The organism is Paenibacillus sp. MDV22-iso6 (assembly GCF_058408365.1).
Map to the genome: position 1 here is coordinate 403,700 of NZ_JBZVDZ010000004.1, position 57,671 is coordinate 461,370.

53 protein-coding genes (2 of these 53 running past the window's edge) are annotated in these 57,671 nt (G+C 43.6%); 15 read left to right on the forward strand and 38 right to left on the reverse strand.

Features of this window, described 5'->3' with window-relative positions; genetic code table 11:
• Positions 1–512, reverse strand: partial view of a methyl-accepting chemotaxis protein gene (locus AC4PM4_RS13850; protein ID WP_090809676.1) — the start only. It extends 1,546 nt beyond the left edge of the window; 512 of the gene's 2,058 nt are visible here — the first part of the coding sequence; its start codon is at positions 510–512; the stop codon falls past the left edge of the window.
• A gap of 259 nt (positions 513–771) precedes the next feature.
• Between AC4PM4_RS13850 and AC4PM4_RS13855 the strand changes: the two genes are divergently transcribed.
• Both AC4PM4_RS13855 and AC4PM4_RS13860 read left to right on the forward strand, forming a co-directional pair.
• Entirely contained in the window at positions 772–1,665 is an 894-nt protein-coding gene (locus AC4PM4_RS13855) for a hypothetical protein (RefSeq protein WP_491613849.1), read from the forward strand.
• A gap of 289 nt (positions 1,666–1,954) precedes the next feature.
• A complete protein-coding gene (locus AC4PM4_RS13860; RefSeq protein ID WP_491613850.1) occupies positions 1,955–2,911 on the forward strand; it encodes a phosphotransferase in 957 nt (318 codons plus the stop codon).
• A 167-nt stretch (positions 2,912–3,078) separates the two neighbouring features.
• Here AC4PM4_RS13860 and AC4PM4_RS13865 read toward each other — a convergent pair whose 3' ends face one another.
• From AC4PM4_RS13865 to AC4PM4_RS13885, 5 genes are all read right to left on the reverse strand, one after another.
• A complete protein-coding gene (locus AC4PM4_RS13865; protein WP_099857047.1) occupies positions 3,079–3,957 on the reverse strand; it encodes an amidohydrolase family protein in 879 nt (292 codons plus the stop codon).
• A gap of 1 nt (position 3,958) precedes the next feature.
• The gene (locus tag AC4PM4_RS13870; RefSeq protein WP_491613851.1) at positions 3,959–7,111 is read right to left on the reverse strand and encodes a GNAT family N-acetyltransferase; all 3,153 of its coding nucleotides are present in this window, start codon (positions 7,109–7,111) and stop codon (positions 3,959–3,961) included.
• Between the two features lie 430 nt (positions 7,112–7,541).
• Positions 7,542–7,859 carry an AbrB/MazE/SpoVT family DNA-binding domain-containing protein gene (locus AC4PM4_RS13875; protein WP_491613852.1) on the reverse strand — a complete coding sequence of 106 codons (318 nt, stop codon included), beginning with the start codon at positions 7,857–7,859 and terminating at the stop codon, positions 7,542–7,544.
• A 21-nt stretch (positions 7,860–7,880) separates the two neighbouring features.
• Positions 7,881–8,759 (reverse strand): EamA family transporter RarD, encoded by an 879-nt coding sequence (gene rarD, locus AC4PM4_RS13880; RefSeq protein WP_072734803.1) that lies wholly within the window; start codon positions 8,757–8,759, stop codon positions 7,881–7,883.
• Positions 8,760–8,864: 105 nt separating this feature from the next.
• Entirely contained in the window at positions 8,865–9,308 is a 444-nt protein-coding gene (locus AC4PM4_RS13885) for a GNAT family N-acetyltransferase (protein WP_274568096.1), read from the reverse strand.
• 100 nt (positions 9,309–9,408) lie between these two features.
• Between AC4PM4_RS13885 and AC4PM4_RS13890 the strand changes: the two genes are divergently transcribed.
• Complete coding sequence (locus AC4PM4_RS13890; protein WP_072734641.1) at positions 9,409–9,963, forward strand: stalk domain-containing protein; 555 nt, start codon at positions 9,409–9,411, stop codon at positions 9,961–9,963.
• A gap of 116 nt (positions 9,964–10,079) precedes the next feature.
• Here the strand turns inward: AC4PM4_RS13890 and AC4PM4_RS13895 are convergent, their stop codons facing one another.
• Together AC4PM4_RS13895 and AC4PM4_RS13900 are read right to left on the reverse strand one after the other, a co-directional pair.
• Complete coding sequence (locus AC4PM4_RS13895) at positions 10,080–10,535, reverse strand: DinB family protein (RefSeq protein ID WP_491613853.1); 456 nt, start codon at positions 10,533–10,535, stop codon at positions 10,080–10,082.
• A gap of 132 nt (positions 10,536–10,667) precedes the next feature.
• Entirely contained in the window at positions 10,668–11,288 is a 621-nt protein-coding gene (locus AC4PM4_RS13900) for a hypothetical protein (protein ID WP_491613854.1), read from the reverse strand.
• 1,393 nt (positions 11,289–12,681) lie between these two features.
• Here AC4PM4_RS13900 and AC4PM4_RS13905 point away from each other — a divergent pair.
• The 4 genes from AC4PM4_RS13905 (at position 12,682) to AC4PM4_RS13920 (ending at position 15,831) form a co-directional block, all read left to right on the forward strand.
• On the forward strand, positions 12,682–13,386 hold the full coding sequence (locus tag AC4PM4_RS13905) for a hypothetical protein (protein WP_274568100.1): 705 nt from the start codon (positions 12,682–12,684) through the stop codon (positions 13,384–13,386).
• A gap of 9 nt (positions 13,387–13,395) precedes the next feature.
• On the forward strand, positions 13,396–13,596 hold the full coding sequence (locus AC4PM4_RS13910; protein ID WP_274568101.1) for a hypothetical protein: 201 nt from the start codon (positions 13,396–13,398) through the stop codon (positions 13,594–13,596).
• A gap of 890 nt (positions 13,597–14,486) precedes the next feature.
• On the forward strand, positions 14,487–15,080 hold the full coding sequence (locus AC4PM4_RS13915) for a hypothetical protein (RefSeq protein ID WP_491613855.1): 594 nt from the start codon (positions 14,487–14,489) through the stop codon (positions 15,078–15,080).
• Positions 15,081–15,372: 292 nt separating this feature from the next.
• Positions 15,373–15,831, forward strand: coding sequence for a hypothetical protein (locus tag AC4PM4_RS13920; protein WP_491613856.1), 459 nt, complete (start codon positions 15,373–15,375; stop codon positions 15,829–15,831).
• A gap of 324 nt (positions 15,832–16,155) precedes the next feature.
• Here the strand turns inward: AC4PM4_RS13920 and AC4PM4_RS13925 are convergent, their stop codons facing one another.
• From AC4PM4_RS13925 to AC4PM4_RS13955, 7 genes are all read right to left on the reverse strand, one after another.
• Positions 16,156–17,148 carry a phosphotransferase enzyme family protein gene (locus tag AC4PM4_RS13925; protein WP_491613858.1) on the reverse strand — a complete coding sequence of 331 codons (993 nt, stop codon included), beginning with the start codon at positions 17,146–17,148 and terminating at the stop codon, positions 16,156–16,158.
• Between the two features lie 549 nt (positions 17,149–17,697).
• Positions 17,698–17,931: an aldo/keto reductase gene (locus AC4PM4_RS13930; protein WP_491613859.1), complete on the reverse strand. Its 234-nt coding sequence runs from the start codon at positions 17,929–17,931 to the stop codon at positions 17,698–17,700.
• Positions 17,928–18,266 carry an aldo/keto reductase gene (locus AC4PM4_RS13935; RefSeq protein ID WP_491613860.1) on the reverse strand — a complete coding sequence of 113 codons (339 nt, stop codon included), beginning with the start codon at positions 18,264–18,266 and terminating at the stop codon, positions 17,928–17,930. Before AC4PM4_RS13935 ends, AC4PM4_RS13930 begins: the two co-directional genes overlap by 4 nt.
• 338 nt (positions 18,267–18,604) lie before the next feature.
• Positions 18,605–19,117: a pilus assembly protein gene (locus tag AC4PM4_RS13940; RefSeq protein WP_491613862.1), complete on the reverse strand. Its 513-nt coding sequence runs from the start codon at positions 19,115–19,117 to the stop codon at positions 18,605–18,607.
• Between the two features lie 150 nt (positions 19,118–19,267).
• On the reverse strand, positions 19,268–19,417 hold the full coding sequence (locus AC4PM4_RS13945) for a hypothetical protein (protein ID WP_491613863.1): 150 nt from the start codon (positions 19,415–19,417) through the stop codon (positions 19,268–19,270).
• Between the two features lie 37 nt (positions 19,418–19,454).
• Positions 19,455–19,703, reverse strand: coding sequence for a hypothetical protein (locus AC4PM4_RS13950; RefSeq protein WP_491613864.1), 249 nt, complete (start codon positions 19,701–19,703; stop codon positions 19,455–19,457).
• 171 nt (positions 19,704–19,874) lie between these two features.
• Complete coding sequence (locus AC4PM4_RS13955) at positions 19,875–20,435, reverse strand: DUF4367 domain-containing protein (RefSeq protein ID WP_072734646.1); 561 nt, start codon at positions 20,433–20,435, stop codon at positions 19,875–19,877.
• Between the two features lie 547 nt (positions 20,436–20,982).
• Between AC4PM4_RS13955 and AC4PM4_RS13960 the strand changes: the two genes are divergently transcribed.
• On the forward strand, positions 20,983–21,504 hold the full coding sequence (locus AC4PM4_RS13960; RefSeq protein WP_491613865.1) for a hypothetical protein: 522 nt from the start codon (positions 20,983–20,985) through the stop codon (positions 21,502–21,504).
• Positions 21,505–21,752: 248 nt separating this feature from the next.
• Here AC4PM4_RS13960 and AC4PM4_RS13965 read toward each other — a convergent pair whose 3' ends face one another.
• From AC4PM4_RS13965 to AC4PM4_RS13980, 4 genes are all read right to left on the reverse strand, one after another.
• Positions 21,753–22,952: an MFS transporter gene (locus tag AC4PM4_RS13965; protein WP_491613952.1), complete on the reverse strand. Its 1,200-nt coding sequence runs from the start codon at positions 22,950–22,952 to the stop codon at positions 21,753–21,755.
• Between the two features lie 96 nt (positions 22,953–23,048).
• Positions 23,049–24,086, reverse strand: coding sequence for an ROK family protein (locus AC4PM4_RS13970; RefSeq protein ID WP_491613866.1), 1,038 nt, complete (start codon positions 24,084–24,086; stop codon positions 23,049–23,051).
• 198 nt (positions 24,087–24,284) lie between these two features.
• Entirely contained in the window at positions 24,285–24,554 is a 270-nt protein-coding gene (locus AC4PM4_RS13975) for a hypothetical protein (protein ID WP_090809657.1), read from the reverse strand.
• A gap of 94 nt (positions 24,555–24,648) precedes the next feature.
• Entirely contained in the window at positions 24,649–25,482 is an 834-nt protein-coding gene (locus tag AC4PM4_RS13980) for an MAE_28990/MAE_18760 family HEPN-like nuclease (RefSeq protein WP_090809655.1), read from the reverse strand.
• 213 nt (positions 25,483–25,695) lie between these two features.
• Here AC4PM4_RS13980 and AC4PM4_RS13985 point away from each other — a divergent pair, with 213 nt between their 5' ends.
• From AC4PM4_RS13985 to AC4PM4_RS14005, 5 genes are all read left to right on the forward strand, one after another.
• On the forward strand, positions 25,696–26,640 hold the full coding sequence (locus tag AC4PM4_RS13985; protein ID WP_218135414.1) for a hypothetical protein: 945 nt from the start codon (positions 25,696–25,698) through the stop codon (positions 26,638–26,640).
• Positions 26,641–26,710: 70 nt separating this feature from the next.
• Entirely contained in the window at positions 26,711–27,670 is a 960-nt protein-coding gene (locus tag AC4PM4_RS13990) for a S8 family peptidase (RefSeq protein ID WP_090809651.1), read from the forward strand.
• A 71-nt stretch (positions 27,671–27,741) separates the two neighbouring features.
• A complete protein-coding gene (locus AC4PM4_RS13995; RefSeq protein ID WP_090809649.1) occupies positions 27,742–28,170 on the forward strand; it encodes a hypothetical protein in 429 nt (142 codons plus the stop codon).
• Positions 28,171–28,525: 355 nt separating this feature from the next.
• Complete coding sequence (locus AC4PM4_RS14000) at positions 28,526–29,137, forward strand: TetR/AcrR family transcriptional regulator (protein WP_090809647.1); 612 nt, start codon at positions 28,526–28,528, stop codon at positions 29,135–29,137.
• Between the two features lie 196 nt (positions 29,138–29,333).
• Positions 29,334–30,656, forward strand: coding sequence for a metal-dependent hydrolase family protein (locus AC4PM4_RS14005; protein WP_400346112.1), 1,323 nt, complete (start codon positions 29,334–29,336; stop codon positions 30,654–30,656).
• A gap of 333 nt (positions 30,657–30,989) precedes the next feature.
• On the opposite strand, the gene AC4PM4_RS14010 is transcribed toward AC4PM4_RS14005, so the two are convergent.
• Together AC4PM4_RS14010 and AC4PM4_RS14015 are read right to left on the reverse strand one after the other, a co-directional pair.
• Complete coding sequence (locus tag AC4PM4_RS14010; protein ID WP_491613868.1) at positions 30,990–32,342, reverse strand: MFS transporter; 1,353 nt, start codon at positions 32,340–32,342, stop codon at positions 30,990–30,992.
• A 4-nt stretch (positions 32,343–32,346) separates the two neighbouring features.
• A complete protein-coding gene (locus AC4PM4_RS14015) occupies positions 32,347–33,363 on the reverse strand; it encodes a quercetin 2,3-dioxygenase (protein ID WP_491613953.1) in 1,017 nt (338 codons plus the stop codon).
• 190 nt (positions 33,364–33,553) lie between these two features.
• Between AC4PM4_RS14015 and AC4PM4_RS14020 the strand changes: the two genes are divergently transcribed.
• Entirely contained in the window at positions 33,554–34,420 is an 867-nt protein-coding gene (locus AC4PM4_RS14020) for a helix-turn-helix domain-containing protein (RefSeq protein WP_072734662.1), read from the forward strand.
• A gap of 194 nt (positions 34,421–34,614) precedes the next feature.
• On the opposite strand, the gene AC4PM4_RS14025 is transcribed toward AC4PM4_RS14020, so the two are convergent.
• Together AC4PM4_RS14025 and AC4PM4_RS14030 are read right to left on the reverse strand one after the other, a co-directional pair.
• On the reverse strand, positions 34,615–38,148 hold the full coding sequence (locus AC4PM4_RS14025) for an S-layer homology domain-containing protein (protein WP_491613869.1): 3,534 nt from the start codon (positions 38,146–38,148) through the stop codon (positions 34,615–34,617).
• Between the two features lie 507 nt (positions 38,149–38,655).
• Positions 38,656–39,114 (reverse strand): MarR family winged helix-turn-helix transcriptional regulator, encoded by a 459-nt coding sequence (locus AC4PM4_RS14030; RefSeq protein WP_072734664.1) that lies wholly within the window; start codon positions 39,112–39,114, stop codon positions 38,656–38,658.
• A 135-nt stretch (positions 39,115–39,249) separates the two neighbouring features.
• Between AC4PM4_RS14030 and AC4PM4_RS14035 the strand changes: the two genes are divergently transcribed.
• Complete coding sequence (locus AC4PM4_RS14035) at positions 39,250–40,128, forward strand: SDR family NAD(P)-dependent oxidoreductase (protein WP_072734665.1); 879 nt, start codon at positions 39,250–39,252, stop codon at positions 40,126–40,128.
• A 65-nt stretch (positions 40,129–40,193) separates the two neighbouring features.
• Here AC4PM4_RS14035 and pstB read toward each other — a convergent pair whose 3' ends face one another.
• The 15 genes from pstB to AC4PM4_RS14110 form a co-directional block, all read right to left on the reverse strand.
• Positions 40,194–40,949 (reverse strand): phosphate ABC transporter ATP-binding protein PstB, encoded by a 756-nt coding sequence (pstB, locus tag AC4PM4_RS14040; RefSeq protein ID WP_170867890.1) that lies wholly within the window; start codon positions 40,947–40,949, stop codon positions 40,194–40,196.
• A 242-nt stretch (positions 40,950–41,191) separates the two neighbouring features.
• Positions 41,192–42,100 carry a phosphate ABC transporter permease PstA gene (gene pstA, locus AC4PM4_RS14045; protein WP_076287876.1) on the reverse strand — a complete coding sequence of 303 codons (909 nt, stop codon included), beginning with the start codon at positions 42,098–42,100 and terminating at the stop codon, positions 41,192–41,194.
• A complete protein-coding gene (gene pstC, locus AC4PM4_RS14050) occupies positions 42,097–43,065 on the reverse strand; it encodes a phosphate ABC transporter permease subunit PstC (RefSeq protein WP_063565319.1) in 969 nt (322 codons plus the stop codon). The genes pstA and pstC overlap by 4 nt, the downstream gene beginning before the upstream one ends.
• A gap of 107 nt (positions 43,066–43,172) precedes the next feature.
• Positions 43,173–44,036 carry a phosphate ABC transporter substrate-binding protein gene (locus tag AC4PM4_RS14055; RefSeq protein WP_063565318.1) on the reverse strand — a complete coding sequence of 288 codons (864 nt, stop codon included), beginning with the start codon at positions 44,034–44,036 and terminating at the stop codon, positions 43,173–43,175.
• 55 nt (positions 44,037–44,091) lie between these two features.
• A complete protein-coding gene (locus tag AC4PM4_RS14060) occupies positions 44,092–45,486 on the reverse strand; it encodes a stalk domain-containing protein (RefSeq protein WP_256336614.1) in 1,395 nt (464 codons plus the stop codon).
• A gap of 280 nt (positions 45,487–45,766) precedes the next feature.
• Positions 45,767–46,633 (reverse strand): aldo/keto reductase, encoded by an 867-nt coding sequence (locus AC4PM4_RS14065; protein WP_491613870.1) that lies wholly within the window; start codon positions 46,631–46,633, stop codon positions 45,767–45,769.
• 69 nt (positions 46,634–46,702) lie between these two features.
• Positions 46,703–47,134, reverse strand: coding sequence for an RrF2 family transcriptional regulator (locus AC4PM4_RS14070; RefSeq protein ID WP_488731536.1), 432 nt, complete (start codon positions 47,132–47,134; stop codon positions 46,703–46,705).
• Between the two features lie 70 nt (positions 47,135–47,204).
• Positions 47,205–48,089, reverse strand: a complete 885-nt coding sequence (locus tag AC4PM4_RS14075; protein WP_491613871.1) for an AraC family transcriptional regulator — start codon at positions 48,087–48,089, stop codon at positions 47,205–47,207.
• Between the two features lie 36 nt (positions 48,090–48,125).
• Positions 48,126–48,953, reverse strand: a complete 828-nt coding sequence (locus AC4PM4_RS14080; RefSeq protein WP_491613873.1) for a sugar phosphate isomerase/epimerase family protein — start codon at positions 48,951–48,953, stop codon at positions 48,126–48,128.
• Positions 48,954–48,965: 12 nt separating this feature from the next.
• Positions 48,966–49,973, reverse strand: coding sequence for a zinc-dependent alcohol dehydrogenase (locus AC4PM4_RS14085; RefSeq protein ID WP_491613874.1), 1,008 nt, complete (start codon positions 49,971–49,973; stop codon positions 48,966–48,968).
• 325 nt (positions 49,974–50,298) lie between these two features.
• Positions 50,299–52,962: an endo-beta-N-acetylglucosaminidase gene (locus tag AC4PM4_RS14090; protein WP_491613875.1), complete on the reverse strand. Its 2,664-nt coding sequence runs from the start codon at positions 52,960–52,962 to the stop codon at positions 50,299–50,301.
• Between the two features lie 100 nt (positions 52,963–53,062).
• Entirely contained in the window at positions 53,063–54,571 is a 1,509-nt protein-coding gene (locus AC4PM4_RS14095; protein WP_491613876.1) for an ABC transporter substrate-binding protein, read from the reverse strand.
• Between the two features lie 58 nt (positions 54,572–54,629).
• Complete coding sequence (locus AC4PM4_RS14100; RefSeq protein ID WP_090996711.1) at positions 54,630–55,586, reverse strand: carbohydrate ABC transporter permease; 957 nt, start codon at positions 55,584–55,586, stop codon at positions 54,630–54,632.
• Between the two features lie 22 nt (positions 55,587–55,608).
• Positions 55,609–56,514, reverse strand: a complete 906-nt coding sequence (locus AC4PM4_RS14105) for an ABC transporter permease (protein WP_205524889.1) — start codon at positions 56,512–56,514, stop codon at positions 55,609–55,611.
• Positions 56,515–56,799: 285 nt separating this feature from the next.
• A protein-coding gene (locus AC4PM4_RS14110) for a response regulator transcription factor (RefSeq protein WP_488731540.1) crosses the window boundary here: on the reverse strand, positions 56,800–57,671 show its 3' portion. The gene runs 688 nt beyond the window's last position; the window shows 872 of its 1,560 coding nt (coding positions 689–1,560); its start codon lies off the right edge, out of view; it ends in the stop codon at positions 56,800–56,802.

The window sequence follows — 57,671 nt, forward strand, 5'->3', positions numbered from 1 at the left end:
CCTTCACTAATTACATTCTGGCCTTGAACCGCCTGTTGAAAATACGCACGATCTGCACGTTCTCCCCCGAGGGCTTCAGGATCGTTCGCTGCAACAACGATGCCTTTCCGGTCCAGCAATATGATATTGCTGTTGCCTTCCATCCCCGCGAGGCTGTCTGCCAATATCCCATTGGACTTATCCACGAGTTCACTATTTTCCGAGAAAAAGACATCATCATTCTGTCCTTCGCTATTTCGAATCTCCAGCAATTCCTGAAATGTGCCATGTGTTGTAATCAGGAACGTGGATTGTTCTTCCAACGTTAGTGAAGTGAACAAGCCCGCACCAATCCGGTCAGAGGTTGCTTTAATCTCATCCTTGCTTTTGTCGAGGGTAATCACTGCTGCTACAGTGTAAGATAAAACCGCAGTTACCGCCAATACGAGGGTTACCAGTAAACCGATCATTAGCGGCAATTTGACTCTGAACGACATGTTGATTACGCGTTCTCTCGCCTTCGCGAATACCAAATGAATCCACCTTCCATTTCATCCTTGATTGTGTCCAATATTGTATGGGTTAACTTTATATCGGTAGATATCAATCAATTGTTCAGCAGGAAAAACGTTTGCACTGAAAATGTTTTTTTAAAACTCATATTCATCTATATAAAAATAGAACTATATGTAACTAGTCTAATTTTTTTTCATTTACTCCATTTGTAAAATAAAGGTATAATTCACTTTGAATTCATCTATCGTTTCTTTTAGTGAAAAGGGTGTAAAGATAATGAAAAGAACGATCTTACCCAACCAATTTATTGCAGTCGTAATAACTTTACTTCTCTTCATTGCAGGGTGTGGTCCAGAAGAAGAAGCACATGAATATCTCTCAATTACAAACACGGAATATGTTAATGGAACTGATACCGATGATGGTATGATCATGAGAGTATACACATACGACATCCAAACGAAGGCTCTAACTAAACTATCTGATTTACCTTATACCTCACAATATCCCTTAACTGTAGCTTCCTTAGCAAATGACACCATCTATTATTCAGGAGTTGGAAAAGATAAGGGTGACGAGTTGTTTTCCTATGATATTCAGGCACAAAAGACTCAACAATTAAGCACAGGCTTATTTGCAATTAATTCAATTATTCCAGATACCGTTGATCATACTTTGGTTATGGCTGCTGTTAAAAAGGGAGAGCGTCCTGTCAAAGTCATTTTCTTTGATCAGAAAACACAAGAGATGAACATCTTGAATGACTATGATTCGGATACAACTACATGGGATATTTCGTTTAACCCGGAAACGAGAAAAACCTATGCCATCCAATATTCCGAAGAAGAGCAATACATTCATATGGAGCAGTCCAATAAGGCGCAAACACCGTTGGTTCCTCCAAACCATACCATCATTGAAATAGATCCTATTTCCATGCAGACCCGTAAGGTCATTGAACTGCATGAGGAACAAATCTTAACTCTGTCCGCACGTGCAGATCAGATCATGATTGCCACAGCAAAACACATCAATAAATATCCTATTGAATACAGTATGGTGAATATCAGAACAAGCGAAAGAACGAAAATGTCCTTTCCTATCAAGGCCAGCAGCGAATTGCGCTTATCCAAAGATGGACGAGGTTTTTATTTCCTTGGGAATATGTAGATGCAAACATCAAACATGAACGGGGAATCTATTACTATGATTTGAAAACGCAAGAATTCGAAGAGGTATTTCTTCAAAAAGAGGGATTCATTAATAATTTTATACTTCTATCGAATCCATAATCATTCCGTAATTAGGTCTTCACAAAAACAATAGCAAAATAGGGACGTTGCTGAGAAACACAGGAATGCTCTTGTAGAGTGGGCTCACCAATAAGGTGCTTGTTTCACTTGTAATTACAGCGAAGCTTGGTAAGCTACTTAACTAATAAGCAGGAAGGAGCAATCAGATGAGTAAGGAATCTATCACAGTACAAGCATTAATAGAACAAACCATCCATCAGTATGTATCCTCGGATGCTCACATCCTAAGCATGGAAATTAACCCTATCCAATTGGGACTTCAGGCCGTGGAATTGCTTCGACATCATATTGAATTCCTAGTCAATGGAGTGCAAAAGGACATTTCTGTCATTACGAAGAAAGCCACGTTCATAGAACGCTCTGCATTGACCAGATTATTTTCACAAGGCGCGAATGTGCCATTTAGTCTAACAAGTGAGCCTCATACTGAAGATCGCTGCTTGATCTGCATTCAGGATGTGGACTACCAAACCGATTATAGCCATCTGGATATGGATCTGCTTCAGAATAAAGAATTACGAGCGCTGGCTTACATACATGGAACGAATATGGGGTTACAAAAAGAAATGCCCTGGATACCCACTGTGGATCGGAATCATATCATCGGCATGATGGAAAATCGTTGGAGACCTTCGTGGAACGCCGCCATAGAAAACCCAGCATTCATTGCGGAATTTGGATTACCAATCATATCGGAAATTGAAGCTGTAGCCAGTACCATCGTAGATGATCTTGATGTTCTGATCAGAGATGAACATATGCATACGATGATCCATAATGATCTGAATCCCGGAAACGTACTGGTACATAACAATGAGGATGTCTATTTTATTGATTGGGAGGAAGCAAGGTACGGCTCCTTGTTCTTCGATATTCCTCTACGCTGTAGCCATATGAGACAAGTAGACATCTATCGGGAGGCCCTAAGTTCCCACGGATACGATATTCCACAAGATCAATTCGAAAAGTATTTCTCCCGGGCATCCCGATACCTTGGCATCCACTATATGAGTTGGAACCTTGGGGTATGGGAACAACACTCATATGCAAAAGACGACTTAAAAAAGTATATGAAGATGGTAACTCAACCTTTGTTCTCCTAATCCCCTCCTTATTCCAGGTTAAGCATAAGATGAATTCACTATTTTGCCGAAAAAAAAAGCTCCTGCCACCAGAAGTGACAGGAGCTTACATGATTAAGATTCAGCATGAACATCGTATTCTTCCACGACCTACATGGCTTACATTTTCCACAAATATGAACTGGTGCTTAACCCAGATCTGCAATTCGCTGTTTAATGCGCGGAAATAAACCAAAAGCATTCTCGTAAAATACCTTCTCATGATGCTGCTCCGGCACAAGTCGACGGACGAATTCCGCATACAGATCGATCGGCGCGAGCGGCCAATCGGTTCCGAACAGCATTTTCTCGTAATGATCCGAATAGACCAGCGCCCGGCGGAAATGATCCATGAACAAGGGTTCGCTCATAAACCGTTCAAAATGGGGCCGATCACCGACAACAAGGCCGGACAAATCTGCGTAAACGTTCGGATTTTTCGCCACGACTTCAGCGGCATCCATCACCCAAGGATCACCCAAATGACAGATCATAAAATTCACACCGCGCTGTTGAAAAGCTAATTCGTCCACGGTCAGCGGATGTGCATACTTAAGCAATCCATTCATGGAGTATGTATCCCCCGTATGAATGACCACCGGCACGTTATACTTTGCTGCGAGTTCATAGACTGGTGTGTAGATTTTGTCATACACGTAGTGATGATAGTACCCCGCATATAGTTTAATTCCGGCTACCTCAGGAGCTTGCAATCGTGCTTCAATCCGGTCCAGCTCGTCCTGAGCGTTTTCACCACCTAGGTGGTTTGGATTAATGCCGACGCATTCCATCAGGAATGAAGGAACCGTTTCTTCCAAATCAAGTCCCATCGGGTTGGGAGAACTGGAATCCGGGAATGCTCCCTTTGTCTGCTCCGTAACCCCCATTCCGATGCCAAGAATAACGTCGTTCTTATCAAACTCCGCCTTGAGGCCAGCGGCAGAGTAATCCACTTTCGATAAATCTATTGCCGTTCGATGAAAGCTGTCGATATCCGACAGATGAATGTGAATGTCAATAATCGGCATGTTAAGCCTCCTTTTCACCTTTTGAAGTTGCAAAGTCTAGCTGCAGAAGGCCACGTACATCCTCTGGATTCAGAGGAATTTGCCCCAAGATCAGATAGGTCGGCTCTGTCCAGACCGTTTCCCCGTTCAGCAGTGGCAGATTGTGATACACATTGTGACCAAGCACCACATTGTTCACAAACCCCGCAGCATTCTGATTAGGGTAACGATTCACTGCATGCAGCATGTCTTTACGCGAAACTGAACCCATTCGCAAGAAACCTTTGGACTGAAGATATCCATCTAGCTTTCCAAGAGGGTACCGCCCTTGCTCGGGGTGTTCCAGCCAACCATCAGCAAAGACAGGCGAGGGTTTGAAGAAATGTTCCTCGGCTAGCGAGTAATCCAGCGCCAATCCGCTTTCGTTCGTAACCGAGTGCAACTCACAGAGAATAGGAACGCCGGGCAGCATGAGGTAATGCTGCTGTACCGTGATTCCCCGATTCGCTTCATGCTTCTCGATGCGGGTTGTGATCTGAATTCCTTTCCAGACGTTACCGAATTCATCCTTCTGCTCCGTCCAAGCTGCGCTTCTTTGTTCCAACTGACGGCTGAAACCGTTCATACCAGGGATACCTACACCAAGTCCACCGTACCATGGATTCCACCAGGAACGTGGTGCTGCTTCCGGATACGTGCTGTCCAGCCATTCTTCACCCTGGTACTTCAAGGAATGCACGACACTTCCGAAACCAGGGGCAGCTGCCATCGAAAGAACTCCGTTGCTCACCGTGTACACAGGACCTGCTGGACCTTCCTCAATCACGCAATCAACGGCTGTTCCTGTCTGCGGATACCAGAGGGCGGTACGTTCATGAATCCGATCCTCGCCTCGATATACGGCCCGAGCCTTCCAGCCAAATTCACGTTCTTCTGTCGCATCCTTTTCCTCAGGGGAGAACTGCAATTTAGCAGAGCGCAGATCCTGCTCTCGATTTAATTCCATATCAGCAGCTAAATGCTCTGGTGTGCCACCATTCTGCACGTACAGTTCCAGGTTTCCAGCGAGCGGAACCATCTTCCGTTCGATCAGCTCTGCAGTCAGCACATCCTGGGCAAACGGATTGCCACCACCCAATGCCAGCTCAAGATGGTTGTCCAGCTTCGGTACAACCGGGTTATGCCGTTTTTGAGCGAAAGACCGGAAATCCTGCCATTTGGCAAAGGTATTCAGAGCAAATACGGTCGCCTTTGTTTGCACAACGGCTCCTGCTGGAATCCGGCCTAGCTCATGCTGTAACCCCAGCGTGTGTTCCGGACGAAGCAGCTTCAGCGAAGGGTCCCAATAGATACCGCAAGCACCATACTCTTCCTTGCAGAACAGCCAGTTCTCTGTAATTTGGGCGCTGTCCCAGTGGCTCGGATCGCCAGAGTACACATCGCCCATATCTACATAACGGCCTTGGTACGGGAGAATAAGCCGGTTGCCGAAGAAACCAAAGTTCGTCATCAAGAACATATTCTCTTCCAGCTCTGCGCTGCGCGTATTCCCAATTTCGTGGTAAAACTCCGCAATTCCGTTGGCAGACAGCTTGACCACGGACTTGATCTCTATACCAGGGAAATCTTCCGATTCATACAGTGCTTCGAGAACCTGGTTTTCTCCCTCCGGATAGATGTTGACTTCCTTGGCTTGTTTCTTGGAAAACTCTTCTGCAAATGGCTTACCGAGCTTCGGATAGGTCCACCAGAACGTGTGAACCGAGCCTGGGTATTCAATCCACATGTTGTTCTCTTGCTTGCTCATATGGAGGGAGAATGCACCGTTCACGGCCACCCACTGTTCCCCGTTTTCCCCACCAAAACGTCCTTGTGTTCCCTTCATCAGAACAGACAGTTTAGTTGTAAAAGATACCGCTTGTCTATCCGTCGGAACAGCCGTTACCTCTACTTCTCGCGAATAGAGACCATACGAACGCAAGGTGAAGGCTACCGGTACAGATGCTTTGCCTTTTGCAGGAACTGTGAAGCGCACCGAAGGTTCTGTCCATTCTAGAAATGCATCCTCCGGCAGGTTAAAAGTGAACTCCGCTTCGGAATCAAAATTATTCTCCACGTTCAGGTACAAATCGGCCGGGATGCCTGTATAGAGCTCTTTTACGGGCAACGCCGTGTTGATCTTGGCCGGGAATTTCGGGGCAACGCCCATACGAAACTCGGCCTTTTTGCCACCGATCAGCCATGTGCTTGTGACAACGGGATGGGTCTTATTCTGACTTTGCTCCTCTTGAACAGGATCAAGTTGGAATTCGCCCTCCACGATTACCGTTTCTCCCGGAGCCACTGCTCTTGCAACGTCCAGCGCAAAACGAATATTTTTGTTGTTCTGACCCTTGATCTCGAACTTCAGCTCGGATGCTGAGCGGTTCGTGATCCGGTAGCGAACCTTGTATGCGGAACCAAATACGAGATCATGATCGTCGATCTCTGTGGTAATTTCGTAATCTGGTGTTTCGAGAGCCGTCAGCCCGCGACCAGACTTCTCGAATTCGGCTCGCAAGGAAATATCTCTCTTTTTCCAGGAATAATCAAAGAAATCGAAACCACGCTCCCGTCGGCCATCCGGCTCGATGACGAGTTCATGGGTGCTGTCTGCGTACCAATCCAGCTCCTCCAAATAAGGAGCAAGCGCTTCCGTCTGCAAGATGGTCGGGATGAAGTTCATCAGATGCACATTTTCATCCTTTTTCTCCCAGAAGAACCCGCATTTCTTATACATCGGTACAGCCTTGGTGTTACCTGCCCAAGTGAACAGATCCAGGCGAGGCCATCCCGCTTCCACGGTCTTGCGAACAGCGTTCAGGATCAGATTACGTCCGACCTTGTAGCCGTGATAATCGGGGCGCACATTCAATAGCGGTACATACAGGGCATTCTCGTCATAACGGTAGTGGGCAAAGCTGCAGAAGCCAACAACCTCTGTCTCATGAACAGCAAGAAATACATGAAGATTGGACGAAGTCTCCATCTCCCGGCGAACAGTATCTTCTGTTCTCTGGTTGGTGCCGCCTCCCCAACTTTCGTTACTGCGGTTCCACATATCAGCGACTGCGGCAGCATAGGAGGGATCGTATTCAATAATTCGGATTTGTTCCATGATCGAAGTTACTGTCATATTTGGATCTCCTTATCTTTATCTATAGGATGGTCTTCGTGGTCATTCGATATGGCCTTTGCCCGATAGCCGCAGAGATAATACAGGCCATGTTTGAAGAAGCTAACGATAGTCTTATCATACTATAAATGGATACAATTTCAGAGGATTAAAAATCTTTCTTTTCAACTTATAAGTGCCTTTCGGCTCTTGTTCGAAGCGTCAAGGATGGACGAATCTATTTAGGTATGAAGAAAAAATCCACGTCTCTAAGTTAGACGTGGATTTAGGTAAATGAACAGCTAATAATCTTCAATTATGCCAAAATAGAACGGACATTGCGTAGAACTGATTTCATTGGGATTGGCTCATTAAGCGACATACAACAGTAAAACCCGTTACTTCATTAAATTCATGTTAGTACAGTGGTCGGTCGTATGGCTGGGAATGATCAAAGTAGCTCGTTCCCTTCTGTGCCAAAGTCTATTTCTTCATGTCTTGTATCCTGTTTCACTTTAGAGAGCAACGTCTTTAGATGGTTACGTAGTTCCTCATTGGACTCTACAGGCTTGGTTTTTGGACGCAACAACAATTCATTATCTTCTGTCACCAAAATCTCAATTTCCGAGCCTTCTTCCAGATTAAGACGCTTAAGCAATTGGTTAGGAATGCGAATTGCACTGCTATTTCCCCATTTGCTAAGTGTGGCTGTAGTCATGGCAATCCCACGCCTTTCGTTTGATTGATGCTCCAGGGTTTTCAACTTCATCCCTACCGGGGTACTATGCCATCAACTCGCCTTCGCGAGTTTCGCGCCGCGAATCGATGCTGTAGCGTATACCACGAGCGCTGTCCAGATGAGAGCAAAGCCAACGAGCAAAACCGGCGAGACCGATTCCTTGAATACGAATATACTCAGTAACAGCATGATCGTCGGCCCGATGTATTGAACGAAGCCGAGCGTTGACAGCGACATCCGGGCGGCTGCTCGCGCAAAAAAGAGCAGCGGTAGCGCCGTGACCACGCCGGAAAGAAGCAATTCAATGAACGTAGGTGCAGGCAGCGTCCATGCCGTCGTTTTCCCCACAACGGCCAAATAGATCCAGTAGCCGAGCGCGACAGGCAGGACTACAGCCGTCTCCGAGAATAAACCTATAGAAGCGTCTTGCTTGATCTTCTTCTTCGCCAGGCCGTACAAGCCAAATGACGCAGCCAGCGAGATCGCGACCCACGGAAACCGTCCATAGTCAATCGCGATGATAAGCACCGCTGCTCCAGCGATGGCAATCGCGAGCCATTGGCCGCGGTTTGGCTTCTCACGAAGGAAGAGAACCGCTAACAAGACGTTCAGCAACGGATTCAAATAATAGCCAAGGCTTGTCTCGACGACATGGCCGTTGTTGACCGCCCAGATGAAGATAAGCCAATTAACTGCAATCAGCATTCCGCTGGCGGTGAGGGACAGAAGAAGCGAGCGGTTAGTTGCAATCCGCTTTATGTCACCCCAGCGACGCTGGGCGGCGACCAGAATACCCATAAAAACAAACGACCAGACAACCCGATGCGACAAAATCTCACCTGCCGGAACTTCGCTAAACAACTTCCAATAAAGCGGGAGAACCCCCCACATGATATACGCAATAATAGCGTTGACTAACCCGTTATTCATAATCATTTTTCCCCTCTTCTTGCTCTGATGTCTGAACGGATTATACGTCTCAATCCCCTCTCAAGTAAAGGAAATAATTGATGAATTTGATTTAATTATTATTTATTAGTCAAGGTTAATAATCTTATCAAAGCAGTATGAATCTTTGTCATAGCCATTATGCTCATAGAAAGCATGGGCATCAGTTCGCTTGAATCCGCTACATAAAATAATACTAGATATTCCGAGTTCTTTAGCATAATTTTCAGTATGTCTTAATAGTTGTGTACCTACCCCACGATGCTGGAATTCTTTTTTAACGGCAAGAGCTTGTATATGTAAATAACCAATGGAAACCCCTATGGACAATGCCTGAACTATAGTTACAAAACCAACCACATCATTTTCAAATAATGCAACAAATGTTTTGTAATTCCCGTCCTCATTCATTTTTTCTGTAGTATCTCGAAAATTTTCCTCATTAACATTGCGAATCTCAAGCACATCGTTCCATAAAAAAACAACTTCAGTATAATCATTCGCTGCAATTTCTCGTATCTTAATTTCCATGCCTATTCTCCCTTTTCATACAACTGGATTTTAAAGGAAACATTTTCCTGTCTTGTAGCGTTTATGTTACGTGAATAACAATACTTAAGGAGGAATCAAGATGAAGCGATTAGTTTCTCTATTTTTGATGTCAACTTTAGTTGTGGGTGTAGTGTCGGTTGCATCTGCTACGGACCAACCTTTAAAGGATCTACCTTTTAAGGAACGTGCAGCGTATACATATAATCCTTCATTAAAAAAGATAGAACTAAATATCACAAAGGACCACAAGTTGACTACAACGACGTATAACTCCACTTATGTTCCAGTGAAGGATGTCTTTAAAGCATCCGGAGCAACAATTAAATGGGATGGAAAGAACAAAGTGACTACGATTAAAAATCAAGGACAGGAATTGATTCTTAATTTCTCTGGTAAGAGCATCGAAGTGGGTAAGAACCAAGTAGTTCTTCCGCAAGAGTGGGTACAATTGAAAAACGGAGTCTCCAGTATCGATGCATTTGTTCTAGCATATATTTTTGAAGTAGCTGATGATGAGTCCGACCAAGAAAGAGTGGACTGGGAAGAAAAACTTAAATTTTTGGATATCAAAGAAACGACTGGTCTTCCAGGATTAGATAAGTATATGCATGTGTTTGTTGAGTTTAATGATTAATTAAAACCTATATTTTCTAATTCTCTTTCGGTTATCCCAGGATAGGTTTCTTTTCCTCTTATTAAGAAACCTATCTATGAATATCCAGTCCTCTATATGCCACGCTATCTTGCCCGTTAGAGCCTCGCGAACGTAATGTAATCGACTTGGGCAGGCTCTGCCGATTCGATCCGAAGTGCCCTATTGATCTGTCCTCGGTGATATTGCCCATGTAAGAGAGCCTGCAAGAGGATGTCCCGGACGGATGTTTGGAATGGAACCCCGCTCTGATTCGCGTAGTCGATTATTTCGTCCAACTCAGATTCTTCAAGCCCTTCGATATAGACGCGATATTGCTCGGCGTTTTCTTCGAATATCGTCCGGATCGCCGTCAGGTCTTCCGATTCCTCCCACAACAAATATTGCGCACTGCCCTTGCCCTGCAAACGAGACAGCCAGACTCGTTCCGCGACCGCGACATGCCGAACGAGTTTCAGAAGGTCCTTGTTCTTCGTCCCACTCTCTTCGAGCGCTTCCAAGATACGTCGGTCCGCCCAGTACAGGTGGTCCATCATACACTTGATCGTCTTCATTTCGATTTCCCCCTCTTCATCTCATTGATTAATTTAACCTGCTACCATCCGATAGTTTCATCAAAGAAGCTTTTCATTTGATTTAACTGATATCTGAACAAATTCCGTAGTGTCTTGGTTGAACGCCAACGTTTAACGTAAATCCGTAAGAACTCGTTTCGCATAAGCATCCCAGTCTGCTTCATCTGTGTTAATCACTAAAGTTGGAATCAATGATTGTTTCGTAGCCATTCGAAGATTTTCTTGATTATCTAAAAACGTTTCACATACTTGGGGAGTAGTAGAATTTCCCATCACATATGACTTCCACGCTTCACCGCGACTTTCAATAAACCTAGACTCAACAGCATCCGGGGTCAAGGTTAAGAGTACACAATGTGCATTCATCCTGGATAGACGTTTCTCAAGCAGCTCAATCTCAGGAGAGGCTTTAAATGCAGCTCTATGATTTACATGAAACCTCTCTAAAAGAAAAAATATACCTTTGGATGGTTTGGAATGACCAAGAGAGCTAATCCAATCGTATTGTTGTTCAAGATAATCAACATGTCGACTTAGAAGTGAAATATGCTCATCCTTATCCATGGATCTTAAAACACCTTGGTATGAATGCAATACTTGTGAATAGTGTTCACTTATTGAAATTATAGTTTTTTCACTATTCGGTGTTTGACTATGTAATCTCTTTATAGCAGAAAATAATGATGTTTTTCCTACAGTAGACATCCCTTCAATAATTACACCCCGAATCATCTTCCTACTCCTCCTAAGCTTCGTGGTATTCTGCCCTTTAGTATAAGTGCCCGCTCAAATAGTAGATTTATTCGACGTAAGAAATGAACTAACCTGCCCGTTAGCTTAATGGAGCAGATAAAGATTTTCTTATCAACATTAACCGTTTCAAACATGAACTAGTTCTTGCCTTTGATCGAAAAAAACTAGTTCAAGATACAAAAAAAAATTTTTCAAGCGAATTCTTAAATGCATGCGCTCTTTTCTCGCGACAATATACATCCAATCGACAATCCGGTCACGTCTTTTTGCTTCGTAAACGCTTTGCTGAATGAGTTCCCTACTTTCATGCAATTATGCCCTTTGTCTTTATTAAACGGAGCAAACTGGAACTCGATCTGTTCCTTTAGTGATTTTTCTAGTCTGGTAGGCAACTTTATGATGTCATTCTCCAGTCTGGTGGGTAACTTTATGTCAATCCGTAAATTAAAGCTCCGAAAACTAAAGTAATTATCCTATTTTGGCAACATTAGTGTTTCCATAATGATCTACTACAAAATTGCTTACTTACAATATAAGTTGAATAGTTATTACTTTTATCAGATCGAACGTAATGAACGCACTTCCCTTTCTGATAATGCATCATAAGCACTGACAGCCCATTTTGATAACATCAGTCTAACAATCTCCTTACTTTTCTTAATATCGCGTTGTAGTTGGTTTTGTGACTGGTGAACTTCACTCAGTTTCTTGCTACTTTATAAAGTCTTTAGTTGTTCTCATTTTCAAATAGAATACACAAACGATCAAAGCCCACTTCTTCGGGAAGACAATAATTCCATTTAGTGCTTGAACAGCGATAAAATCGTCATGATCAGCAGTTATGTAGACTTCCCGATATTGATCCTTATAAGCCTTGACGTAATCATATACCTTTAGAGACGGGTTTTCGTACTTATATGTGCAATTTGTTCCTAGGGTGTGTCGTCCATATAGGCGGTTATTTTATCTTTTTTTGGGCTTTATGCAAAATAATAAATAAAAAAGTAACTATTTCCCTTTTAAGGCGTCTATATATGTGAGGGGGAAATCCTCAAAACTGGTTATAAGGAGCGTGAATGTTATTGAAATTTAAGAAGAATTGGTTACTTACGGGTACGTTTGCCCTAGGCTTCAGCTTAATGGGCAACGTGTCAGGAGACCAACTCAGGGTAGGAAAAAAAATCCAAATTCAGGCCTATCAGCATTCATTTCTATAATACACTCCCAGGTACGCCGGACAACGAGAAGAAAAATCCCTCATTGAACATGCAGATGCTATCGAACTGGTATCTAAAGCAATTGCATACAGATGGTACCAATCTTGAAGAGGAAATGTTATGACGAAATATTAAAAAATAGGAGGTTTTTTACTATGTTAAAGGCGAAAAAGGTCTTTTTGCCAGTATTAATGATTTTGTCTATTTTCTGTTTAAGTTTATCTCCAAATTTGAGTGTTACAGCGCAAGCGGATAACAGCCAAGATTTTGCTGTAGTTATAGGTAATGAAGCCAAGGAATTGATCAATGCAACGCTACATGGAGTAGAAGCAGGTGAAATTGAGAATATCGCCCCTGTGTCTGCTTTTGATTTGGAAAAATCGAGTGTGTACACGGTTGGCGGTGGAGTTACGGTTGTTACAGTTCCTTTGCATGGCGATTATAGCCTTCCTAGTAACGTAACAGTATTCTTCGATGAGGATAATACCGTATTGCAGACAAATGAAATGTTGGTGACCAAGAATGAGGCAGGAAACTTCCGAGTTGAGACGTATTTGAATGGATCAGTTGCTAAATCCGTGGACACTGACAGACCTTATATCACAGACGAAGAAATGCTTGCAGAAGAGCCAGTTAACTCTGGAATTCAACCGAAGAGTGTAGGCGCAGTGGCAGGTTGTCTTGGAGCAGTGCTTGGCATTGGTGGTACGGCGGCTTATATTATTGCGGTTGCGTGCGGTGGTTCGTGTGCAGTACCGACACCAGTGACTGCTCCGATATGTGCTGCATGTATTGGTGCATATGCAGTTCTTGGTGCTGGTGGTATCGCTGGAGCAGTAGCTTGTTTCAATTACCTGTGAGGTGATTTGATGAACAAGATTTTAGCGTTCTCGATTTTGGGAATGGGTTTAACTGGTGCCGTTTTAATCATCTCAATTGCTCTGCTGTTTAACCCCCCAATAGGAAATGTGTTGAAGATGGTTACTGCTGCTTCAACATTATCTTTTATTATATTTGCTGTCTCGGCTTTGGTATTTCGTCGGCGATTAGATAATGAAAAAAGAGAGTAATATATTTATACTTCCTCGTTTTAGGACGAATGATTCCAGTAGCAATCCTAACAATGTTTCTACTCAAGAAAAAAAGAGCATCTTCTTCAGGAGATGCCTTTTTTTCTGCTTATCTTCAGAAAATAATGAAATATATCTCCTCCAACATGCATTCTCCCCTACAAGTACCCATGCCAGAAAATAGAATCTTCTGTTTTAAAATATATAGAGTTTGTTTCTATTGAGCTGTGTCCGGCTCTAACCTCAGATATCTTACTAATGTCCTTGATCATCTCATAAATCTGACCGATTCGCCTAACATTCTCCGGTTCATTTTCTTCAAGCTCCCTGGCTTTACGCCATAAATACTACTGATTAAAGAGTATCAGATCCGCGCAGTGGCTTTCTATACCTTGTTTTTCCATAACAGTCCAATAAGTTATAGATCCTCCCATCCTCTTGCCAATAGGCTTAAAAAAATCCTCCATTCGTACTAACTAATCTAGCTCTCCGTTGCTATATTATATAACAAGAAAAGTTATCATCTACCCTATAGCCATTTAAACCAACTCGTCCAAACGTCATTTGAACTGTTTCTTGCTCCTCTCCTATTATCACCGTCATTTCTAAAATAAACTTAAACTCCAGAGTATCTGAACCTTGGATCAGTAACACATGAATGTTCATGAATTAATTCCTTATTCGGCTCATCTCCTGCTGTAATTGACTTCTTATCGATGATACTTGTGGAGACCTGAGCCGAATAAATTGGGCACTACCTCCGGAATCGGCTTATGATTGAAAATCGCCTATCAGCTATTTAATCTTTTTTTGAGCGGCCTGAATAAAAAGTCGAGAAAAGCAGATACATAACTCAAACAAAGGTTTGAGAAGTTTCAAGGAGGATTTTTATGAAAAGATTAATGATGAAGTGCTTATTAGTACTTATTGGGCTTGGAATAACAGGGATAATCCCTTCCATTAGTGCTTATTCTGAAGCTGTATTACCTAAAGTTGATAAGGATGGTCACTATCCGATTACGTATTTTGATTCACTAAATGAAGCAGTTAAAGAATATCAAAATTTAACATCTACAAATCCTGTATTGATACCAAAATGGTTACCCAGTGAATCATATTTGGAAAGCATACGCATTCTTGGTGGTGGTGATGTTCTAACAACGGAATACGTAGGTGAAGATCTGAAAGTTCGAATTCATGTTAATCCAAAAATAGACCGGTCAGATTTAAGCAAGCGTAGGACGATCACCATAAATGATAAAACAAAAGCTGAGTATAAGGAAAACAATTTCCTTTATTCATTGAATTTTGATAAGGAAGGTAGAAATTACATGATTCTTATTGAAAAGAAAAATGCCAAATCAATCAATAATGTTAATCCAATCAGTGTTATCAGCAAAGATAAAGCGATAGAGTATATGGTTAAGATCGGACAATCCTTAACCCCATTTAAAGGGGATACTTATTATAATTTCAAGAAATGAACTGTTAATCATTGAACAAAACGATTGTCAAAATTAACTTTATCAAATGCAAGCACCTCTCCCAAAATGAGGAGTTGAATACGGCTTTCTTTGTTTTATTGATTTATGACCCGTCTCGTAGTCGATGGAAGCAAACAGTTTGGTTCCTTTATGCTCGCTATGAGTCGGGATTTTGCGTTGTTGTCCTTTTGGAAACCAGTTGTACTGCAAAGCCAAATAGGCCCTTACCATTTACTGAATATAATGTTTTAAAGTAGGAAATAATTGTTGGTATAGAAAGGGCGGGGATAATATGTTAAAAAAAATATATTTAATAGCCTTTGCAGTGACTATTATTTCAGGAGTGGCATTAATATCGAATTCAAAAGCAGACACCTATCCAGAAATGGAAACCGTAAATAAGACAGTTGAAAATCCTGTTAACTCTAATTTTCCAACAAATAACGTAAAATCCGAAGAATCAATAAAAATCGAAGAATCCGTAGAATCAAAACTCGCAAAAGGGTATTTTAGTCAACTATATACACCTCATGGCATGTTCTTGCGAGCAGATGAACAAAGTATCTTTAAGGAATCTGAGATAGCAAGAAAGTTAGATCAAATCGGACCTAATACGAATCAACTAATTTCTGAAGGCGAGTTCTTTTTAAAAGTAAATGAATCAACATTTCTTAAATCGTATCCCAATTCGTTACTCTTAAATGAAACAGATGGAAACCCGACTGATACTGATGTTCCATCAAGTTTATGAAATTACCGTGACTCCAGTGAATGTTTCGACTTCCGGCCGCTATTGTTCCCAGATATTCACAGTAGAAATCCGGTGAAAAAGGCGGACGTTATCGCTCCTAAAGTTCCAAAATTCTCCTCCGCCTCTCTTCCCTTATAAGATATTTCCAAGTTCAATCTATATAAATATAAAAAGCTCCGTTTCAGTCACGTCCATATCTATTTTTCCTACGTTAACCTGCCCGTTAGTTGGATAAAAGCAGCCGATCACATGGATCAGCTGCTTTCTTAGTTTTATTATTCTATCGTTTCCCGTTAGCTCAATGAGTATCCTCCATTTAGTCGTTCAAAACTCATCGATCAACGAGATACCTTTAGTAATCCTCATTCTACTATCTTGCAAGAAATCGCGGGTCCAGTCATCTGGTTTGCTTAAATCCCAACTCCGATGCATACCGACAACCACAATGATTTCGCGAAGTCTAAGGAAAAGCTTCAACAAATCCTTCCAGTTGTCTGGCATTCGTCGGCCATCCTCTATATAGCCTAGCTCGAAGTGCTTTATGAAAAGTTCATACTGGTCCTTTCGTTCGAACTTCGAATCTTCTCCGAATACATATAGCAAGTAATACAGCTGGATAGCAATATCCTCGACATACCAACTGTACTGGCACTCGTCGAAGTCAAAAAGAGTTAATCCCCCAGCTTCATTGATCGTGAAGTTTCCCACATTAATATCTCCGTGGATCAAGCCAAAATTATCCGCATTAACAGGCAGACTCGCCAATTGTACTTTAAGTTCATCAAGGGCAATAAGGATTGGTTGAAGTTCTGACGGCAAATAATCCTCGGCTCGTAGGAGGTATTCATTAAGCTCCCAAGTGTGCCTTTTGAGAATCGTAGGGTTGTAAAGCTTCGCTAATTCATGAAGTCGGCCCGTTATACGTCCACACTCTTCATAAAGTATAGAATTGCTTAGACATTCTGGATATCCGATTTTACGGCCTGGTGCATGTGTAAAGGAGGTTACGTAAAAATCCATTTTATTGCCTTGAACTAGTTCGCAATACTCTCCATTAATTGAAGAAATCGGTTCTGACACTGCTATACCACTCTCTGAAAGATAATGAATCCAATCCATTTCTGCTACAAGTCCCTCCGACGTGCGAAGAGTGCTCGGAGTGAAACGGAGAATATATTTCAATTCATCGCGATTATAGGAATATATAAAGTTTTGAAAACCTCCAATGAAAGTGAGTTCCTCTTGGCTGACCCCATAACGCTCGGCGCCTTCTGCAGCATGTTCGTCCAAGAACAATAATTTTATTTTTGGGTCCATTAGCTCTCCTTAGTAATAAAGATTAAATTATGGCCTAACTCGCTGTTGCTTAAATTTAGTAAAATGAGTGCCTGGTGACATGCGAAAGCCCCACTTTCAAGATTATTCCATTCCATATATATCATAATAATTAAACTTTTTACAATCAACAAAAATAGTTGATCTATTGCGCTAACCTGCCCGTTAGCTTAATGGTGTGATCAAATACCTGTTGCTCAATCCCAATGCTTTTCCATAATTACTTCATTTTCATTCGGAATTAATTCATACAAGGAACGAACATCACAACCGATGCAATCGGCGATCGAGATGGCAATTTTGAGCGGCATCACTCTTTTGTTTTCAATAAAAGTCGTAAACTCGTTCCGGTTTAAAAAGCAATTCTTTTGCCAGCCATTCCGCTGACTTTCCGGATTCCATCAATCGTTCATTCAGTAAGCAACGTCCTAGTTCAAATTTCAAGAAACGATGAATTGCCTCATGTGTTTGCCCAATTGGTTGGGAGGGTTCAATCTCCGCGCTATCGTTTCTCGTTTCGTAATCCTTTTTTTACAATGGGAAGTGATTCTCAATCTGGTCCATATCATCTTTTTCTAATTCCCATCCTAAAGCATTTAGATTATCAACGATGTGTTCCTTGTTCGCAGCTTTCGGGATCGTGACTAATCCTTGCTGTCTTAAAACCCAGTTTAATGCAACTTGATATGCTGTTTTACCGTACTTGTCCCCTATTGTGTTCAATATATTTCTTTCTATTGAGCCCACTTCAGGAAAACCTTTCATACCAAATGTATGTAAATGAGGAGAAATCCAAATGGCGAATATCCCATAATTGTGATCCCATTCTCTTTTGCAAAGGGTAAAATCTGATTCTCTATGCTTCTATCGTTTAAATGGTACGGTACTTGATTACATATCAAAGGCACAGTTCCTAAATGGTACTGAGCTTCTTTCATTAATTGAATGCTAAAGTTACTCACCTTAGTTACATCATTCGGAATTGAATCATCATGATAACGATAAGAGAAGAAATACAGCTTAGTATTGCAATCAGAATATGAAGACAACTGAATGAGATTTTTTCTATAAAAATTCTTTCTTTTCTTTGAATGAAACACGAGTAAATTAACACAGTGATCACAATGGGCAAATATTGATGAAGATCCGGTCCATCCTTACTCGGTAATACTTTATTAATATAGCCACCTATAGTTTCATCAATGATCATAAAAGTATATATAACTCCGATTAACGCTGAAATAAAAAACTGAAATGCTAACTGAACTAGATTTTTCTTTAAAAATAAGAGACCAATTTTTCGGTATAGGTCATTGACCATTATGTATTTGTTGCCTCCTCACTTTTCGAATAGTACTCCTCCTATATTTTACCACATAGATAGTTCTATTGATTCCATGCAGCGATACCTCAAATTAAAACTAACCTGCCCGTTAGTTCAATAAGATAGAGGAGCAGTATCGTCCGGGTCTGAAACAGCTGCTCCCCATACTTCCCCATCAACGTTATAACCGCCACCGCTCCATTGAAGCAAGTAGCCTCCAGTACGTATGCCTTGCGTGAAACCTTGATTAATATTTATCCAATCCAGAGATTCCCCAGCAGCAATCGTTCTAGCGAAATACACTTCACTAGTATCTAAGTGTGTTAAACTAACATTGACTTCGTGTTTACTATTGTTCTTCATTAGAAGTTTTATATGTACAAATTCCGGATTTATTGAGAAGGGTTGCTGTACCGTTGCGCCCCCAGAAGCAATATAGTGCGAGGGTTTATTCTCTTCTTCACTTAAAGAATTAGTAAGGGTTGTACTTGTTGATTTGCTTGATAATACACCAGACTTTAGAGTAGAGTTATTCTCTTGAGTTGAACTTGTTGAATCACAGGCAGTTACGTTCGCTGTTGTTAAAGATAATAATAAAACAGCAAAAAAAAGCCCCTTTTTTTTCACAACTTTATCCCTCATATTCATTTATTAGTTATTCTAGAACCTATAAGACGTTCCTCGTTATTAATAACGCTATCAAATCAATGAAAGTTACATCTGTAATTCACAAAATGGCACTGAGTTAACCTGCCCGTTAGTTGAATTCAACTAAGATTATTTAACAAGAATTTCAATTGGATTCATTGTTAATGAGATATCCCCATCAATATTTACAAGAAGATTTTGTTTCCCTTTTTTTGTTACTATAAATTCATCTTCAACCTCAACTAGTTGACCTGACTTAAACTCAGTTAAATATGCCATATCCTTATAATTACGCTCCTCGTTACTACCCGAAAAATTAAAAACGAATGATTGGTTCTCCATGGGAAACTTCAACGGGTTGAATACCCGTATATTTAAGAGTCCCTTTTACTTTTATTGCTTCACCAGTAACTATAATAGTTGGCGTTGTTACTTCGAGAACAAAATCAGATGCTACTACACTTTGAGTCACAGTTTCTTCATTTTTTTCTGTTGATGAACACCCAGCAAATATCGTGGGTACCACTAATACCAACATTAAAATCCAACTACTCATTTTTGTCACATCATATCACCTCTCTCATACTACAACGGATTTATATCGAATTTGTTGCTTAATTTCAAGGATAAAAGCCATTCCGCTTTCATAGTCTACTTAAAGTCAAATATTAAAAAGGCTCCCATGTAAGATGGCAGCCTTAATTGCTTTCGTTTTCCGTTAGTTTGAATTACTGAATCATCTCATTGATTTTGCTAACGCGATCATTTCCTCTTTAGTTAATTCTCCGCTGTCCATTTCAATGAAAGTATCATTTTGTACCCATCGTAGGTATCCTCCTGGTATATGGTTAGCCCATGGTTCAAATCGCCCTTCGATTCCATTTATGTTCATTTTCTCTCCATGTTCATTAAACTTAAAATCCTCGACTATAGTTCGTGTTGTACTTGATCGGTTACGAACATCGACGTTAGTGACAACTCGGTTTACTTTATATCCACCCGCCTTATGTTCTTCAATTCCAAACAAATATGTCTGTCCTGATTCATCAAAAAAATGAAGTCTAACTTTTGAAACGGGTGGACTAATAACAAACGGGTATGGCTCCTTAATTTCTAATTTATAGTTTTCAACCAAGTAAGACGGCGTAAAGAGTTTGAAATCCGTAACAGTTTGCAGCTTGTCCAAATCCACATTTGAAAAAGCTTGCGTAGGTTTAGCTGATGCGATGAGTAGGTCATTGTTGATTCCAACAGAAAGCATAAAGATAAAAACTAATAAAACAATCCGTTTAGACAAGGGCATTTCCTCCATTTTTTTAGTAATATTATGCCATTGTTTAATTCAACTATTCTTCCCTTTAGTTTAAACACAAAAAATCCCAGAGTCGGTTACTCTGAGATTTCCGCCATTATTCAAGTGGTCTAACTCTCTCCTGCGTCATCATCTACTCTGAGGTATACTGATCCAAACATAGGAATCATCAATTGTTTAGTCTTATCGTTAATTTGATTTAATTGGCGGGCTATTTCAGATTCGTTAAAAACCGTCTGTTTCTCTGCCCATGCAAAAGTTCCGTGTTCTGTAGATATCTGACCTATAAATCTGAATTTATCCGGATCTAAGTGTATATAAGAATTCAGTAAGGTAGAGTTGTCCATATCGGGCTTCACAACCTATGTCCTTTACAGAACATGATAGATTATTGTAATTCGATTCCATATAAATGGTAAATTGTACAAATAGATCTATTCCCTTTTTTTGTGGTAGTATCGCTAATGTTGTGTACATAACAAAAATATTATAGAGGTATACTAAATTGCAGAAAATACCACACGTTGAATTAATGATGAAGAAAAAATATTCTAAAATCATCATTGTTGTTGTCGTTCTCTTGATCATTGCTTCAACTTTTATTTTAATTGAAAGCTTATACACTAAGAAAGAAGTTGAGGTTAATTCGAATTATTATACTGGTTTTGTTGCGAGAGTACAGAAATTGGATGATACACTTTCTCAAACCAGTGAGATAGAGACTGATAATGAAGTTGAGCAAATGTTTGATGTCTATACTTCCATTATTTTAGTGAATGACCAATTAACTCTCTTAAAAGAAAATACTAAAACTTTTCCTGAACTAAATGTTCTCATCAATGACTTTTTAATATTTAGGGGGGAATATGGTTATCTTGTAAGAGATCAATTAAAAGGTAATCGTGCAGATTCTGAAGTACGCATGAAAGTGATCAAACAGGTCAAATTATTCCTGAATAACTTGCCAAAAGAATACGAAAATTCGAAGGAATTTGCGGATAAGTTTAATGCGGCAGCTGAGCATATTAAACCGTTACTACATCTTAATTTCTAACTATATTAAATTACGGTGTAATTTTATCGATTACTTATTTGAGCTGCAGTTGCGGCTCTTTTTCTGTATTTCAAGAAATAACTAACCTGCACTTAGCTTAATAAAAAGAGCAGGATACCGAAGTATCTGCTCATTAATGTGTATTATTCCACTATCGTTCCCATAGTTTAAAGAAGCATCGTTAATTCACACTTTATTCGCTTTCTACATAAAGCATCGATTTCTGTTTTAAAATCAATAAATGATAGCTAAATCAGTTCCTGCTTCCGCTTCAAATACCCGTACAACACTATTCCAGATGCCGCACAGATTACAGCGCATAGGCCGATGAATCCGTACCCTGCTTGAAGTCCGCGCAATGACCCCAGCTGAGTGGTTGGGCCATATGCATTCTTCACACCTTCAATGACCCAGCCAATCACATAGTTACCGATGACACTACCAATCCCCATCAAGGTAACTGTGAACGTAATCGCAGTGTCACTGCCGTTCGGATATCTGCGTGCGATAAATGCCATGACTGTTGGATAGATCATCGCAATACCCGCTCCTGATACGGCAAAGAAGAATGCCAGCCCCTCTCCGCCTGCAATAGCGATGAATGTGCATACCGCCGAGAAAGCAGAGAACAGAATCAACGACAAGACGAATCCGATCCGGTCTGTAAGCGGCCCTAGCAACAGTCTGCCCAGCGAGAAGCTGAGGAAGAACGCAGACAGCAGCCCAGATGCTTTGACCGTGTCCCACGTGTAGGCTTTCTCCAGAAAGTTAACGAGCCAACCTCCAACCGCCAGTTCTGATACCACGCCAAAAGAAAGAATGAGCACCATCAGCCAGATGGCTGGATCACGTGTTAACGTCTTCAGTGAAGTCCGATCTTCATGAGGAAGATCATCCCCCGGAAACTTGCTGCGCAGCGCCGCAATAATCGGCAGCATACAGAGTGACAACATCACCAGATACATACCGCGCCAGTCCAGTTCGTGACCAAACACGTGCAACGACATCACACCTGTCGCCAGCAAAGGCGCTACCGTTGAACTCAGTCCATAGAAGAAATGGGACAGGTTCATCATCGTACCTGTGTTTTTCACAAAGATTCGCGCCCCCAGAATCGCCAGCGCAATCTCCAACATGCCGTTTCCGATGTACATGAAGAAGTATGATGAAGCAAAGAGTGGATATGTATGAGATACGTAAATGAACACACCCGAGAGTATCATTGATGCAAACGAAATGATGCTAACTGCCTTAATGCCCCATTTCCGAACTAGGATGGCGGTGAAGGAGCAGGCGATCAGGTACCCCAGTGCATTCAGGGACAATAACGTCCCGAGCTGTTTCTCATCCAGATTGAAGTCGAATTGAATTCGCGGAATGGCTGGTCCCTTAATATTTTCAGATATACCAAATACGATAAATCCCAGAAAAATCGTTGCCAGTTGCATGGCGTAAAGCTTGTTGAACTTTTTCTTGTTTCCTTCTGTACCTGCTTGCTGATTCAAATTAAGTTCCTCCATTAAGGTGCCATAAAATGTGGTTGACTACCATTGCTTCTCGATCAGTTGGATGCGATAAGTCAGGCTCTCCAACGTAACAGCGATCACCCCAGTGAGGTATTCACGTCGTGTGTCTCTCTGGATAATCAACTCCGGCATATGCTCCAATGGAATCATTCGATCCAGACAACCTTGCGTCAGGCCATCCCGCATAGCCGGGTCCATCGTATCCCCTGTTACCACAATCGTTGCCGGATTAATGATCGCAATAATGGATACCAGTGTCTGTACCACCAGTTCCTGCAACCCTTCCGCTGTTTTCAACATCCGTAGCTGTTCTTCCCGTGACACGCCAAAAGGTAGAAAAGATACCTCGCCCCCAAATTGCGTGTTCCCTGTGAGCGGACGACCATCAATAATAAAGCCTGCACCAGGAAAATGGTTCTCAGGAAATGTAACTACCGCGAAGTTCTTCTCTTCTTCAAATTGCTGCTGGTTATACAGTCCGTACACCGTGAGATTCATGTCGTTACCAATGACCACTTCCACATCATCATACTGTTCCTTGAGCCTTGGCCCTAGCGGTTGACCCGCCAGCTCCGACACATCACAAATGCCAATTACACCGTCGTGTGCCACCCCTGGTATACCAATGCCAATGGCCTGCACATTGTGGTGCGTTTCGATCAGGCTCGCAATCAAATCCTCCACCACAGTCACATTAATCTCATCCAAAATAAGAGTCTGTTCGTCCGTCATTTCCCCGTTCAGATTGGCATGGGTATGCGTGATTGAGTGTATGCCGCCCTCCGTTCTAATGATCAGGCACAGCACACTCGCGTAGTCCGCATTAAACTGATACCGACTCGCTGGTCTTCCCCCGCTCGATTCGTCCGGGCCCAGATCGATAATCTCACCTGTCTGAAGCAACTCGTTCAGGATCGTGCCGCATGTGGCTACGCTGAGTTTCGTCAGGTTTGCAATGGAAGCCTTCGTGCCTACGCCTATTGATCGCAGTGTATTCTTCACAAGTTCAACATTAATGCGCTTCACCTGTTGGGTGTTGTGTGAAGTGGGTAACATGGTTAGTTGTATGCCTCCTTTCGTTCATTTCGAACCATTCAATGAATGTTTTTAAAAGTATTTTAATAATTGAAGTGTAGGGGGATTTGTGGGGAAAGTCAATGCTTAATTGAAGGCGAAAAACGTTTGGATGGACAGACAAAAAGACAGTTCAAGATCATCTTGTGTGATCCTGCACTGTCCTTTAGTTAAGGTGGTTTATGTAGACTGGCTCATTTGATTTGCCAAGATGCTCTTCTCCAGTCGGACTTTAAATAACTTTCGATTCAAATCCTGTTCCATGGAATGAAGGTGATACGCAGCCTGTTTCACGGTATCCATCTCAAGCACACCTGCTTGCTTTGCGATGATGTCCATGGCGTCTAGGATGAGTTTGTTGCATGTGACCAGTTGGTTAACGTAATCGTCTTCCTGTTCGATGAGTTGTGCGTACTGCGAAGCGAGATTTTCACTGTCGGTACTTGTCATGTCACCACTCCTTTGTTAAGGAGAGGGTAACATAAAAATGAACTTGAGTCGGTACGCTAAGACGTACCATTCACAAATCAAGTTAAGAGCAGCTTTAGAGAGTCGTAATCGAGGAGTTAAACAGTACTAACGCAATTGTGTATTGCAGTATCTGAACTTTAATCCTTGCATCTTCTAGTTCCTTTACTGCTATCTCATTTTGAAAATTCGCTCCATGTGCGATAGAATGTCGTTTTCTTAATAACTCATCTATAAATACTATCCACAATGAATCATCTCTTAAAAGTTGTCCATTTTTAATCAAGATTTGATAATCCAATAAATTAATTTTATATGGATAGCTTACAACTGCTTGCTTTATATAATCTTTTAAATCTGTTAAAAGCTCTTTCGTTTCAGAAATATTGTTTTCAAACACAACATCTAATTTTGAATTATGCAGTAACTTAAAAAAATCCTTGATACCAAAATTATTAAGAATAAGTTCAATTACACTCGGTGATGGATTTTTATTTCTGTCAAATAGAAAAGGTTCGACAGTAAGACGAGCATTTAATTTGGAAAACTCCTCAAGTAACTTACCCTGAATCCTATTATCGATGCCTCCACTATCATTTATAGTCGACAAGAACAAACTGCAGTAGGTTTTTTGAATTCGTTTTGGAAAGTCCGAGAAAGTACAATACTGGTTTAAGTCTCTTATTAATGTTGATGCCGCTTCTTTCATAAAACCTTCAAGATGAGCAACTAACAGAACTACCGCCGATCTACAAAGAACATTTTTTACATCAACATTACTTTGTAATTTAATTTGTTCTATTAATATATCTATTTCAGACCATCGTTCCTCTAATTCTTCAATAAAAAGGGAAGCGAAAGTACTAACCTCCGCTCCATCATTAATTGTGGTATGTTCCGCGGAAGTCATTTTAGTAACTCCTTAACTGCAGAGCGATTTAATCAACTAAATAGCATGTTGTATCTTAATATAAATAAGATCTACCTTCGTATAATAACAAAAAAACGACAAAATAATACATTTTTTAGACTTTTTGACCTATTTAAGTTTTTACGTATCAAGGTTAAGATTAACATCGGCAAATGCGCATTTGCAATTATTGTAAATATAGGATGGAATATGTTGAAGAAAATAATATCTATACTTTTAGGATGTTCTTTACTTATGTCAGTAGCTCCTGTTACTAACGCTACAGAATTAAATTCCACCAGTACAAAGCTCAATGAATTAATTACCGAGGGTTTAACTGAGTCTGAGGCCTCTAAAGTATTACAATATGAAAAAATTAAAAGTCAACTTGCTGAAACTGGACAAGTCCTGGATCTGAATGGAAATGATCAAATTATTGTTACAACAGATCCTAGTATCAGAAGCCTGACTTCAACTAAAGCAGAAGCAGTTGGACTTCAAGAAGAAGATATTTCTTTCTTACAAGAAGATTACGAAGAAAAGAAAGAATTAAACGTTCTGACTCATGAAGAACGTATGAAAGAGTTTGAAGAGTATAGAGAAAAGAATCCAACAGTTACCAATGATAGACTGGAATTTGAAGATGGCTCTTGGATTGAATTCACAGTAACTCAAGAGAGAATTGACGAGATTACTGAGGATAATGTAAACGTATATACTTTGCCTAACCAAAAAGAGATGACAAGTAAAAACTGGCCTTCGGATGGTAATTTCAGTGCCACAGCTGAATTGAAGCAATTTGATGGTACAACTTTTTCAAAGATCTATGTTACTCAGATCACTAAAGTCAGTAACGGACAAAAACACGTTGAATTCACTGGAGAAGCATGCGGAAGAGCAGCAGTTGGTATTTCTGAAGTAGGTGATTGCACTTTACAGGGACAAATTACTGAAACCGATTACTATAAAAAACCAGAGATTTGGACCCAAAATGAGGCTAAAGCTTCCTTTAAGCTGACAGCTTCGCATAGTGTATCTTTGGCTGGAGTATACTCCTTTACAGTCAATCAGAACAGTACTTGGGAACAATATGCAAGCATTCGTTGTTCTTTGATTGGTTCGCACTATTATGCTGGTATTTATGGAGTAGGTATTTAAATAATCAATAATAAGTTATACGACAACGAATATTGTCGTATAACTTATTACTTTGTAAGTGGGGTTACTTATGATCAAATCTAAACATATTTTTTACAGTTGTATTATCCTATCTATTATTATATGTTTTGCTATTCTAATTTTGAAACCTCATAATAAAATAGAGGTAATTTTGGCGACAGATAGTATTAAAGAGTGGCCATACAGTAACCTAAATTACTATCCAGTAAAAGATGAAATTGCAATGAAACCTTTATCCATTGCAATTATTGACACTGGTACTGATAAAACGAGTCCTTGTTTGAAGAATATGGATATAGAAGAAATTAAAATAACTGGATCAGAAGATAATGATAGTAAACATGGTACGTTGATTACCTCAGCATTTTGCACAAGTAAATTTTTAGACACCCCATCATTAGATGGAAAATTGCTAAGAGACCATTTGAAAATGTATTCAATTGATGTTGGAACAGACAAAAAAATAGAAATTGAATCTTTAAATAAGGGAATATCCGTTGCACTAGAAAACAACGTTGATATCATTAATCTGAGTATAGGTACCTATAAGAACAATGCAAAACTAAATAATTTAATTAATGAAGCCCTTAATAGAGGCATATTGGTTATCACATCCGCAGGTAACGATATGACACGCCAAAAATTATATCCATCGGCATATGAAGGAGTTATCACAGTTGCGGCGATTGACCAAAAAAATAACTATGTACAAACAAATAATTTTAATAGTGACATAACTTTGAGTGCCCCAGGGATTGATATTCCCACATCTTTAATGGACGAACATGGTAAAAATCAGATTATATCTGGTACATCCGCCTCAAGTATTTTAGTATCAAGCTTGGTAGTACTCCTGAAAACAATTGATCCTAAAATAGATGAAAAAAAGCTTAACGAAATTTTCAAACAAACTTCAATCGATTTAGGCACAAAAGGAAGAGATGATCACTATGGATTTGGACTCATCGATTTTCAAAGTATAATTAAATATGTCAATCAAGCCAACTAACTGTTATATTTTTTAAAATAATAAATAAAATAAAAATGCTTCTTAACATTAAAGTCTAGGGAGGATGAAGAATGACCAAGTTACGTTTTACTATAATCATAAGCCTAATAGCTCTGGTCTCTGTATTGCTTATTTCGTGTAATGAGAAAAAAGAAGTATCTCTCGATGACTTGATTGAGACTATGAAAGAATCAAGCCTAAACATTGAAACAGATGAAACTGAAGTCGCTTCAACCCACTATGCATACAATCCGGAAAAAAAGATGTTTTATTTAGGCTTAGAATTCAACAATAACGAAATTCCTTCCAATGAGCAACAAAAGGCTATTTATGAAAAATTTCTTTCTAAAGCTTCTGAGGTTACAAATACAGGCGATTGGAAAAAAGCCTTAGAACTATATAACGTAACATTTGAGCAACTATTACCGAACAATGAGAAAAAAACACTCGCCATAAAGAAAGAAAATTCTGACATAATTGAACTTTTAAATTCGAAATAAGACTATCTAATTTTAAAACAAGGAGCACATGTTTAAGTGCTCCTTGTTCATTACCTCTATATCTTCCCATATACAACATAATTCATCACGCCACTCTCGCATAGAGCTTCAAATTCCTTCACTAATTATTGATTGAATCTAATAATGTCACTTTTGCCCAAATGAATAGTATGTATTTCAATGTCTTCATCCATATTGATCCTGTCCTAGTGGATTATTTTAAATAAACATACGAAATAAGCACTAGATCTTCTATAAGCCGAGATCTAGTTTACCCTCTCCTCATTTGACACACCACTCAAAAAGGCTTATCCTAATAACGAACCGCCCATTCACTATTAAGGAGTCGTTCCCGATGGTGCAAGCCAAGAAAGACGAAGTCAGGAAAGAGATTGAATACGCGGCGCTCAAGGTCTTTTTTGAAAAAGGCTATGTGGATGCCAAGATGAGCGATATCGCGGATGAAATTAATATTTCCGTGGGCAATATCTATACTTATTTTAAGAATAAGAAAGAACTATTCTACGCCGTCGTGCCACCGGATCTGGTGGATTATCTGAAGAATGTGCTGGTGGAGACGATTCACTTTGATAACCAGACTCTTTTCGAGGAAACGGATAGCGAGCGAAAGTCGGCACTGTTACAGGAACAGGTTGATGTGTTACGGAAATATCGGAATCAAATCGTGATCATCTTTGAAAAGAATAAAGGCACCATCTACACCAACGCCAAGAATGAACTTGTTGAGCTAATGATCGAAACCAAGAAGGCCTATCTCAAGAATCAATATAAACGGTATGAGATTGGCACCGAGGAGAATTTGATCTTACTGAACATCCTCGCGCACAACGTGATCGACATGAACCTGGATCTATTGAAGCGGGATATGAGTGAGGACAGCCGGAAGCAAATATTCGAAGCCTTGTATGTATACAGACTGTACGGTATGAAAAGTCTCAACGAATAACGCTATATCTCATCACTTATGTCAGATAGACAAAGCGTGCAGATCAGATCAACTTCACTTGGTTTGCACGCAAAAAAACTTCATCATATATCAGCCAATTTTTTTAACCTAAAAATGAATTATTTATTCATTATTGAAACAGGTATCTTCGTTACCCTAACTACTCGCTTCACCTACATCCAAAGGAGGAACACATATGAACACCGCTTACGCATTGAAAAACGTCAATCTGATCCACGGCGACTCAAGCCGCAATCTGCAAAGAAACATGACCATTCTTGTCAATGAACAAGGACTTATTCAGAATATAAGCCAAGATAACGAACTGCTTATCCCTAGTCACTACACAACAATCGACCTCTCAGGAAAATACGTAATGCCTGGACTGATCAACGCCCACGTGCACCTCTTTGCAGACGGTAAACCGTTCAGTCTCTCGGTTAGTGAAGGCATGTTGCAGTTTGCCTATGATCGAATATTGAACACCAAGTTTGGCAGAAACGTTTTGAAAAAACGCATGAAACGCAACGCGCTGACCGCACTCCATGCGGGTGTGACGACGATGCGCAGTGTGGGGGAATTCTTTTACACGGACGTCCAGCTGCGGGATGAGATTAACAACGGTGACTTTGTCGGCCCCAATCTGCTAGTCTCCGGGTTTTTCCTAAGTGTAACGGGCGGACACGGTGCTCCATTCCTGGCTCTGGTTGGCGACTCCCCGTGGGAAGCACGAAGAAATGTACGGATCAATGTGAAACACGGTGTGGATCTGATCAAAATCTGTGTGACTGGTGGCGTGACGGATGCGAAGATGGTGGGCGAAGCTGGACGTTTACAGATGACGGTGGACGAAGTTGCGGCGATCTGCGATGAAGCGCATAAGATTGGCTTGCGGGTGGCAGCGCATGTGGAAAGCACCGAAGGCGTACGGGTTGCGTTACAAGGTGGGGTCGATACCATTGAGCACGGTTCGGAGATGGACGACGAAATCATTCGTTTGTACAAAAATAATCCCAATGCCCTGAATGGCTACACCGCACTCATCCCCACCCTGCAAGCCGCTTATCCCTCCGCTTCACTTGATACCAGCGTAACGAAGGTAAGTGCAACGGTAAAAGAGAACTCCAGACTCGTCTATGATTCCATGCTCAAAGGTGTAAAACAAGCGATCGAAAACGACATCACCATCGGGATAGGCACCGATGCCGCCATGCCTTACGTGACTCACTATGATATGTGGAGAGAGTTGGACCATTACATGAGACAGGCCAACCTGAACATCAAACAGGTCATCGACATGGTGACTCGAACCAATGCGAAGATCCTCGGTGTTGACGATATTACAGGGACGATGGATATCGGAAAACATGCCGATCTGATTATTATGGAGCAAAATCCCCTGGAACATATCGAGGCCTTGTCAGACATCTCTATTGTCATGGTTAAAGGAAATCTAATTCAAACACCATCTGTCACAAGAATCAAAGAAGTCGACGATGTTCTAAACTCAGTTTGGTGAATTCAGGAGTGAAATCTTGCTTGATAAATTGATTAATTGTTTATCCATCTTCATGACGTTGAATATCATGAACGAAATTACTCTGATTGGCGGTATTCTGACGCTTTATACGGGGTTAAACATCTTGTAGATTACGAAGATCAAAGTGTTGAACCTGCTCCCTGCCTTATTTATCCCGATCTTTTTACTGTAGCTTCAGGATACTGAGATCTTTCCGTAAACATAACAAACAGGCTGCTCCATCCTTTAGAGGAATTGTGGGACAGCCTGTTCAATAACTTGCGTATGACAGAAAGCTTCTATCGATTTTAAATCGACGATACCAAGTACAACCTAGGTTGATGCAGATTCGGACTCTCTCTTTTTGGTAAAGGAAAGAAACAATACTGCGGAGACCACAATCCATATCCCAAAAAAGATGTAAATTGAACCGAATACTTGAGTGCTTGCCCCCTTTGCATCCAATGTGGTTCCAAGAATCGTTGTTCCGATCGCACCAGCGATGAAGTTACACATCATATAGACACCCATACCAACACCCGCCTCATGTCTCGGCAAAGTTCTGGATACGGTATCCGCAAGAGCAATCTGGGCAAATGTCAGCCCTGTATTCGCAGCGATAAGAACAAACAGCACCACACCATACGAACCACCTGTAAAAATATACAGTAGCGTATACGCAATGAATTGCAGTCCAAAAGCCCACGAAAACAGATAACGATTCCCTTTTTTATCCGTAATACGCCCGCCCAAGAGTCCAAATAATGCGGCAAACAAGGCTCCAGGCGACATCACCAACCCGATCTGTAACGCAGACAACTGATTAAGACTGGTTAACATCTGGGGGATCAGATAAGGCACACACAAATTCAAAGTCAACACCATGGACCCAATGAGAAGTCCGCGAGAGTAGCGTTTGTTTTTAAACAATTCAAGAGATATAAACGGTGCTGACGATCTTCTCATCCTTATCCAGAACAGTACGAGCGTCACTAACATCAGCAGCATCAAGAGCAAGCTTTGTCTTGTAATCGCAAGCATTAACAGCGTAATAACGCCAGCCAGCAATAGCCCTCCCGGAAGATCTGCCTGTCCTCTCACACCCTTGTCATTACCCAGATATTTTCGGAAGAACGGTAATGTAACAAGCACCACAATGGAAATCGCGAAGAGAAAACGCCAGCTTGCCATACTAAGAACGAACCCGGCAATGATTGGACCAATAGCTGTCCCAAGAGCCATACCAGCCGAAGTAATCCCCAATGCTCTGCCACGATTCTCTTCAGCCACATAACGAATTGGAATCAACATGGAAGAGGCCGGGATAACGGACGCTCCTATCGATTGTAGAATTCGAGCCACAATGATGAACATATAACTGTCCGCCAGTACTCCGATTAGTGACCCCATTGCAAAGCAGCATAATCCAAATGTAATCAAATTTTTCAACTTGAACATATCAGCCAGCTTGCCATACGTTACTGACCCTATGGCGTATATAATAATATACGCGGTTACCACCCAGCTAACCTGGGAAGAAGTCAGTCCGAATTCTGCTCTAAGATCAGGCAGTGCCACATTAAACATGGTGGAATTCATCACGGAAATAACCATCGCAAAGGCTAAAATCCAAATTAATTTATACGATTGTGATTGTTGTGTAAGGTTTGTTTTTTTATCCATCATGTACTTAATTGCGATGCAACGGTGATTGGGCAACCACTTTCAGATCCAGAGTATCCATATTAGCCATAACGCGGTCCATCCGTAGCGGGCCAGGTTCATTCGGGAAAATAAAATGTTCATAAGGCTCACCCAAGATGCGGAAGAATGGCTCAAACAAACCACACTCCAGCATTCCAACAAACCGGGTATACGGTGCATCGAGACGATAGGCATGGGTAGTACCTTCCGGCACGTGGAGGAAGTCTCCTTCATGAAGCTGAATTTCTTCTCCATTCGCCCACATGGTCATCTGGCCTTGTACACAATAAAAAGTTTCCACATGATTCTCGTGATAATGCTCTACAATAGGTTCACCCTTCGGTCCTTCTGTAGATACAAAAATGTAGGCGCCATCTGTATTTTTCTGAGACGCAAGAATGCGATGCAATTGATCTCCCGTTAAGAGACGATCCCCTTCCCCGCTCTCCAATACATAAGGAACGACTCCGCCGTGCACTACTCCTGTCTCAACAAGCTGGGAAGCACCCCACTGTAACTCTCCATCCTCAAAACAAATATCAGCTACCTCGGAGGCTCGGATCAAATCCTCTTGCGTCCATTCGTGTAGGGGCTGCGGTGGGTAATCCTTGAAAGAATAGGCCAAACCGATGACAGGAAAGATAGACGTGATATTCCCAGGTAATGAATAGGAAACCATACGATTTCGATGACCTGCAAACCGATAGGCATGCCTTGTCCCTGGCGGTATATGTGCATAGTCTCCAGAAGTTAGAAGATGATATTGCCCGTCGATTACCAACTCAACTCTTCCCTCCAGAACCATTAAAGATTCGTAGCTACTGTTATGAAAATGGAGGGGAAACACCTCTCCCTTACTCCCGGCGATGGTGAACATTTCGAACTGTCCTCCTGTACTGTCAGCATCCGCCATGACTGTAACTACCTGTTTACCGAACGTATAACTCGTACCCTCTCCTTTACGAAGTAAATAAGGCTTTCTTGTCTGAGGCAATGTACTCATTAATGTTGATGTCACTTGATTCTCTCCTCCATTCCTTTATTCATGTTCATTTTAAGGACTTCACCCTTTATAAAAAATGGTCTAGGGCGACCAACCTATGGGCAAATGCGACATCTGATTGATTGAAGTCACTCGCTTAATCCATTAAAATTAAATAATAAAAAATTGAAGAGGGAGGGGCCTCCTGTTTATGAATTTTAACGATTCAACCTATTACATGGAGCACCCTTTCCATGACACTCCCATTTCCATGCATCCGGTAGAAATACGAAATAACCAATGTCAGAAGCATGCGCATTCATTTTATGAATTGTCTTATGTTACGGCAGGTCAAGGAACACTCTCGATCGATGACAGCTGTATCCCAATCACTCGTGGAGACCTGTTGTTCATTCCTACAGATACGAGACATGTGTTCCAGACCACATTGAATCAGTCTGTCACGCTCATGAATTGCCTTGTGGAGAAGCACATATTATCGGGGCCTCAAGCCATCGGTGACCGCATGATCTATGATGATATTGATGAGCTCACTCAACCATTTCGTACTCTGGGGAACGGCTTCAAAGTAACGGAGAACAAGAAAGAATTCGGGAAGATCATGTACTCTTTACACCTTGAACTTCAATGTAAGGAATCCGGCTATCGTTACCGACTGTATCTTCATCTGATGGACTTGTTAACTCGCATACGGCATGCCGAGCCAAGTGATCTTCAGTCTGCACAAGGAGATCTGACCGACCACATTCAACTTGCAGTGAACTATATATCCAGTCATTATAATGAATCCGCCATTCTTACTCGTTTGTGTGAACGATTTGCCATAAGCCCTCGCCATTTCCAAAGAACATTCAAGCAGGTTACCGGGCTCACCCTGACACAGATGATACAAAATAAACGTATACAACGAAGTTGTGAACTGTTATCCGAAACCGATTGGAGTGTGCAAACTATTGCCAGAGAGGTTGGAATACAGGATATGAAGTACTTTTATCGGATATTTAAAGAAAAATGCGGAATGACCCCTAAAGAGTTCAGGCAGCCTCAAGGGTCGTGATTCACATGCGATGTGTGATAGTGTGCATATATTTTCTATTCAAATAAGAAGGCCACAAAAACCGTTACAGAAATGATGTACGGGTTTTGTGGTTATTTTAAAATAAGTAGATCGCGACCATAGTATTAAGAAAAAAAAGAGAAGTACCTCTTTACGGGGTACTTCTCTTTTGCTAAACATTTTTAATTTACTAGTTAAACATGCAGCGCCAATAGCAGCTTATAGATCATTGCCGCGGCTTCCGCACGGGTAGTCATATTCCCTGCACGAACCGTATTGTCCGTATATCCGTTCACAATTTTGGCCTGAACGGCTGTATTGAGTGCATCTTGTGCCCAAGCCGGAGTTTGCAACTCGTCAGTGAAGCTTGGTTTTACAGCATCATTGCTCGTTCCCGACTGTGCATCTGCACTTAACTTCAATGCATTCGCCATCATCACAGCCATCTCGGCACGAGTGATCGTCTGATTAGGTTTGAACGTATTGTCTCCATAGCCCTTCACGATTCCGGCTTGCACGGCTGCGGCAATATCGCTCTTCGCCCAGTCTGGCAGACTGCCTTGATCTGCAAACGTCGTATCCGACTGCACGGACTTCAAAGCCAGTGCCTTACTGATTAACGTAACAAACTCTGCCCGTGTAATCTTCTTGGATGGTTGGAATGTACCATCTGTGTACCCCTGGATAACGTCCATGCCAATCAAACGATCTGCATAGTCGGATGCCCAGTGTCCGTTCAGATCGGACAGATTAGCAACTGTGTAACTGGACACAACAAAGGTACCCAGATGATTCACATTAGCCGATATTGTTCCTGCTGCATTCGTCTTACCACCGATGAATACCCAGCTCTGACGGGCTTCATTATAATAGTAGATCGCTGGCTGTGTTCCTTGTGGCAGCTTGGAAGCATCATATTGCAGACTCAATGCTGCCTGATCGTTCAATGTCCGTCCTCCACTGCGAGTAATCTGTACTGCTTGGCCCAGTACGTTCAGCGAAGCTGCATTTTGCAATTGGTCCTGGGATACAACGGACAGCTGCAACGTATCTTTTTCCCCAATGGCTCCAGCCGGAGCGTTGAATTGCACGATGTCTTTCAGACCCGTTTGTACTGGCTGATTCGCTTCGACCTCTACCTTCACTTCAGTAGTAGAATCTGATCCCGTATCCGGGTTGGTTGGTGTGGTTGGAACTGTAGGCGTTGTTGGCACGCTTGGTGTGCTTCCACCGGAATTCCCTCCAGCGTTGCCTCCATCACTACCTGAACCCCCGCCGCCATTACCCGAACGGGCTTGTACGATAACCGTACGTGTGACTTCCTGTGCAGCATTGCCGGCAATATCTTTCACGTTATAACGAAGGGTATAGATCCCCGCCGCTTGTGTGTTCACTGTGCCGTCAATCTGCACGGAACCATTGATGCCCACATTATCGGTAGCCTGTGCTCCAGGCTCGTTATACGTATCTCCCACGGTTAATGACATTTGGCTGTTGCCTTGCAGGGTGATGACAGGAATTTCGCGATCTATTTTGACCACCAATGGTAAAGTATAGGTTTCGTTCAAATCGTCTGTCGCTCTGAATAGCAGCTTATTTTCTCCCGGCTCCGTTATCTCCAAAGGCGTATTCTCTGTATACGGTTCGTACGTCTGCCCTCCATCACGAGACAACTCAATGATTGCGGAAGTAGCAGGGGCGTATACTGCGCTGGTTACACTAACCGTTACGGACTGGTTTGTCCATGTATCCGTATGATACGGCTGGCCGTCAGCGGTGGTCATGTTACCTTTTAACACCAATGCCTGATTATTTGTTCCCTCCACAATGACAGTGAACGTTCTAGTATCCATTTCGCTGCCACGTTGTACCGTTGCCGTCAATTCCAGTCGCTCATTGTTCTCAGGCTGTGTAATAAGTTTCCCCTGTGCATCCATCAATTCCGGGTTGGAGCTGGACCAGCTAATCGTTGCTCCATGTTTTCCTTCAACAGGAAGGGTAAGGTCGGAAGTGACCGCGTTCAGATCGCCCAGATCAATCGCTTGAAGCGTATCCGTTACCGCCTGTGCATCACTGTAAGGTGTGGCATTCACGAAGATCGGGTTAGAGTAGAACCACAGGTCGCGATAGTTCTGATCATTGATCTCGTTGAACCGAGTCTCTGCATCCGCTGTTGTGATCTTCGGATCAAGTTGCGGTTCACCATCTACAGTCTCTCCAGTAACATTCATGCCCAGATTTGTACCACGCAGGCGATAATATTTATCCTGGTCTGTGGCTTTGATCTTGTACGTGATGACATTGTAACCTTCGGCATCTGTTGTCCAATCGTTGGACGTGAAGGTTGCCAGTACTTTGGTGGAGTCGTTCGCGTCTTTGGAATATGCGGGTGTGCCCTTCTCAGCCTTACCCGTCACATCTCCCGCGATGAGATCTACGTGATCTACCACCGGTACTTGTCCAGCGGACGTACCGCTGTTGATAGGTTTTTCATAGTTGTTGCTCGTGGTTGGACTCTTGAAACGGATTTTCAGTTCCACTTCGTCACCTTGGATCACACCCAGGTCTCCGCCCATTTCAGCCTGAGTACCCGCGCCGGAAGCCGTGAAGTCCAGTGCGTTGATCAGATCACCGAATACGGAAAATGATTTCCCCGAACGCAGTCCTTCCAGCACGGCTTGCATCCCTGTACCATCAACCCAAGAATAGGTCTTGGCATATTCGCCCGGAAAATAACCGCTGGAATTGGTGCCAATCGTCTTGAAATGGTAATCCGAATTGCCATAGTTCCAGAAGTGACGCCCTTCTCCCAACAATGCATCCCACAGACCGCCCACTTTGGCGACCATATAGTCCACACCACCGTATGTACGGTATTTGTATCCATCATCTGCGGTCGGATTGGCTACGTTGTAGCTCGTGTTATACCCGCCGCGATCCGGTTCCATCTGGTTGCCCAGCATACCTTCGATACCAAAAACAACTTGTGGAGCCAGATCGTTGAACTCACGGAAGTCCGCGATGGTATATTTGTTTTTGCCCCGTGAAGGGTGATTGATCATCGCATAACTCGTCGTTGGATACTTGGTTGCCAGCCAATTGATAGCAGCTAGTGCATCCTGATGGGTCGTATAGGCACGTCCTCCCGTCTGATTCCAATCCGCTACGTCAGCCGCATCAAATAGACTCGCATCCCGATTGGTAAAACGATACTCAAATTCGTTTGCAGCTTCCAGCGCTTCGGTCGAATTCGGCTCATCTGTGAGAATACCTACACCAACGTGTTCATGTGTCGGCATGTCCCATTCGAAACCGGAGAAGATCGTTTTGCCTGCGTATTTGCCTGCTTCCTGAAGTGTTTTGATCTGTGGCACCTGGTACTCGTTCATCCCTTTGGACATCGGAATCGATCCACCTGGAATGTCTACTCCATTCTGATCCCGCTTGGATAACCGCAAATGATCCGTAAGCGCGATCCAGTCCAGACCATACTTCGTCAGTCCCGCGTCGAGTACATTTTCCAGCGAGTTCTGTGCATCATCGGACTCAAAGGTATGTACGTGCAAATCCCCCGTTTGCCATGAACCTGTTGCCGAGCTGTTGGTTGGAGTGTTATCTCCCGCATCCGCATAGGTTACCGCAGCAGGGAAAGCTCCCATGACAAGGCCCGTAGCCAGTGGTATAAGCGTAAGCATAGCGAGCATTTTCTTTCCTTTATTGTTGAACAAAATCATCCCACCACCGTTCTGAGTTGTTGTGTCGGGAGTAAATATAAGAAACTTTGAGGGCAGGGTCAACGCAATGAAAGCGCCTATTAAAAATTTGACATATTCCTGCATTGCTTTACATTTCTTTAACGATTTCTTTTGCTGTGTCTATGAAGATCATGCTCTATCATCCTCCATATTGAGGTGCTGAAATGTACTAGAGAAAGGATGCAAGAGGGTGAAGAAAAATTCGGATTTTGTTCACCATTCAGGAAAGTTCCACCACAGCTAGTGGAGCATTAGGAAGAGAATTAGCATAACAGGGGTGATGAAGAGGTATAAATGAAGGACTTTGTAAATATTTGAGGACGGAACATTTGCCGAATATAGAAAAAAGAACCCACGAATGCACAGGCGTAATGCTCCCTTAATCCGCAGGTACTCTGGGTTTGTCTTTGTTTTGATTTAGCTTTTACATGTTTACTTTTGTGAATGGTAAGTTAACGGGTTGTGAAATGATACCTCTCCCTAAACATTAAACCCATTAAACTGCCGAAGCATAGTGGTGAAACGTTCCAGTTCCTCTTCATTCCATCCCGATATGCGTTCATAAAAAGTTGACTCCTTCTCCTTGAGCGCACCCACCGTCGATTGTTGACCAAGCTCCGTCAAAGACAACAAAACGCCGCGCCGATCTTCGGGGTCCGGCTCCTTGCTTACATACCCTGCCTTCTCAAGTTGTTTAATCAGACGGCTTACCGAACTGCGGTCCATAGCCGTCGCTTCTGCCAAAGCTGCGGCGCTTGTAGGACCGTAAGAATACAACCACCGCACCAAATGAAAAGCGGCAGGCTGCATAGTCGCATCAAAACGCTCGGCAGATCTGACATTAAGCGCATGCGAAGCACTAATTAGCGCATGGATCTGCTCACCAAGTGCCAGTTCCAGAGTTTCTCTATCTTTGGTTTTAACCGGGTTTTCACTCATTATTGTTGTTCCCCTCTCCTCGATACATCAAAGCAGGCTTATGAATATATAGTTGACAAATATCAATTAAATTATATAGTTGATTTATGTCCATTATATAGTTCGACCCTATTCGTGTCAAAAGGAGACCTCATTATGAAAACAACACAACCCATTATTGTAATTACCGGAGCAACAAGTGGACTGGGGCAGCTTGCCGCCATTGAACTTGCCAAACGTGGTGCACATCTTGTACTCACAGCTAGAAGCGAAGAACGCGCCGAGACCACCAGAAACAAAATCAGGGAAATTGAGCCATCCGCCAAGATCAACTTTTTCTTTGGAGATTTGTCCTTACTGAGCGATGTAAAACGTATAGGGCTTGAAATCGCAGCCGCTTATCCGCGTATCGATGTACTTTTGAATAATGCGGGTCTTCATGCTTTTGAACAAAGAGTCACTTCCGAAGGGTTTGCCGAGATGATCGCCGTGAACTATTTGGCACCTTGGCTACTAACGCACACATTGCATTCTTCCCTGATTCGGGCAGGCAACGCTCGAGTCGTCAATGTTGCATCTGAAGCCTCGCGGAATCATGGCACACTGGTGCTGCCCGATGACTTAACGGATACCGATCCCTTTACTGCACGCGGCTCCTCCGCCATCTATGGCAAAACCAAACTGCTGAATATTATGTTTACTATCGAACTTGCCCGTCACTGGGATAGAACTGGAATTCGTGTTAATGCTTTAAATCCGGGATTTAATGTTACGGGTCTTGGTCGGGAGTTATGGTTTGCGAGTGTGCTTGAGCACATTCTAACGTTTTTACACATCGGCGACCCACGGCGGGGTACGGACATTATGACCCGGTTGGCTGTGGAGCCGAATTTTGGAGAAGTAACGGGAGGGTATTTCAATGTTGGAAGCGGGGCATCCATTACTCCTGTGTATCCAGGCGGAGATACTGGAATGCAAAACAAGCTGTGGAAGGTTACGACACAATTACTGGAGCAACGTGGTCTGTTGAACTAATCAAAAACAGAAAAAAGCCTTCCAGATAACTATCTGAAAGACTTCCACCTCTTACCGATTCAGAATCAACCAAACCGACCACTGATATAGTCCTGCGTACGCGAATCAACGGGCTCGGCGAACATATCTTGGGTCGCAGAGTATTCCACAACCTCCCCATTCAGGAAGAAAACCGTTTGTTGGGAGACCCGAGCTGCTTGCTGCATATTGTGTGTGACCATCACGATGGTATAACGTTCCTTCAACTCATGAGCCAACTCCTCGATCTTGAAGGTCGAGACGGGATCAAGCGACGCCGTAGCCTCATCCATCAGCAGAATGTCCGGCTCCACTGCCAGTGCACGTGCGATGCAGAGGCGCTGCTGTTGTCCTCCGGATAGACTTAACGCGGAACGCTTCAGGTTATCCTTTACTTCATCCCACAGGACAGCAGAACGCAGGCTCTGTTCCACGATTTCATCTAGCTTCTTCTTACCATGGATACCGTGCTGTTTTGGGCCGAAGGCCACATTATCGTAGATGGATTTCGGAAAAGGATTCGGCTGCTGAAAAACCATACCGATCTTCTTGCGAATGGTTTCCACATGCACCTCGCCGCTGTAGATGTCCGTCCCGCCTACGGCCACTTTACCTTCGATACGTGTTCCCGGTATCCGGTCATTCATGCGGTTGAGGGTTCGCAGCAGCGTCGATTTGCCACAACCGGACGGTCCGATAAAAGCGGTAATGGCCCGTTCCGGAATTTCAATGGAGACATCCTTAAGTGCCTGAAACTGACCGTAATATAAATTCAATTTGTTGATCTCAATGATTGACCGCACAATAGTTCCTCCCGGTGTTGAATTTGAATGTATTGCTGGAAGTTGAACTAAACATATTTACACTTGCCACTCCGATGACAGAACAACCTTCCGATCGCTGTTATCCCCAGATTTTTTTCATTCCCTTTTAATTAGGTGAAAATCCGGGTATAAAGGCGAACGCTCCGCTTCTCCAGCTTATTTCTGTCCTCTACGTTCTCGTGTAAATGCATAGTTCAACTAATTGCCATCATTCTGATCTATCAGGCTTGATTTTTGCGTGCATTCAGCCAAATTGGCACACGGAACAGAATATTAATGAGCAAGGCCACAAAGATCAACACAGCCGTTGTCTTTTGCGCAATTTCCTCGGCATCGGGCACAATCGCTTCGGATTGAATGTACCACAGATGTACAGCAAGGGTTCCTCCTGGCGATAGCAAATTGAAGTCCCACATTTCCCCGGATGTAGACACCCCTGCGGTCAGAATAATGACGGCACTCTCTCCGAATGCCCGACCTGCCGTAAGGCAAATGCCTGTCATGATCCCGTTTATAGCCACCGGCAGCAATACATTACGGATCGTCTGCAAATGGGTAGAGCCAAGTGCAAAGGACGCATTACGAAGTTCAACCGGAACCGCCCGAACCGATTCCTCGGTTACCCTGGTAAGCACAGGCAGATTCAGAAAGGCAAGGCTGACGGCGGCGCCCAGAATGGTAAGACCAATTTCGAAGAACTCCACAAACAGGGCAATACCAAACAATCCAAAGATGATGGATGGAACAGAAGACAGTCCCTCCACGCAAATCCGCACGATCTCCATAAGTTTGTTGTTTGGAGCAAATTCCGCCAGGTAAATCCCGGCCGCCATGCCGATGGGAATCGAGATCAGGAGGGATAGAATCAGCACATAGAACGAGTTAAACAGCGCCGGCCCGATCCCTCCTCCTTCTTCAATCTCGCTTGGAACACCGTATAGAAAGTCCCAGCTCAGCAAAGGCAGCCCTTTTTCCAGAAGAAGAAATAACAGTCCAACAATGAATAAAATGACGATAATCCCTACACCCCATACCATGCCCGTAAAAATCCGGTCCATCAGCGTGGATGCACCTCTGCGTTTGCCGAACGAATAGGCGGGGACAGCGTTCGCCTGTTTCTTCATACTCATGAGTAGCGTCCCCCTTTCTTCTGAAGCATTCTTACGGCTACAATCATCAAGATGGAAATGGCAAGCAGGATAAAGCCCATCATATACAGCCCGTGATTCCAGGTGGAATCGAATTCGACGCTTGAGATTTGCATGACAATATTACTTGTCAGCACCGCTGTTGGTGTAAACAGACTGTTAGCGAGCTGCGCCGTATTGCCGATGACCATCACCACCGCCATCGTTTCTCCAATGGCACGAGTCATCCCGAGAATGACGGCGTACATGATTCCGCCTCTTGCAGCAGGCAAGACCACACGAGTTATGGTTTGGAATCGGTTCGTACCAAGTGCATAAGCTGCATCCCGGTATTTGTTCGGTACAGCAGATATGGCATCATCACTGATCCGGCTAATGGTAGGCAGCACCATAATCGTCAGAACGATGGACGCTGCGAGCAAACCGTCCGCCAGATCATGTCCACTGATATCCCTAAGCCAGGGGATGAGAATCGTCAGTCCCAAGAAACCGTATACCACAGAAGGAATACCCACCAACAGATCCAATACGGGTCGCAGAATATGGCGAAGCCATTTTGGCGTCATTTCCGCGAGAAACACGGCAATGATGACGGAGATTGGAATGGCAAACAGCATCGTGAGCCCCGTCAGTGCCAGCGTTCCCAGAATAAAGGTCAGCGCACCGTAATGCTCATTTTCCGGGTCCCAGTTGGTAGAGAAAAAGAATTCGCTGAGCGAAACATCCGCAAAGGTCAGAACGCCCGTACGAAGCATAAGGACCAGAATGCATAACAGAACCAGACAAACGAACAATGTACTGCCAATACAGACCATGCGAAACAGTTTATTGGACCATCTTAAACGCGCCTTACGGTCAAACCGGGTTCCCGATCCGGGAGCCTTGCCGATGCTTGAACCAAGCTCACTCGGAGCAGGGCTGTTCGTGGATGGATTTAAATCGATCATGAAGGGCTCTTCCTTTCACATAGAGAAGCCAGCTTGGCGACCGTGCGCAGAAGCTGGCTATCCCTTTCCTTATGAAATGCGAGAATGATGGACGTTCGCAGCTTTCGTTATTTAACGGCAGCAAGCGGAATGAATTTCAGTTTTTTCAGGGAACCGTTCTGGAACTTGCTGCTTTGGATATACTCGATGAATGCTTTGGTTGCTCCCGTAGGTTGACCTTTGGTCATGTAATATCCAATACCCCATACTTTGTATGTTTTGTTCAGGACGTTTTTCTCTGTTGGTGCCACGCCATTGATGGATACAGCCTTCATTTTGCTAGTCACATACGGAAGGTCAATATAACCGATTGCATTTGGTGTCGTTTCAATCGTTGTTTTCATATCACCGCTGGAGCCAACCTCTTTGTAGTTATCCCCTTTGCTCATGAAATCCTTGCCATCCAGAGCTTTTTGTTGGAAGTTAACCCGTGTACCGGAACCAAATTTACGGTTAACTACAACGATGTTGGCATCCGATCCGCCAACTTCCTTCCAGTTTGTCACTTTGCCGGAGAAGATGTCCTGCAGTTGTTTTGTTGTCAGATTGCTTACACCCACATTGGTATTAACGACAGCCGTGAACACTGTTACAGCTACCGGATTGGCTACCAAGCCATCAAATTTCTTGAAGCCAGGTACATCTTTGGATGCATCCCAGTCTACAGCGCCAATATCCGCGATCCCTTTACGAACGGATTGAGGACCTGTGATGGAACCTGCTGCGGAAGCCGAGATTTTAACTTTTGGATTATCTTTTTTGAATTCGCTGGCAGCTTGAAGTGTCAGCGGAAGCAATGCGGAGGAACCGTTAATGACTATTTTACCTTTCTCTGTGCTCTTGGCAGCTGATGCTGTCGTTGCGCCACCCAGTCCACCAATCAGAGATACAGCCATAAGCATTGCTGTGAAGGGTTTGATCCATTTTTTCATGTTAATTAAACTCCTCTCGAATTAAAAAGCTTGTGATCATATTTGATATAAAACATTACTTCGTAACGGCTCTCCAGCTTCCGCCAGCTTGTACCAGAACTCGGCCGTTCTCAACCACAGAGATTTGTGTTCCGGCAACCGCGATGGAGGATACATCGGAAGATACGGTGTACAGCTTGGTTTGTTTTCCAGTTACCGGATCGATCGAAAGGATCACGCTGTTGCTGTCATCCTGGGCCGCAAGTACATACAAGATGCCACCCGACAGAATAGCTTGTTCTACATCGTACTCGGAATACACCGGCGTAGACTTTTGAGATGAATCCACAGACAGCAATGATGCTTTACCGTCTTCGGAAGGCACACTCACGTAGTAGGCTTTTTGTCCGTCAGCAGACCATACAAATACCTTGTCGTCAGTTGATGTTGTGAGCTTCACAGCCTCCGGTTTTGAATCTGCTGTGTTATACGAAAATATTTGCTGTTGATTGGATGAGAAATCAATGGAGACATTGTCTTCATCCACATTGGTTGTATCCGAAGTTACGGTACCAAGTGTTGTTACGGTATAGATGAATTTCTTGCCGTCAGCAGATACATTCAGGTTTTCCTTATAGTCCACCTTGTCTTCGACCACTTTCGTAATCGCCCCATCCGCCAGATTCACCTTGGCAATCACGGACCCTTTATCCCCTTGCAGGAAGTAGATTGCATTCCCGTCAGCAGACCATACCAACTCAGGCTTGATGCTGTTGTCGCTGGTGATTAGTTTGGAAGCCTTGGTCTTCAGATCAATAACATAAACGGCTCCTTCGGCATTCGTATACGCCGCTTGATCACCACTTGGCGAAATAACGAGATCCGATCCACCGTCTGTCGTTAACAACAGATCATATTTGCCGCTTGTTGTATTGACGAGATAATCGTTTCTGCCATTGTTATCGCTCTTGGAAACAATCAGCTTATCTGCTCCGGCAAAACGAGGATTCTCGACTTCATCGATCAAGGATACTGTACTGATCTCAAGCAGTCCGTTTCGCTTGACAATCGTACCGCCAACGCCCGACACCAGTGGACGAAGAGCGATGTAACTTGTACCACCGATGATAGTAACGGGTTGATTCAGATTCACTTTGACGTCATCTACCACGATTTGTTTGCTATTGTTTTGGAGCGTCACGCTGTGATCATTCAGCTTGATCACCGTCGTTCCGCTATGTACTTCGGCTTGTGCGCCGATGGCTTTGATCACATCACGAAGTGACACAAGTGTCTCCCCATTTTTAACGATGGAACGAACGACGACGCTGTTACCGTTTATTGTAAGCGTGGAATTTTGCACCTGAGCTGCATTAGCCACAGGTTTCACTGCAGGAGCAGCCGATACTGCACTAACCACAGAAGTACCTAACACTGTTGCTACCATGGACACCACTAACACCTTTTTCATTGACATTGGCTCTTGTCACCCTTCTCTATTCCATTTAATTTGCCTTGTTTTGTCATGCCCTGCTGTCTGGTATTCTGCATGTATCGTCTTTATGAGAGCTTGTCCGGCTCATCCCCCCAACTTCCACGTTCATAGTAAAAATGACCTATCACGATTGTAATTATAGGAGAGATTTGTAAACGGAAAATCCTGGAATTGTTAACGAATTGTCAATGTTTTCATAAATACAAAAAAAGAGTCGATGGAATATGACCCACGACCCGTTTTTTGTCTTATTTTCCTAGATAAATAGTTTCATCAATGTATTAAAAATCGGATTCACAATATAACCTGTCGGATGGATCGAATACCTCTTACCCGAGTTTAGACGACTGATCTTTTCCATTTCCTCAGCGGACAGCTCAAAATCAAAGATTTCACTATTTTCTCTGATCCGCTTTGGATTGGATGATTTGGGAATCAGGATGACGCCCCGTTCCAGATGCCAACGCAAAATCACTTGAGCCACCGTCTTATGGTGATGATCAGCGATTTCCTTCAATACCGGATGCTGTAATAACACTTTATTCCCCTGCCCCAGTGGACCCCACGCCTCATGTAAAATTTGATGTTTGTCCATATAGGCACGCAGTTCGTTCTGCGGGAATTCCGGGTGCGTCTCGATCTGGTTGATCATCGGCAAGATTTTCGTGTGCTTCCTTAATTCTTCCAGATGCTGAATCTCAAAGTTCGCGACCCCAATGACTCTGATCTTGCCTTCCTCGTATAATTCCTCCATGGCTTTCCACGTTTCGATATACTTTGGCGAGGCAAAATGGATTAAATACATATCGAGGTAATCGACACCCAGCTTGTTTATGGTTTTCTGGAAAGCTTTCTTGGTGGCTTCATAGCCATGATCTGTATTCCAGACTTTCGACGTGATGAAGAATTGCTCGCGCGGAATTGGACTATGCCGGATCTCTGCTCCCAGCGCTTTCTCATTCCCATAGATCCGGGCAGTATCAAAATGTCGGTACCCGACCTGAATGGCCTCGCGAGTCGCTGTTGTAAATTCTGCTTCTTTCGTTATTTTGTAAACCCCAAAGCCCAGTTGGGGAATAGGAACCCCGTTTCTGGCTTCAGCCACTTTTGTATGCAAATTCATTTTAGCTGCTCCTCTCAAAACGCAATATACTTGATATATATTATATCTAGTTAAAGCCAAAAAAAGAGGTTAACCCTTTTTTTCTTCATGAAACAGATCGGTTAACCGTATGTCTTTTAAATAATTCTGCATTGCGATCTCTGCGCCTTCAAGATGATGAATGACCTTTTCTTTCACGTCATCCACGTCTTGTCCCTGGAGTGTTACATCGGTATGAATTTTAAACAAATCTTTGCCGGGTTCAACCGCCAGGAATACATCCAACATCGTGATTTCCGATAAAGGCTGAGCAAGCAATATGCCGCCCTTGGCACCTTCTTTTGCCGCAGTCAGTTTGGCGTTATTCAGGTTGCGAATGACTTTTACCGTCGTAGGAACCGGAATATTTAGCTGCTCCGATATCACTTTGGTCGATAGATAGTTAAGACAGTTCTTCTCGGTGTACGCGTGAACGTAGAGCAGAATGGAGATTCCCTGTGATAAGGCTGTAGAGTATGCCATTGCATTCATCCTAACTATTTCTTTTCTAAATATACTATATATCTTTTATATTTAGTTAGCAACTATCCGCCTATTCCCACTCCACCCTCGATTTCATCGCTGCATATTTACTGGGAGTGATACCTACAGCAGCCTTGAAAGACCGACTGAACAGATGAATACTCGAAAAGCCAACTTCCTCGGCAATCCGGGTTAAATTATGTGTGCCTTCAATAATTCTTTTCTGGGACTGCTCTATTCGGATATGTGTCACATATTTGTGAAGGGTAATCCCCAGCTTGCTTTTGAATAAATACGATAAATGGTTCGTCGATACACCGACATGTCTACTGATAGCAACATTATTTAATTGAGGGTCGGCGTAGCATTCATGAATATAACGAATCGACTTTTCAATGAATGCCCACCCCTTGGTCATGTTCCCCTCTTGGTCCTGATCTTCGGATTGATTTTTGAAAAACAGATGCAGCAACTCCAAACATATGGATTTCGTGATTAACGAAGATCCTCCCCGCTGCTCCTGAAACTCCTTATGCATGAGCGCAAATCTCTTTTTCCATTCAATTCGATCGGCTAGCTGCAAATGAGAGATTGGCCGTATGGAAGCCAGCTTCATTTCCCTATCCGCCAGATCAGGTCGTTCACTATGAGCTGCACTCGTATTCTTCAATAAACTACGCTCTTCCTCATAGTACAGATCAAAATGAAAAATATACTGAATCAATGGCTGCGTGGAGGTAGACCGAATGATATGAGACATGAATGGATGCATCAGCACAATGTCGCCTTCTTTGACCAGGTATTTCACACCACTCAAGAAGAACTCCGCTTCCCCTTGTTCGATGTATGTATACACATGATCGTGGTCTATCCATTCCCCTGCCAAAGAAAATGATTCCGTCATTCTTGCCGCTCTTACGAATGGCGAAATGCTATTCATCCATGCCTCATACACATGTATTCCTCCCCACTGCCTTCTCACTGATCCGGTTTATATTTTCGCAAACACTTTATCGAAGCCTGCTTTGGACTTGGCAAACAATTCACTTGAATCGAGGGTTGGTGTTGGTGCAAGCACCTCTTGAGATACAACGCCAGTGTATCCAATGGTCTTCAGGTTCTTCAAGAACCCCTGCAGATCGATTACTCCCTCGCCAGGGTATAAACGCTCATGATCCAGCAATTCTTCAATGGGCAGATCATAAGCATCATTGATATGAACATGGACAATCTGTTCCTTCTTAAGATCCAACACCTCTTCAATCTTTAATCCATTCGTATGCCAATGATAGGAATCCACCAATAAACCTACATTGGGAGCATGAATTGTTTCGATCCAGTCAAGCGTATCCTCCACACTCCAAATAAATGGATTCTTCCATTGAGTACGCAGATGATGGCAACCCACAAACTCCAGGCCTAGCCTTATTCCATATGCGTCCAGAATATCTGCACACAATCTCAATCGTTTGGTAGCTGCCGCCATAAATGATGCTGCTGGCTGATCTGTGGAAGGTAAAATATAGGTACAACAGCTGTAACAGTTCAATGCAGCAGAGGCTTCTGCCATTTGAACCAGCGATTGAAGACCATCACGAAACTGTTCATCTGTGGTTCTCCAGTCTACGGTCAGATCGGATGAACCGATGATCACCTGATTGCTCTCCAACAGATGTATAGCCTGTTCCTTGCCAACCTCTTCAATCAATGAGAGCGGATTCAAATCTACAGACTGAAATCCGTATGTTGCAGCGTTTGTAATATATTGTTCATTGGACTCGATGTTCCCTAAGCCTGCTCTTGTTAACCCTCTAATCATCCCAATCTCCTCCTAGGACCAGTCAAACAGTACACCGTTATACTGGTCTTTATTCATTCTCAGTCCCTCGTATGCTTCTTGCGCTTGATCCGGCTTCATCACATGACTGATCAATGGTTCGATATGCAGCTTGTTCTTTAACATCAGTTGAAATACAATGTTCGAATTTCTCACCAGGGAATGCTTAACGAATTCGTTCGGCTCAACCGGGAAGCGCCATTCATGTGCCCCCTTAAACGTAATGCAGCCTCGTCCATACAGGTGGCAGTAGTTCAATATATCGGTGACATCCGTGTTATATTCGCCTCGTGGACTGCCCAGGAAAATAATCTCTCCCAGCTTCCCGATCCACTCCAGACTTTGAACACCTACACTGGGTACACCCGTCGCCTCAATATGAGTGGATACACCTGCTCCATTCGTTAGGACATGTATCTTTTCTTTTACTTTATCTTCTCCGCCATGGAGCGTATAGTCAACCCCACATGTCTGGGCAGTTCGAATTCGTTCTGGTGACAGGTCCACGCCAATCACAGTTGCACCTTGAAGGCGTGCCAATTGAGCCGCCAAATTCCCTACCAATCCAAGCCCCGTCACGCCAACAACGTCCCCAAGTTCAATATTGGATACACGAACGGAGGTGAATGCCACGGTTGCCATACGGGTGAAGGGAACCCACTTCAAATCCAAGTGCTCAGGTACCTTGATGAAAACATGATCTGTGGATACCACTTGATATTCAGCATGTTGACCATAATGGAACACAGCGTCCCCAGGCTGAACATGGTGTACCCCCTGTCCCACCTCGATCACTTCACTTACACTTGCATACCCCGGACATACGGGAAGCTTGGCCCACTCTTCTTTTCCCGATAACATGGCCAGCTCCGTTCCCGGACTGATGAGGGAATAGATCAATTTTACCAATACTTCCTTCTCCCCTAGAGCTGGCAAGATAAAATCCTCTTCTACCGTTTCCACTTGCAGCGGACGAGCAAACATGATCTTTCTATTCTTCATCACCTTCACTCCTTTCTTATCTTTTTAACTACAATATAAGACTTTTCATTCGCATTGTCTTTGATTGCAAAACCGATTTTTTATCTAAAACAACGATTTTAAAACCTTTGTAAGCGAATCCAGCATAATCGTAAAAAGGCTCACAAGATCCAATGATCTGTGAGCCTCAAATTCAATCTTATTCAGTCGTAGTCTGATACAATGCGGTACACCCGTTAGACGACCAGCTACTTCAGGGATAGCCGGCCGTTATTGAAACCGGATTGGCCGCATGGTTCCTTTTTTGCTAATTTCACAGCTACACTTGTCACTTCTCAACCGCCAACTACGGCTGCAGCCCATGAACCTCAAACTCATAGATTCGGGCTGCCGTATCGCCGCCCTGCGTAGGTTTCAGCACATTCAGCTTCACATAACGAGCCTTGACCAGTGCAATTGCATCCGAGGTTTCGGCTGCGGTATTCCCCTGTACATGAACTACATCTGACCAATTCAAGCCATCAGCACTGACCTGGATCGAATAGTCGCTCGTATTAAAACCAGACCACTCCCCACCACTCTCCGCATGTTTGATGACAAAACCACTGATCTGATGTTCTTTGCCAAGATCAACTTGCAGCCAATGCGCCTGATTCCCCAGTGCGCACCACTTGCTATTGCCCGTCACCTTGCCGTCAATTGCCTTTCCCGCACCTTCAGCAGGTCCGCAAGCATGGTCGGCAGTGGTCGTTTTGCCAAGTGCGACATTTTTTATCCCGGAAGCAGCCTTACTTACGGTGATCAAAGCTTGCTTTGTTACCGTATCCTGCCCCGAGCTGTTGGTAGCTGTAAGCGTCACATTGTACGTGCCTTCCTTGTCATACGTTACCACTGGATTTTGCTCCGTGCTGACAGACGGACTGCCATTCTTGAAAGTCCACAACCAGCCTTCCGTCACCTCGGAAGAGAGATCAGTGAAATGCACCTGCTGACCCGGTGTGATCAGCGTTGTATCCGCCTTGAACTTTGCTTCCGGCTTCGGATACGCTGGCCACTGAATGGTCACGCTGGCAGCCTGGCCGCGCTCATATTTTGCATTCACTGCCACGACTTTCAGTATAGTCGCCTGTTCCGCGTTGATTCTCTTCATCTCAGGCACATAGAACACGTTATTGGCGGTCGCACCCACCCAAGTCTCTTTGCCGTCGGGCAGTACACGGTAAATCTCATATTGTTGAACTTCCTCGTTCAACGCGTTCCATTGCAACCTTGCATCACCGTAAATACCGCCGCGGAAATCGGATTGGGTGACATTCAATGCTTGAACGGCCTCAAGAGGGTTCGATGGATTACTGTTCTTGTTCTTGTGGATAGATAGCTGCCCAATATGGATGTTATAATCCGATACGGTTTCCGTACTGTCAAAATACAAAGACAATGCCGCAATCTGCTTTCCTTGGTAAGGCGTCAGATTGATCGTGTCCGTCGCCCAGTCGGTTGCCTTCTCGTTCTTCACATCCAGAAAGACGAACTGGTCCGGCTGGTCTGCAAAAGCGAGGCCAACCTTCATGCCCGGCTTGCTCTGCGTCTTGTACGTAATTGATAGCTCAGTACCCGACTCGATCTTGAGATCTGTTTTATACAGCTTCAGATGGGTTGCATTCGTTGGACTTAATGCACCGGCTACCTTCAGGGAACTGCCACCATAATAGGCATCCGACCAATCGAGAGAAGGTTTCAGCGCCGTGCCTTTACTTTCTGCTAACCAGCGCCATGTCGGAAGTACGTCCTGCAAACTGCGATTATTCCATCCAGTCTCCCGCACTTGTGTGCCATCAACATAGAATTTCTCGCCACTGCCCGTGTTGAAATTGGTCGTGAAGGGCAGCTGGTCCACCGGCGATGATTCAACCACATTGTTCGCAATCCCTTTCCAGGCCTGGCTTGTCGACGTATTGGCCGGGTTGCCGTTCTGCCCTACCCAGAACTTATTTTCACGGGCAAAGAAATCGGTCATGCTGTCCGCGCTGTTGTACGACCAATCCGGCCGATAAATGCCGAGGGAAGTCACAGCCGATTTCCCTTCAGGAAACAGCAAATTCCATTTCAGACTGGTATCGAATCCTTTAGCTTCCACATCGATACCTGCGAACAGTTCAAATGGTGATCTGCCCAGACTTTTGGCTTTGGCCGCAGAACTGCCAAGATCATTCCACCAGAAATTCAGGAACATGCTGTCTGATACCTTGTTCCCGTTATCCTGAAGGAACATTGCATTCCGGTCCGTCAGCGCATTTTGCCATGAAATATTGCCTTCCTTCGTCATGGAATCATACCAGATGATCTCCATACCCGCAGGCTTATGATCCTGAAGATAACGGAGGAATGTCTTCATTAACTGTGCGTCAGTGGCTGTTCCACCTTCAGTCTCCTGGTTGATAAACCAGCCGTCAAAACCGTAGTACTCTGCTACCTCAATTAATTTATCCGCGGCGGGGAAGGAGCCGTCGCTGTTCTGCTGAAGCATTTGCTTCACCCACTCATATTTGCCACCGTATACCGATGGCGGGAAGAACACTGTGCCCATGATTGGCACTCCGTTCCGGTGTGCCGCATCAATCGTATCGGCGCTTGGTGGCACAATAATGCCTTCTCCCGCCGAGCCACCCCAATATACGAGCTTGTCGACATACTGCCAGTAAGAGAACGTATTTGCAGAGAATGTATCCGATCCCTGCGATGGAACGCCACTGGTTCCCTGATTCAGCGCAGACAAGGCCATTACTTTGGGATCTTTCGTTGCGTTCGGGTTAACTGCCTCGCCTGTGAATCGGCTCTGGAGCGGAATGGTGCTCCGGTTGAAGGCCGCATCCGGGTCGGAAGCTGGATTCCAGTTAAGCAATTGTTCAGGCAGCCAATAGGATGAATAAGGTTGCTTCGCCAAGGCCGCTGAGGAAAGAACAGCGCATACCAATATTACAAATAGGAGACTCGCACCAAGCTTTTTCATGCCATATCCTCCAATCCAATTTTGGCAATCCACTCAGGGTAAAAAAAGAAACGCCCGTCAAACCGGACAGACGTTTCCATGTCTACTTTATCATTCAGGCTTATTTTGGATTTGCAGCTTTCCATTCGTCGTATTGCTTTTGTGCTTCTGCAATCACTTTATCCAGACCTGCCGCTTTCAACTTCTCGATCGCTTTCGGCAGATGCTCATCCGGGTCAACAGCTCCCGTCATGATGGATGGGTAGAATTCCTTCACGATGGCGGAGATGGAAGCCACTTCCGTCTTCACCGGGTCAGGATTGAAGTTGAAGCCAAAGCTCGGAGCAACTTTCGCGGAATTGTTGAATTCCTTGAACGCTTCCCACTTATCTGCTGGATCTTCCTTGTGCATGTAGGTCAGGAACAAGTTACCCAGGGCAAAGCCAGGCATCTGGAATCCGTCCTTTATCGCTGGCAGATCCTCAATGACATTATCCGAAATCTTTTTGTAATGTGTTCCTTCAATGCCGTAGTTGATCAGGTTACGCAGATATGGATCGGTATTCAGCAAGTTCAGGAACATCATAGCCCGTTCAGGGTTCTTGGAGTTCGCCGAGATTGCATGCATAGCGCCTGTTGCCGAACCAGTAAAAATAACCGGATCCTGCATCGGTGTAGTCACGATATCATAGCCCGCACTTCTGGACCATCCCAGTTCGGCGTACGGCTGTGTCTGTTCACGGTCAACAAACCATTTGCCTGTTTTGATGTTGTCGATGCCTTCCAGTGTCGCTACATCCTTGCGCAGATAACCAGCCTGATAGTATTTACGGATGGTTTTCAACGAGCTTTTCAGCTCTTCGGATTCCAACACATTAACGTATTTACCGGTGTCACCATTCATGTTGATACCAACCGGGAATTCGTCACCCAACAGGAAGTCGAACGCCAGATAAGGCTTAAAGCCCTTCGGAACAGCCAGCGGAGTAATGTCGGCTGGTTCATTGTCCTTAATTTGCTGCAGGTAAGGCTCCAGATCTTCTAATGTGCGAATCTTGGTGATGTCCATGTTGTATTTATCAACGTACTGCTTGTTGAAGCGCCATACCCATTGCGAAGCCAACTCTTTGTTCACTGGCACGGCATAGTTTTGGCCACCGATCTGCGATCCCGTAAGGAACCGTGGATCAAGTTGCTCTTTAATGCCCTGACCATACTTATCCAACAGATCATTGATTGGCAGGAATGCTCCTCTGGTGGCATTTGGCAGATAATCATAAGCCCAGGAAGAAGTGAAAGCGATATCATAATTTTCGCCCGAAGCGGTAATGACTGGCATACGTTTGGAATAATCACCCCAGTCAATCATCGTGATGTCGACGGTTGTATTTATTTTCTCCATTAAGTATTTGTTCATTTCTTCCTGTACCATTGGCAGATCGCGCTGTGGACCACCAATCAGATATACCTTGAGCTTCACCGTGTCCTTATCGCCGGATTCTCCCCCGGATGCCGCATTCCCGCTTGTATCATTGGTATTACTGCCACCGCAGCCTGCTAGAACAGTAGAAAATGTAAGCAGTAAAGTAACCATGAGCAGAACCATTTTTTTGGTCTTTTTGTTCTTCATGTGTATCCCCCTTATCAATGTTATTGTTACTGCCCTTTGAGGGCAGGCACAACCAGACTTATTCTTTGACCGAACCGATGGTCAGGCCTTGTATAAAATACTTTTGGAAAAACGGATACGCCAGCGCAACCGGCAGTGTAGCCAAGACTACCATCGCCATGCGGACGGTCTCTGTTGGCAGTGTCGAGGCAATGTCGTAGGACACGACCCGGCTGCTGTTTTGCACAACAAAATCCATATTGTTCTGTATTCGAATCAGCAATGTCTGGAGTGGAATCAGATTCGCATTGTCGATATAGAGCAACGCATTGAACCAGTCATTCCAGAATCCTAACGTACTGAACAATCCAATAGTCGCAATGCCCGGCAACGAAATCGGCAGCACGATGCGCGTATAGATACCGAATTCAGTAGCTCCGTCAATTTTGGCCGACTCAATAACCGCATCCGGCACAGTGGTCGTGAAAAATGTACGCATAACGATAATGTAAAAAGCGTTCATGATTGACGGCAGGATCAGCGCCCAGATCGAATCCCGCAAGTGCAGCACCTGCGTAACCACAATGTAACTGGGAACGAGACCGCCGGAAAATAGCATGGTGAAGAAGGCCAAAAAGCTGAAAAACCGACGCTGTGCAAAATTTTTGCGCGAGATGGCATATGCATACGTGGTGACCAAATACAGTGTGAGCGCGGTTCCGACAACCGTCACCGTTAAGGTAACCCCAAACGATTGGGCCATCTGCTGCCCGGATTCCATAAGGAATCGGTAGGCATCCAGCGTCCAGACTTCAGGGAATAACTTAAATCCATTGATCGCCAGCGTCTTCTCATCGGTAAATGAGATGATAACAATGAACAGAAACGGAAAGATACAAGATAAGGCAAACAGACCGATAGCTATATTAAAAATCACATTGGATAATGGCGAAATGGCATTCAGATCTTTCGATTTCTTTCCGGTTCTCCTTGTATGGGCAGATGCCCGCTTTACCGGTTCGCTTAAATTACTCATGGAAGCACCCCCTTGCCGCAGCCTAGAATACGGCATAATCCTTTTCAATTTTACGCACAGCATAGTTTGCCAGCAGGACAAGAATCAAACCGACAACCGATTGATACAATCCTGTAGCTGTACTCATTCCTGTATCACCCATAATGGTCAAGCCGCGGTATACAAACGTGTCGATGACATTGGTGACGGGATACAGCGCACCAGAGTCCCGCGGAACCTGATAGAACAGTCCAAAGTCGGAACGGAAGATCCCGCCGATCGCCAGAATGGTCAGGATGATCATTAGCGGTCTGAGCAGCGGTAGCGTTATGTACCTGATCTGTTTCCACTTCGTAGCGCCGTCGATCATCGCTGCCTCATAATAAGAACGATCGATACCTGCGATTGCCGCCAGATATACTACACTGCCATAACCTGCACCTTTCCACAGGCCGAGCAGAATGAGAAAATACGGCCAATACCCTGTCTCACTGTACCAACTAACCGGATCTCCACCAAAATAGGTAATGATCTGGTTGAACACACCCTTTTCCACACTCAGAAACGAGAAGACGAAATAACTGATAATAACCCAAGACAGGAAATAAGGCATAAACATCGCGGTCTGGTAAATCTTCGCCAGCCGTTTGTTCAACAGTTCGTTCATGATGATCGCAAGCGTCACCGCGAGCACCAACCCGAGAAAGATCAGCCCCAGGTTATACAGAATCGTATTACGTGTGATGATATAGGCGTCACTGGTGGAGAACAGAAACTCAAAGTTCTTGAACCCGACCCATTCGCTTTTTAGAACGCTTTCAAGAAATCCGCCCGGATGTATCCGGAAGTCCTTAAAAGCAATAATCGTTCCGAACATTGGCAAATAGGCAAAAATGATAAACCAAGCTGCTCCCGGCAGTACCAGCAGAAGAAACGCCTTGTTCTTCATCAGACTTTTGAAGATACCCTGCACGGCTGTCCCTCCTTATAATCTCTTTCATTATCGCTTTAGCTGCATCCAGCATTAATCCCCTATAATCAACACTGGACCTAAGCTATTTTGTTGCTTTGGATTTCCTCGTTCACTCCTACCTCCATTATGCAAGCGCTACCAATTTTGAGATAGTTGAAAAACCCAATAAATTGATGGATTAATTAAAGATCGTGCTTTCATTGCATAACAAAAAAGACACCCCCACATGGGGAGTGTCTTCATTCAGCCGGAGCCCCCGGCTTATTTTTTCATGTAGATCGAGCGCAGCTCCGTAGGAGAAACGCCAGCATATTTCTTAAACTGTCTGTAAAAATATGTGGAGTCCCAATAGCCCACCTCGCCCGCTATTTCTGCCGTCTTTTTGTCCGAATATAACAGCAAATGAGTGGCACGCTCGATTCGGTACTGGTTCACATAATCAGAAAAGGTGGTACCGACCTCTTGCTGGAACAATTGGCCGAGGTAGTTCGGATGAAGCTCCAGCCTCTGACTGAGCGTCTTAAGTGAAAGCTCATCCTGATAGTGATTTTTCACCACCTCCAGCACAGCCATGATATGCGGACTGTACGTTTTCTCGGCAGTATGGTATGTATCCAGCGTGTGATGAACAACCTTTCTGACCAATTGTTTCAGTTTGCTGAGCGTATGAATTCTGGACAGGGGTCCGAAGATGTCCCCGTAGTCAGGCGTTTTCTCTAGTTCCTTGGCGGCCAGCATAAGCTGGATCGCAGAATTGAAGAACGGTGTTCTCGGGAGGCAGGGTTCCTTACCCTCAACAATGAAGAATTCGTCGATGAATCGATCCACTTCAGTACCTTCCCCATCCCGCAGCAGCTTGTGGAACTGCTCCATCGCTGGCCCAGGCTTCTCTTGATGCTGATTGCTAGCTTCTTCGTTCTCCACTTGCATGATGAAGGTATTACAATCCATAAACAAATGATTCTGAAGCCACAGCTTTACGGACTTGCAACTCTTTGGAAAACCCAGATAGGTCGACTCGGATTGACCGATGATCCCCCATACACGTGCACCTGTGTCCTCAGCAACCGCTTGCTTCATTTTGGTGAGTGCCTGAAGCTGCCATTCATCACTACCTTCCGTACCGGCTGAAA

Excerpts from the sequence above, each read along its gene's own strand:
- AC4PM4_RS14030 (WP_072734664.1), bottom strand. The coding sequence starts at position 39,114 with ATGAGTGAAAACCCGGTTAAAACCAAAGATAGAGAAACTCTGGAACTG.
- AC4PM4_RS14080 (WP_491613873.1), bottom strand. The coding sequence starts at position 48,953 with ATGATTAGAGGGTTAACAAGAGCAGGCTTAGGGAACATCGAGTCCAAT.
- AC4PM4_RS13870 (WP_491613851.1), bottom strand. The coding sequence starts at position 7,111 with ATGACAGTAACTTCGATCATGGAACAAATCCGAATTATTGAATACGAT.
- AC4PM4_RS13945 (WP_491613863.1), bottom strand. The coding sequence starts at position 19,417 with ATGGCATATTTAACTGAGTTTAAGTCAGGTCAACTAGTTGAGGTTGAA.
- AC4PM4_RS14055 (WP_063565318.1), bottom strand. The coding sequence starts at position 44,036 with ATGAAAAAATGGATCAAACCCTTCACAGCAATGCTTATGGCTGTATCT.
- AC4PM4_RS14005 (WP_400346112.1), top strand. The coding sequence starts at position 29,334 with ATGAACACCGCTTACGCATTGAAAAACGTCAATCTGATCCACGGCGAC.
- AC4PM4_RS13960 (WP_491613865.1), top strand. The coding sequence starts at position 20,983 with ATGATGAAGAAAAAATATTCTAAAATCATCATTGTTGTTGTCGTTCTC.
- AC4PM4_RS13930 (WP_491613859.1), bottom strand. The coding sequence starts at position 17,931 with ATGAAAGGTTTTCCTGAAGTGGGCTCAATAGAAAGAAATATATTGAAC.
- AC4PM4_RS13990 (WP_090809651.1), top strand. The coding sequence starts at position 26,711 with ATGATCAAATCTAAACATATTTTTTACAGTTGTATTATCCTATCTATT.
- AC4PM4_RS13905 (WP_274568100.1), top strand. The coding sequence starts at position 12,682 with ATGTTAAAGGCGAAAAAGGTCTTTTTGCCAGTATTAATGATTTTGTCT.
- AC4PM4_RS14065 (WP_491613870.1), bottom strand. The coding sequence starts at position 46,633 with ATGAATTTGCATACAAAAGTGGCTGAAGCCAGAAACGGGGTTCCTATT.
- AC4PM4_RS14070 (WP_488731536.1), bottom strand. The coding sequence starts at position 47,134 with ATGGCATACTCTACAGCCTTATCACAGGGAATCTCCATTCTGCTCTAC.
- AC4PM4_RS14060 (WP_256336614.1), bottom strand. The coding sequence starts at position 45,486 with ATGAAAAAGGTGTTAGTGGTGTCCATGGTAGCAACAGTGTTAGGTACT.
- AC4PM4_RS13920 (WP_491613856.1), top strand. The coding sequence starts at position 15,373 with ATGTTAAAAAAAATATATTTAATAGCCTTTGCAGTGACTATTATTTCA.
- pstA (WP_076287876.1), bottom strand. The coding sequence starts at position 42,100 with ATGAGTATGAAGAAACAGGCGAACGCTGTCCCCGCCTATTCGTTCGGC.
- AC4PM4_RS13975 (WP_090809657.1), bottom strand. The coding sequence starts at position 24,554 with ATGACAAGTACCGACAGTGAAAATCTCGCTTCGCAGTACGCACAACTC.
- AC4PM4_RS13995 (WP_090809649.1), top strand. The coding sequence starts at position 27,742 with ATGACCAAGTTACGTTTTACTATAATCATAAGCCTAATAGCTCTGGTC.
- AC4PM4_RS13915 (WP_491613855.1), top strand. The coding sequence starts at position 14,487 with ATGAAAAGATTAATGATGAAGTGCTTATTAGTACTTATTGGGCTTGGA.
- AC4PM4_RS13865 (WP_099857047.1), bottom strand. The coding sequence starts at position 3,957 with ATGCCGATTATTGACATTCACATTCATCTGTCGGATATCGACAGCTTT.
- AC4PM4_RS13860 (WP_491613850.1), top strand. The coding sequence starts at position 1,955 with ATGAGTAAGGAATCTATCACAGTACAAGCATTAATAGAACAAACCATC.
- AC4PM4_RS14095 (WP_491613876.1), bottom strand. The coding sequence starts at position 54,571 with ATGAAGAACAAAAAGACCAAAAAAATGGTTCTGCTCATGGTTACTTTA.
- AC4PM4_RS14010 (WP_491613868.1), bottom strand. The coding sequence starts at position 32,342 with ATGATGGATAAAAAAACAAACCTTACACAACAATCACAATCGTATAAA.
- AC4PM4_RS13855 (WP_491613849.1), top strand. The coding sequence starts at position 772 with ATGAAAAGAACGATCTTACCCAACCAATTTATTGCAGTCGTAATAACT.
- AC4PM4_RS14105 (WP_205524889.1), bottom strand. The coding sequence starts at position 56,514 with ATGAAGAACAAGGCGTTTCTTCTGCTGGTACTGCCGGGAGCAGCTTGG.
- AC4PM4_RS13980 (WP_090809655.1), bottom strand. The coding sequence starts at position 25,482 with ATGACTTCCGCGGAACATACCACAATTAATGATGGAGCGGAGGTTAGT.
- pstC (WP_063565319.1), bottom strand. The coding sequence starts at position 43,065 with ATGATCGATTTAAATCCATCCACGAACAGCCCTGCTCCGAGTGAGCTT.
- AC4PM4_RS13970 (WP_491613866.1), bottom strand. The coding sequence starts at position 24,086 with ATGTTACCCACTTCACACAACACCCAACAGGTGAAGCGCATTAATGTT.
- AC4PM4_RS13895 (WP_491613853.1), bottom strand. The coding sequence starts at position 10,535 with ATGAAGACGATCAAGTGTATGATGGACCACCTGTACTGGGCGGACCGA.
- rarD (WP_072734803.1), bottom strand. The coding sequence starts at position 8,759 with ATGAATAACGGGTTAGTCAACGCTATTATTGCGTATATCATGTGGGGG.
- AC4PM4_RS13925 (WP_491613858.1), bottom strand. The coding sequence starts at position 17,148 with ATGGACCCAAAAATAAAATTATTGTTCTTGGACGAACATGCTGCAGAA.
- AC4PM4_RS14020 (WP_072734662.1), top strand. The coding sequence starts at position 33,554 with ATGAATTTTAACGATTCAACCTATTACATGGAGCACCCTTTCCATGAC.
- AC4PM4_RS14090 (WP_491613875.1), bottom strand. The coding sequence starts at position 52,962 with ATGAAAAAGCTTGGTGCGAGTCTCCTATTTGTAATATTGGTATGCGCT.
- AC4PM4_RS14015 (WP_491613953.1), bottom strand. The coding sequence starts at position 33,363 with ATGAGTACATTGCCTCAGACAAGAAAGCCTTATTTACTTCGTAAAGGA.
- AC4PM4_RS13885 (WP_274568096.1), bottom strand. The coding sequence starts at position 9,308 with ATGGAAATTAAGATACGAGAAATTGCAGCGAATGATTATACTGAAGTT.
- AC4PM4_RS13900 (WP_491613854.1), bottom strand. The coding sequence starts at position 11,288 with ATGATTCGGGGTGTAATTATTGAAGGGATGTCTACTGTAGGAAAAACA.
- AC4PM4_RS13875 (WP_491613852.1), bottom strand. The coding sequence starts at position 7,859 with ATGAAGTTGAAAACCCTGGAGCATCAATCAAACGAAAGGCGTGGGATT.
- AC4PM4_RS13965 (WP_491613952.1), bottom strand. The coding sequence starts at position 22,952 with ATGCAACTGGCAACGATTTTTCTGGGATTTATCGTATTTGGTATATCT.
- AC4PM4_RS14000 (WP_090809647.1), top strand. The coding sequence starts at position 28,526 with ATGGTGCAAGCCAAGAAAGACGAAGTCAGGAAAGAGATTGAATACGCG.
- AC4PM4_RS13910 (WP_274568101.1), top strand. The coding sequence starts at position 13,396 with ATGAACAAGATTTTAGCGTTCTCGATTTTGGGAATGGGTTTAACTGGT.
- AC4PM4_RS14085 (WP_491613874.1), bottom strand. The coding sequence starts at position 49,973 with ATGAAGAATAGAAAGATCATGTTTGCTCGTCCGCTGCAAGTGGAAACG.
- AC4PM4_RS13890 (WP_072734641.1), top strand. The coding sequence starts at position 9,409 with ATGAAGCGATTAGTTTCTCTATTTTTGATGTCAACTTTAGTTGTGGGT.
- AC4PM4_RS14100 (WP_090996711.1), bottom strand. The coding sequence starts at position 55,586 with ATGAGTAATTTAAGCGAACCGGTAAAGCGGGCATCTGCCCATACAAGG.
- AC4PM4_RS14035 (WP_072734665.1), top strand. The coding sequence starts at position 39,250 with ATGAAAACAACACAACCCATTATTGTAATTACCGGAGCAACAAGTGGA.